53 protein-coding genes (2 of these 53 running past the window's edge) are annotated in these 56194 nt (G+C 72.0%); 24 read left to right on the top strand and 29 right to left on the bottom strand.

Annotation, left to right across the window (positions count from 1 at the left end; genetic code table 11):
* From RC1_RS10215 to RC1_RS10265, 11 genes are all read right to left on the bottom strand, one after another.
* Window positions 1–822 carry the 5' portion of a chemotaxis protein CheB gene (locus RC1_RS10215; RefSeq protein ID WP_012567299.1) on the bottom strand. The gene continues 255 nt to the left of window position 1, outside the view, so 822 of the gene's 1077 nt are visible here — the first part of the coding sequence; the start codon lies at window positions 820–822; its stop codon lies beyond the left edge, outside the window.
* Window positions 819–3014, bottom strand: coding sequence for a hybrid sensor histidine kinase/response regulator (locus tag RC1_RS10220; RefSeq protein ID WP_012567300.1), 2196 nt, complete (start codon window positions 3012–3014; stop codon window positions 819–821). The genes RC1_RS10215 and RC1_RS10220 overlap by 4 nt, the downstream gene beginning before the upstream one ends.
* Window positions 3011–4630, bottom strand: coding sequence for a methyl-accepting chemotaxis protein (locus RC1_RS10225; RefSeq protein WP_012567301.1), 1620 nt, complete (start codon window positions 4628–4630; stop codon window positions 3011–3013). The genes RC1_RS10220 and RC1_RS10225 overlap by 4 nt, the downstream gene beginning before the upstream one ends.
* Before the next feature lie 13 nt (window positions 4631–4643).
* Window positions 4644–5246 carry a chemotaxis protein CheW gene (locus tag RC1_RS20105; protein WP_012567302.1) on the bottom strand — a complete coding sequence of 201 codons (603 nt, stop codon included), beginning with the start codon at window positions 5244–5246 and terminating at the stop codon, window positions 4644–4646.
* Window positions 5243–6724, bottom strand: a complete 1482-nt coding sequence (locus RC1_RS10235) for a CheR family methyltransferase (RefSeq protein ID WP_012567303.1) — start codon at window positions 6722–6724, stop codon at window positions 5243–5245. The genes RC1_RS20105 and RC1_RS10235 overlap by 4 nt, the downstream gene beginning before the upstream one ends.
* Window positions 6721–7251, bottom strand: a complete 531-nt coding sequence (locus tag RC1_RS10240) for a chemotaxis protein CheW (protein WP_012567304.1) — start codon at window positions 7249–7251, stop codon at window positions 6721–6723. The genes RC1_RS10235 and RC1_RS10240 overlap by 4 nt, the downstream gene beginning before the upstream one ends.
* Before the next feature lie 23 nt (window positions 7252–7274).
* Window positions 7275–7682 carry a response regulator gene (locus RC1_RS10245; RefSeq protein ID WP_012567305.1) on the bottom strand — a complete coding sequence of 136 codons (408 nt, stop codon included), beginning with the start codon at window positions 7680–7682 and terminating at the stop codon, window positions 7275–7277.
* A 266-nt stretch (window positions 7683–7948) separates the two neighbouring features.
* A complete protein-coding gene (locus tag RC1_RS10250) occupies window positions 7949–9292 on the bottom strand; it encodes an ABC1 kinase family protein (protein WP_012567306.1) in 1344 nt (447 codons plus the stop codon).
* Between the two features lie 57 nt (window positions 9293–9349).
* Window positions 9350–10786: a pyruvate kinase gene (gene pyk, locus RC1_RS10255; RefSeq protein ID WP_012567307.1), complete on the bottom strand. Its 1437-nt coding sequence runs from the start codon at window positions 10784–10786 to the stop codon at window positions 9350–9352.
* Window positions 10787–10868: 82 nt separating this feature from the next.
* Entirely contained in the window at window positions 10869–12158 is a 1290-nt protein-coding gene (locus RC1_RS10260) for a glycerate kinase type-2 family protein (RefSeq protein WP_012567308.1), read from the bottom strand.
* Between the two features lie 34 nt (window positions 12159–12192).
* Window positions 12193–12585, bottom strand: coding sequence for a hypothetical protein (locus tag RC1_RS10265; protein WP_012567309.1), 393 nt, complete (start codon window positions 12583–12585; stop codon window positions 12193–12195).
* 175 nt (window positions 12586–12760) lie between these two features.
* On the opposite strand from RC1_RS10265, the gene RC1_RS10270 reads away from it, so the two are divergent.
* The 6 genes from RC1_RS10270 to RC1_RS10295 all read left to right on the top strand — a co-directional run bounded on the left by RC1_RS10270 (window position 12761) and on the right by RC1_RS10295 (window position 17937).
* Window positions 12761–13615 (top strand): N-formylglutamate amidohydrolase, encoded by an 855-nt coding sequence (locus tag RC1_RS10270; RefSeq protein WP_012567310.1) that lies wholly within the window; start codon window positions 12761–12763, stop codon window positions 13613–13615.
* A gap of 70 nt (window positions 13616–13685) precedes the next feature.
* On the top strand, window positions 13686–14036 hold the full coding sequence (locus RC1_RS10275; RefSeq protein ID WP_012567311.1) for a DUF1244 domain-containing protein: 351 nt from the start codon (window positions 13686–13688) through the stop codon (window positions 14034–14036).
* Window positions 14037–14166: 130 nt separating this feature from the next.
* Window positions 14167–14373: a hypothetical protein gene (locus RC1_RS10280; RefSeq protein ID WP_012567312.1), complete on the top strand. Its 207-nt coding sequence runs from the start codon at window positions 14167–14169 to the stop codon at window positions 14371–14373.
* A 281-nt stretch (window positions 14374–14654) separates the two neighbouring features.
* Window positions 14655–14930 (top strand): DUF2312 domain-containing protein, encoded by a 276-nt coding sequence (locus RC1_RS10285; RefSeq protein WP_012567313.1) that lies wholly within the window; start codon window positions 14655–14657, stop codon window positions 14928–14930.
* A 101-nt stretch (window positions 14931–15031) separates the two neighbouring features.
* Window positions 15032–16831: an acyl-CoA dehydrogenase gene (locus tag RC1_RS10290; RefSeq protein ID WP_012567314.1), complete on the top strand. Its 1800-nt coding sequence runs from the start codon at window positions 15032–15034 to the stop codon at window positions 16829–16831.
* 71 nt (window positions 16832–16902) lie between these two features.
* Window positions 16903–17937, top strand: a complete 1035-nt coding sequence (locus RC1_RS10295; RefSeq protein ID WP_012567315.1) for an aromatic ring-hydroxylating oxygenase subunit alpha — start codon at window positions 16903–16905, stop codon at window positions 17935–17937.
* Between the two features lie 119 nt (window positions 17938–18056).
* Here the strand turns inward: RC1_RS10295 and RC1_RS10300 are convergent, their stop codons facing one another.
* Window positions 18057–18287, bottom strand: a complete 231-nt coding sequence (locus RC1_RS10300) for a hypothetical protein (RefSeq protein WP_148213429.1) — start codon at window positions 18285–18287, stop codon at window positions 18057–18059.
* A 212-nt stretch (window positions 18288–18499) separates the two neighbouring features.
* Between RC1_RS10300 and RC1_RS10305 the strand changes: the two genes are divergently transcribed.
* Complete coding sequence (locus RC1_RS10305) at window positions 18500–20311, top strand: M3 family oligoendopeptidase (RefSeq protein WP_012567317.1); 1812 nt, start codon at window positions 18500–18502, stop codon at window positions 20309–20311.
* Window positions 20312–20336: 25 nt separating this feature from the next.
* Here RC1_RS10305 and RC1_RS10310 read toward each other — a convergent pair whose 3' ends face one another.
* Window positions 20337–20768 (bottom strand): response regulator, encoded by a 432-nt coding sequence (locus RC1_RS10310; RefSeq protein ID WP_012567318.1) that lies wholly within the window; start codon window positions 20766–20768, stop codon window positions 20337–20339.
* Window positions 20769–21069: 301 nt separating this feature from the next.
* Here RC1_RS10310 and RC1_RS20110 point away from each other — a divergent pair, with 301 nt between their 5' ends.
* Window positions 21070–21843, top strand: coding sequence for a Crp/Fnr family transcriptional regulator (locus tag RC1_RS20110; protein ID WP_012567320.1), 774 nt, complete (start codon window positions 21070–21072; stop codon window positions 21841–21843).
* Here the strand turns inward: RC1_RS20110 and glcF are convergent.
* The 5 genes from glcF to ykgO all read right to left on the bottom strand — a co-directional run bounded on the left by glcF (window position 21840) and on the right by ykgO (window position 26730).
* Window positions 21840–23144 carry a glycolate oxidase subunit GlcF gene (gene glcF, locus RC1_RS10320; RefSeq protein ID WP_012567321.1) on the bottom strand — a complete coding sequence of 435 codons (1305 nt, stop codon included), beginning with the start codon at window positions 23142–23144 and terminating at the stop codon, window positions 21840–21842. The two genes, RC1_RS20110 and glcF, sit on opposite strands and share 4 nt — an antisense overlap.
* Before the next feature lie 72 nt (window positions 23145–23216).
* On the bottom strand, window positions 23217–23657 hold the full coding sequence (locus RC1_RS10325; RefSeq protein ID WP_012567322.1) for a thiol-disulfide oxidoreductase DCC family protein: 441 nt from the start codon (window positions 23655–23657) through the stop codon (window positions 23217–23219).
* Window positions 23654–24880, bottom strand: coding sequence for a glycolate oxidase subunit GlcE (gene glcE / locus RC1_RS10330; protein ID WP_012567323.1), 1227 nt, complete (start codon window positions 24878–24880; stop codon window positions 23654–23656). Before glcE ends, RC1_RS10325 begins: the two co-directional genes overlap by 4 nt.
* Window positions 24881–24926: 46 nt before the next feature.
* A complete protein-coding gene (locus tag RC1_RS10335) occupies window positions 24927–26411 on the bottom strand; it encodes an FAD-linked oxidase C-terminal domain-containing protein (RefSeq protein ID WP_012567324.1) in 1485 nt (494 codons plus the stop codon).
* Window positions 26412–26604: 193 nt separating this feature from the next.
* A complete protein-coding gene (gene ykgO / locus RC1_RS10340; protein WP_012567326.1) occupies window positions 26605–26730 on the bottom strand; it encodes a type B 50S ribosomal protein L36 in 126 nt (41 codons plus the stop codon).
* Window positions 26731–27053: 323 nt separating this feature from the next.
* Here ykgO and RC1_RS10345 point away from each other — a divergent pair, with 323 nt between their 5' ends.
* A complete protein-coding gene (locus RC1_RS10345; RefSeq protein WP_012567328.1) occupies window positions 27054–28550 on the top strand; it encodes a DegQ family serine endoprotease in 1497 nt (498 codons plus the stop codon).
* 37 nt (window positions 28551–28587) lie between these two features.
* On the opposite strand, the gene RC1_RS10350 is transcribed toward RC1_RS10345, so the two are convergent.
* The gene (locus RC1_RS10350; protein ID WP_012567329.1) at window positions 28588–29559 is read right to left on the bottom strand and encodes an SAM-dependent methyltransferase; all 972 of its coding nucleotides are present in this window, start codon (window positions 29557–29559) and stop codon (window positions 28588–28590) included.
* A 185-nt stretch (window positions 29560–29744) separates the two neighbouring features.
* Here RC1_RS10350 and RC1_RS10355 point away from each other — a divergent pair, with 185 nt between their 5' ends.
* The 7 genes from RC1_RS10355 to RC1_RS10385 all read left to right on the top strand — a co-directional run bounded on the left by RC1_RS10355 (window position 29745) and on the right by RC1_RS10385 (window position 38101).
* The gene (locus tag RC1_RS10355) at window positions 29745–31184 is read left to right on the top strand and encodes a sigma-54-dependent transcriptional regulator (RefSeq protein WP_012567330.1); all 1440 of its coding nucleotides are present in this window, start codon (window positions 29745–29747) and stop codon (window positions 31182–31184) included.
* Window positions 31181–31567 (top strand): Hpt domain-containing protein, encoded by a 387-nt coding sequence (locus tag RC1_RS10360; RefSeq protein ID WP_012567331.1) that lies wholly within the window; start codon window positions 31181–31183, stop codon window positions 31565–31567. The genes RC1_RS10355 and RC1_RS10360 overlap by 4 nt, the downstream gene beginning before the upstream one ends.
* Before the next feature lie 128 nt (window positions 31568–31695).
* A complete protein-coding gene (locus RC1_RS10365; protein WP_012567332.1) occupies window positions 31696–32523 on the top strand; it encodes a class I SAM-dependent methyltransferase in 828 nt (275 codons plus the stop codon).
* Between the two features lie 253 nt (window positions 32524–32776).
* Window positions 32777–33376, top strand: a complete 600-nt coding sequence (locus tag RC1_RS22510; RefSeq protein ID WP_041785300.1) for a cold-shock protein — start codon at window positions 32777–32779, stop codon at window positions 33374–33376.
* 452 nt (window positions 33377–33828) lie between these two features.
* Window positions 33829–35589, top strand: coding sequence for a gamma-glutamyltransferase (gene ggt / locus RC1_RS10375; RefSeq protein WP_012567334.1), 1761 nt, complete (start codon window positions 33829–33831; stop codon window positions 35587–35589).
* Between the two features lie 235 nt (window positions 35590–35824).
* Window positions 35825–36841, top strand: a complete 1017-nt coding sequence (locus tag RC1_RS10380) for a protein phosphatase CheZ (RefSeq protein WP_012567335.1) — start codon at window positions 35825–35827, stop codon at window positions 36839–36841.
* A 9-nt stretch (window positions 36842–36850) separates the two neighbouring features.
* On the top strand, window positions 36851–38101 hold the full coding sequence (locus RC1_RS10385) for a pentapeptide repeat-containing protein (RefSeq protein WP_012567336.1): 1251 nt from the start codon (window positions 36851–36853) through the stop codon (window positions 38099–38101).
* 21 nt (window positions 38102–38122) lie between these two features.
* Here the strand turns inward: RC1_RS10385 and RC1_RS10390 are convergent, their stop codons facing one another.
* The 8 genes from RC1_RS10390 to RC1_RS10425 form a co-directional block, all read right to left on the bottom strand.
* Entirely contained in the window at window positions 38123–38851 is a 729-nt protein-coding gene (locus tag RC1_RS10390; protein WP_012567337.1) for a gamma-glutamyl-gamma-aminobutyrate hydrolase, read from the bottom strand.
* 8 nt (window positions 38852–38859) lie between these two features.
* Window positions 38860–39870, bottom strand: coding sequence for an amidoligase family protein (locus RC1_RS10395; RefSeq protein ID WP_012567338.1), 1011 nt, complete (start codon window positions 39868–39870; stop codon window positions 38860–38862).
* 33 nt (window positions 39871–39903) lie between these two features.
* Entirely contained in the window at window positions 39904–40539 is a 636-nt protein-coding gene (locus tag RC1_RS10400) for an alpha/beta hydrolase (protein WP_012567339.1), read from the bottom strand.
* 155 nt (window positions 40540–40694) lie between these two features.
* Window positions 40695–41123, bottom strand: a complete 429-nt coding sequence (locus tag RC1_RS10405; protein WP_012567340.1) for a DUF4383 domain-containing protein — start codon at window positions 41121–41123, stop codon at window positions 40695–40697.
* 123 nt (window positions 41124–41246) lie between these two features.
* Complete coding sequence (locus RC1_RS10410; protein WP_234703765.1) at window positions 41247–42161, bottom strand: RNA polymerase factor sigma-32; 915 nt, start codon at window positions 42159–42161, stop codon at window positions 41247–41249.
* Window positions 42162–42575: 414 nt separating this feature from the next.
* The gene (locus tag RC1_RS10415; RefSeq protein WP_012567342.1) at window positions 42576–42920 is read right to left on the bottom strand and encodes a response regulator; all 345 of its coding nucleotides are present in this window, start codon (window positions 42918–42920) and stop codon (window positions 42576–42578) included.
* 219 nt (window positions 42921–43139) lie between these two features.
* The gene (locus RC1_RS10420; protein WP_012567343.1) at window positions 43140–43565 is read right to left on the bottom strand and encodes an organic hydroperoxide resistance protein; all 426 of its coding nucleotides are present in this window, start codon (window positions 43563–43565) and stop codon (window positions 43140–43142) included.
* A 79-nt stretch (window positions 43566–43644) separates the two neighbouring features.
* Window positions 43645–45234 (bottom strand): catalase, encoded by a 1590-nt coding sequence (locus RC1_RS10425; protein ID WP_012567344.1) that lies wholly within the window; start codon window positions 45232–45234, stop codon window positions 43645–43647.
* Between the two features lie 353 nt (window positions 45235–45587).
* Between RC1_RS10425 and RC1_RS22150 the strand changes: the two genes are divergently transcribed.
* Window positions 45588–47552 (top strand): methyl-accepting chemotaxis protein, encoded by a 1965-nt coding sequence (locus RC1_RS22150; RefSeq protein WP_049766687.1) that lies wholly within the window; start codon window positions 45588–45590, stop codon window positions 47550–47552.
* 182 nt (window positions 47553–47734) lie between these two features.
* On the opposite strand, the gene RC1_RS21760 is transcribed toward RC1_RS22150, so the two are convergent.
* Together RC1_RS21760 and RC1_RS10435 are read right to left on the bottom strand one after the other, a co-directional pair.
* Window positions 47735–47902, bottom strand: a complete 168-nt coding sequence (locus RC1_RS21760; protein WP_012567347.1) for a hypothetical protein — start codon at window positions 47900–47902, stop codon at window positions 47735–47737.
* A 219-nt stretch (window positions 47903–48121) separates the two neighbouring features.
* On the bottom strand, window positions 48122–48925 hold the full coding sequence (locus tag RC1_RS10435; RefSeq protein ID WP_012567348.1) for a ferredoxin--NADP reductase: 804 nt from the start codon (window positions 48923–48925) through the stop codon (window positions 48122–48124).
* Between the two features lie 337 nt (window positions 48926–49262).
* Between RC1_RS10435 and cysG the strand changes: the two genes are divergently transcribed.
* From cysG to cysN, 7 genes are all read left to right on the top strand, one after another.
* On the top strand, window positions 49263–50672 hold the full coding sequence (cysG, locus tag RC1_RS10440; protein WP_012567349.1) for a siroheme synthase CysG: 1410 nt from the start codon (window positions 49263–49265) through the stop codon (window positions 50670–50672).
* A 10-nt stretch (window positions 50673–50682) separates the two neighbouring features.
* Window positions 50683–51027 (top strand): DUF2849 domain-containing protein, encoded by a 345-nt coding sequence (locus RC1_RS10445; RefSeq protein ID WP_012567350.1) that lies wholly within the window; start codon window positions 50683–50685, stop codon window positions 51025–51027.
* The gene (locus RC1_RS10450) at window positions 51024–52760 is read left to right on the top strand and encodes a nitrite/sulfite reductase (protein WP_012567351.1); all 1737 of its coding nucleotides are present in this window, start codon (window positions 51024–51026) and stop codon (window positions 52758–52760) included. Before RC1_RS10445 ends, RC1_RS10450 begins: the two co-directional genes overlap by 4 nt.
* A complete protein-coding gene (locus tag RC1_RS10455; RefSeq protein ID WP_012567352.1) occupies window positions 52747–53295 on the top strand; it encodes a DUF934 domain-containing protein in 549 nt (182 codons plus the stop codon). The genes RC1_RS10450 and RC1_RS10455 overlap by 14 nt, the downstream gene beginning before the upstream one ends.
* The gene (locus RC1_RS10460; protein ID WP_012567353.1) at window positions 53292–54017 is read left to right on the top strand and encodes a phosphoadenylyl-sulfate reductase; all 726 of its coding nucleotides are present in this window, start codon (window positions 53292–53294) and stop codon (window positions 54015–54017) included. The genes RC1_RS10455 and RC1_RS10460 overlap by 4 nt, the downstream gene beginning before the upstream one ends.
* Before the next feature lie 81 nt (window positions 54018–54098).
* Entirely contained in the window at window positions 54099–55097 is a 999-nt protein-coding gene (gene cysD, locus RC1_RS10465; RefSeq protein ID WP_012567354.1) for a sulfate adenylyltransferase subunit CysD, read from the top strand.
* Window positions 55097–56194 carry the 5' portion of a sulfate adenylyltransferase subunit CysN gene (gene cysN / locus RC1_RS10470; RefSeq protein WP_012567355.1) on the top strand. It continues 870 nt past the right edge of the window, so only the first 1098 of its 1968 coding nucleotides appear in the window; it begins with the start codon at window positions 55097–55099; the stop codon falls past the right edge of the window. Before cysD ends, cysN begins: the two co-directional genes overlap by 1 nt.

Consider the following 56194-nt stretch of genomic DNA (forward strand, 5'->3'; position numbering starts at 1 on the left):
CCGCAGCATCTCGGTACCGGAGGGGCGCTGTCCGGCCACCGGATCGGCCCCCGACAGTTCCAGCCGGCCGCCCTTCAGCAGCAGGTGGCAGTCGGGGGGCGGCAGGTGGACGGTGCCGGGGCGCGGCTCCTCGCCGTCCGCGGCGATCCGGACGGCGAAGGGCGTCTGGCTGCGCAGCCAGTCGGCAAAGCCGGCGACGAAGCCGGGACCGATATGCTGCACCGCCAGCACCGGCAGCGGAAAGTCGGACCCCAGCCCGGTCAGGAGCTGCACCAGCGCCGCCGGCCCGCCGGTGGAGGCGACAACGGCCAGGACCGCGAAGCCGTCCGGTCGCGCCAGCGGCTCCGCCGGGCCGGCCGGGGGCGGCAGATCGGTCCGCACCGCGGGCCGGCCGGGCCAGGCGATCTGGCGCACGACCTTCACCTTGCTCATCAGGACAAGCTGTTCGCACAGCCGGCTGGCGACGGTGGCATAGGCCGCATGGCCCAGACCCACCGGCTTTTCCATCACGGACAGGGCACCGGCGCGCAGCGCGTTCATGGCGAGGCGCCCGTCCTCGGCATTCACGTCGGCCGCCACCACGACGATCGGGGTCGGCCGCCGCCGCATCACCTCCAGCGTGGCGTCCAGGCCGCTCATCCCGGGCAGGCGGATGTCGAGGGAGATGACGTCCGGGTCCGTCTCCTCCAGCACGTCGAGCATCTGCTCCGCGGAGCGGACGGACCCGGCGAGCGCAAGCCGGGGGTCTGCCGTCACGATGCTCTCCAGCACCAGACGGACCGTCGGCGAGTCCTCGACGATCAGTACCCGTGTCTTCTTCATAGCAGTTGCCGAATGGTCTCCAGCAGTTCTTCCTGGCTGAACTCGCGTTTCACGATGTAGGCGTCGGCCCCCAGCGCCAGACCGCGGGCGCGGTCCTCGCGCTTTTCCAGGGAGGTAACGAGGATGACGGGGGTCCGGCCCAGGGTGGGGTCGTCGCGGATCGCCCCCAGCAGGCCGAACCCGTCGAGCTGCGGCATCTGGATGTCGGTGACGACCAGATCGACCGGCTCCGAGCGCAGCCGTTTCAGGGCCTGCGCCCCGTCCACCGCGACCCGCACCTCGTAGCCGTAGGCTTCCAGGATGCTCTTCTGCAGCGTGCGGGTGGTCAGGCTGTCGTCCACCACCAGGATGACGGGGGTGCGCTTCTCCGCCGGCCGGTCGATGACCGTCAGGGCCATCCGCCGGCGGGCACTTCCGAACAGCCCGAACGGGTTCAGCACCAGCGCCACGGAGCCGTCCTCCAGCACGACGCCGCCGGAGACGGTGCCGCCGGGCGGCAACGGCGCGCCGAGATCCTTCACCAGCCCCTGCCGCAGCCCGATGAACTCGTCGCAGGCCAGCGCCAGCCGCTGGCCCTGCCGCTTCAGCACCAGCACGGGCACGGTCGCCTGGGCCGGCCGCAGTTCCGGCGGCCCCAGCCCGGCACGGGCGAGCAGGCCGCCGAGCGGCAGCACCTCACCGTCGCTGCGGACCACCGGCTGGCCCCCGGCGGTGCCCAGGTCGCCGCGGCGGACCCGGCGCAGCCCGTCGATGCAGTCGGCCGGCAGCCCGAAGACATGCCCCCCGGCCCGCACCATCATCAGTTCCTGCGCCATGGCGGCGACCGGCACCACCAGCCGGAATTCCGCCCCGCCGCCGGGCCGGTTGCCGGCCCAGGCATGCCCGCCCAGACGCAGCGCCGCCTGCCGCACGATGGACAGTCCCATGCCGCGGCCGGACAGGGTGGTCACCGTCTCCCGCGTCGTGAAGCCGGGGGTGAACAGCAGTTCCAGCACCTCCTCCTCCGGTGCGGTCTCCCCTCCCTCCGGCAACAGGCGCAGCCGCTGCCCGGTGTCCCGCACCCGGCTCACATCGATGCCGCGGCCGTCGTCGGAGACGGTGATGACGAGCTGTCCCTCCCCCACCGCGAAGGAGAGCTGCACCGTGCCGACGGCCGGCTTGCCGCGGGCCAGCCGCTCCTCCGCCGTTTCCAGCCCGTGGCTGACCGCATTGCGCAGAAGCTGGAGCACCGGGTCGCGCAGCCGTTGCAGCACCAGCCGGTCGGCCATCGCGTCCAGCCCGGCGACCCTGACCTCGACCGCCAGCCCCTGCTGCGCGGCAAGGTCGCGCACCATCCCGCGGGCGGTGCCGAACACGCTGTCCACCGGGACCAGCCGGGTGCGCCGCAGTTCCTCCTGGAAGTCCTCGCCGAGCTGGAGTGCTGCGCGGCGGGCGTGCATCTCCAGCCCCCGGGCGCTGCCGGCCAGCCGCGCGGCCTGACGGAGATCCCCCTCGAACGCTTCGACCAGGGCGGCCAGACCGCCGGTCTCCAGCCCGCCGGGCAGGGCCGCGCGCAGCGCCTGCCGCAGCCGCAGCCAGCCGGACTGCACCCGGTCGATCTGTCCGTCCACCTCGCCCAGCAGCCCCCCCAGCCGGGCCTGCCGGTGCTGTTCGGAGACCAGTTCGCTGCCCGCCTGCAACAGCCGGTCGAGCCGGGCCGCCTCGATCCGCATCAGCTCGGCGCCGGGGCGCTGCGGGGCGGCCGCCTCGGCCGATGCCACCCGGACCGCCGCCGCGGCGACGGCCACGCCGTCACCGCCGGCGGGCCGTGGTTCCGCTGGATCGGCCGGCGGCACCGCGCGCGCGGAGGCCGGCGCGCCCCCCGGGCCGGCACCCAGGCCCGCCACCTGATCCTCCACCACATCCAGCAGGGCGCGGACGCCGGCGATGGCCGTGCCGTCCAGGGCGGACGTCCCGGCGCGGATGCGGTCGAACACCGTCTCCAGCCGGTGCGCCTGATCCTCCACCTCCGGCAGGTCAACGGCGCGGGCGGCCCCCTTCAGGCTGTGGGCCAGACGGCAGACCTCCTCCAGCGCCGCGGGCGCGGGGGGCTCCCCTCCCTCGGCGGCGTCGAGCAGGCTGCGGATTCCCTCCAGATACTCGCGGGACTCCTGTCGGAACGCCTGTTGCAGTCTTTCCTGCAGGTCGCTCACAGCCGGTACTTCTCCATCAGCCGTGTCAGGGTGCCGCCCAGCTGGCTCAGGCTCTCGGCCGCCTTGGCGAGCTGGTCGGTGCCGCTGGCGGCCTGCACGCTGGCCTGCCGGATCTGTTGCAGCCCCTGGGCGATCTGCTCCAGCCCGATCTGCTGCTGCCCGGTGGCGCCCACCACCTGCTGGAAGGACCCGCTGGTCTCCTGCACGCCGCCGGCCATCTGGCGGATGACGGTTTCGGCCGCCAGCGCCTTGTCCCGGCCGGCACCGGCCCGCTTCAGCGCCTCCTCCGTCAGCAGAACGGAGGTGCTGATGTTGCGCTGGGTCTGCTCCAGGATGCCGCGGACCTGCCGCGTCGCCTCCTTCGCCTGATCGGCAAGGGCCTTGATCTCGTTGGCCACGACGGCGAAGCGCCGGCCCTGTTCGCCGGCGCCGGCCGCCTCGATCGCAGCGTTCAGCGCCACCAGATTCGACTGTTCGGAGATCTCGTTGACGGTGGAGATGATCTCCCCGATGGCCTGGGTGCGCTCGCTCAGCGCCACGATGGTCTCGGCCACGCTCTCGGTCTGGCTGCGGATCGCCTCCATGGCGGCGGCGGCCTCCTGCACGGCCTGGAGCCCGTGCTGGCCGGTGCCGGCGATGGCGTCGGCGTTGCTGCCGACCTCGCGCGCCATCTCCGCCACCTGCTGGGCGGACTGGCCGATCTCCTCCACCGTCGTGGTGATCTCCTGCACGGCCGCCGCCTGCTCGCGGGTGCTGGAGGCCTGCTGCTGGATCGAGGCCAGGATCTCCTGCACCGAGGTGGCGAGATGGCCGGCCGTGCCGCGCGTCTCGGCCGTGATGGCGCGCAGTCCCTCCAGCATGTCGTTGAAGGCGGCCATCAGACGCCCGACCTCGTCGCCCGACCGGACCGGCAGCGGCTGCTGGCGAAGGTCGCCGTCGGCGATGGCGCGGGCCAGCCGCACGCAGTCCTGCAAGGGCCGCACGATGCTGCGGGAGATCAGCAGCACGCCCGCAGCACCCAGCAGCACGGCAACGATTCCCAGGGCCACCATCATGCCGAGCATGGCCTGGGACTCCTCCTGCGCGTTGCGCACGAACAGCCGTGTCGCCTCATCCGCCCGGGCGGTCACGCCCTTGCGGAGCTGGACCATCTCCTCGATCACGGCGGGATCGGCCCGGGCCTCGGGCGGCAGGGCCAGGAAGCGGTTCAGGCCGGCTTCCAGACGGGCCATCGCCTCCTGCTGTTCGCGCAGCAGACGCTCGATCTCCCCGGTGGGAGCGGCGGGCAGCAGGACCTGCCGGTAGCCGTCCAGATCGGTGATGACGCTGCCGCCGGTGAGCATGGAGGCGACATTGGCATCGAAGATGCGCTTCACCGACTGGAAGTCGGCCGGCACGCCCTGCGCCGTCTGCATGACGTCGATGTAGTAGCGCGCGACCAGGAAGCGCTGCCGCCCCATGGCATCGGAATGCGCCGCCATCGTCTCCTGCGTGCGCAGGGCGCTGACGGTGCCCGCCAGCAGGACGGCAATGGAGACGGCGAACAGGACGGTGATCAGCATCAGCTTGCCGCCGACGGTGAGGCGACGCCAGAACTGGGGGGAGGCCGGCTGCATGGGCGGTGTCTCGCTATCGGTCGGTGGAAACGGTCATGCCGTCGAACAGGGCGGCGAAATCGAAGCGTGCAAGGTCAAGAAGGAGCAGGCCGTCCGGCCCGACCCCGGCGACCAGCGGGCCGGCGGACTGCTCCCCCGGCAGCGGGAAGCCGGACGGGTCGATCTCGCGCAGGCCGCCCAGCTCGTCCACGCGCAGGCCGAAGGCCCGCGGCCCCTGGCGCAGGAACAGGGCGAAGGCGCGGACACCCGCCGCCGGTGCCGCGGCCCCGCGCTGGAGCAGGCGGCCCAGGTCCAGCACCGGCTCGATGCTGCCGCGGCGGTTGACGACACCGGCCACGGCGGCGGGCCAGCCGGGCACCGGGGTGATGCGGTCCACCGGCTGCACGCCGGCGAGCTGGTCGAGCGGCAGCGCCACCCATTCCGACCCGACCCGCGCGGTCAGCACGGCCTGGCCCGCCTCCGGCGCCGCTCCGGCGTCCAGGCGCCCGGTGCGCGCGGCCAGCGCGGCGCGGCGGCGGAACAGGGCTTCCAGCCGCGCCCCGTCGGTGCGGGCGTCGGCGTCGTCCAGGCGGCGCCGGACCGCGGCCCAGTCGATCCCCGTCCGCGCAGCGGTCATGGCGCGCCCCCGAGCCGGTCGAGCTGGAGCGATGCGGCGGCGCTCAGTTCCGCCACCGTCAGCGCGGGCGCACCGGGCACGGCCCCGTCGGCAGGCAGCCGCTGGCTGAGCCCGACGACGGTGCGGAAGGACCGGCGGGCCGCCGCCGCATCGGTCGGGCGCAGCAGACAGCCCAGCTCGTAATGGGCCAGCAGCAGGGTGCGGTCGAGATAGAGGGCGTCGCGCAGGGCCTTCTCGCAGCGGGCGCTGTCGCCGCGGTGCCCGAAGACAGCGGCCAGCGCCAGATGCGGCCAGGGTGTCATGACGTCCTCCGTCAGCCAGTCCAGACTGAGCCGGGCCGCCTCCGGCAGGGCGTCGGCGGCGAGAAGCTCCAGGATCGCGCGGTAGCGCTCCGGCAGGTCCGGCACAGGCGCGGGCGGCTCCGGGACGGGCGGTGCCCCCGCGGGGGCCGTCGCCGAAGGAGGCGCCACCAGGGCGGTGGCGGCCCCCTCCCGCCGCGGGGGCACACCGGCCTGCCGGACCGTCGGGCGCAGCAGAGGCCGTCCCTTCGGCGCGCAGGGGACCGGCCGGGCCGGGCCGCGGGCGCGGGCGAACGGACGGCGCGGCGTCGGCCGGTCGGTCCGGCGGTAGAGCATGGTGTCCTTCAGCGCGACCGTCTCGAACCCGTCGAACAGGCGCACGTCGGTCTCGGCATGGCCGACCATCAGCCAGCCGCCGTCGCCCAGCAGGTCGCGGAAGCGGGCCACGACGGCCCGGTTCGTTGCGGTATCGAAATAGATGAACACGTTGCGGCAGAGGATCAGGTCGGGACTGAACCCGTCGGCGGGCGGAAAGGGATCGTGGACCAGATTGTGACGGTGGAACTCGACGCCGCGGCGGTAGTCGGGCTTCAGCACCCAGTCCCGCCCGCTGCGGTCGAAGCAGCGGGCGCGCACCTCGTCCGGCGTGGCGCGCAGGGCCCAGTCGCTGTAGACGGCCCGCCCCGCCTCCTCCAGGAAGCCGCGGTTCAGGTCGCTGCCCAGGATCCGCAGGTCCCAGCCCTTGAGGCGCCTTCCGAACAGGTCGTGCAGCAGGATCGCCGCCGTGTAGGGCTCGGGTCCCGTGGCGCAGCCGGCACACCAGAGATGCAGGCGCCGCAGCGCCCGGTTGCGCTCCAGGATATTCGGCACCACCAGGTCTGCGAAGGCGTCCCACTGGGCACGGAAGCGGAAGAAATAGGTCTCCCCGATGGTCAGTTCGCCGATCAGCGCCTCGCGCTCGGCCTCGCCCTCGGGGGACTCCAGGCAGCGCAGATACTGCGCGGGCGAGGCGAAACCGCCCGCCTCCATCCGGCGGAGCAGGGCGGCCGCCACGCTGTCGTCGCGGGCGTTCAGGAAGCTCATGCCCGTGGCCGCCACGGCCCAGCCCTTCAGGGCCGCGAAGACGGGATCGGCGCGCAGGCGCGCCGCCCTGGGATCCGGCGGCGCGGTCCGGGTCATGGCACGCCGGCGCCGGCGCGCGCCAGTCGCTCCCGCTCCAGCGCCAGGAACGCGTCGATCCGGCGCTCCTCCTCCCGCAGCAGCAGGCGGGCGGGGTCGAGCAGCACACAGGCCCCCTGCGGCAGGGCGAAGCCGGCCACGGCCACCCCGGCGAAGGTCGTCCCCTCCGCCAGCGGCAGCCGCTCCTCCGGCGGGTCGAGCACGGCGACCGCGCGGTCCACCAGCAGCAGCCGCGGCGGCTCCCCGCGGAGATGGAGCAGGGCCGTGCCGGCCGTCGCCGGCTGCTCCGGCAGGTCGAACAGCCGCGCCAGCCGCACCACCGGCACGGCCGTCCGGCCCAGCATGGCGATCCCGGCCAGCAGCGGCGGCACCCCCGGCGGCCGGGCGAGATCCATCATCGGCAGGATCTGCGCCACCGCATCCGCCGGCAGGGCGCAGAGCCTGTCCGCCAGCGCGAAGACGACAAGGGGGGCGGCCGCCCCGGGAAAGCCGGAGACGGGGGAACCGGAGACGGGGGAGCTTGACACGGGGACGCCGGGCACGGATGGACCTAGCCCGCCGAGGCGGCCGCCCTGCGATCGCCGCCGAAGGTCTGCTGGACCAGCCGGATCAGTTCCGTCTCCCGCACCGGCTTCTGGAGACGCGGATGCGCCCGCAGCTCCTCCGGCACGGTGAAGGCCTCGTAACCCGTGGTCAGGATGAAGGGAATGCCCAGAACGGCCAGACGCTCGGCCAGGGGGAACACGTAGGTGCCGGACAGGTTGACGTCCAGGACGGCGCCGTCGATGCCGCCGCCGCCGGCGACGACCTCCAGCGCCTCCTCCAGCCGGGCGACCGGCCCGACCACGACGAAGCCCAGCCCCTCCATCACTTCCTGGATGTGCAGGGCGATCAGGAATTCGTCCTCGACGATGAGTATCCGGGCGCCCGAACGCGCGGCCTGCTGCCCTGACGGCATCGCTTCCCCCGTGGATGCGCTTCCCCTGTGGATGCGCGGAGCGGCACGCCGGCCCCCGCCGCCCGGGAAACGGTCGCGGTTCGGGCCAGGCCGCGCCTGCCGGTGAGGGGCGCACTCTAGCGGGGATGGCCGGCCCGGTCCCTACGCGATGGGGCGTAGGACGAAGGACCGGGTCGCCCCGGCCGAAAGCGATGGGTCCCGGCCGGACGGGTCCGCGCGGACGGGGCCGGCGCGGATGGGGCCGGCGCGGATGGGGCCGGCGGCGGTCAGTGCGGCAGCGGCACGCCGTTGCGGGCCAGCAGCTCCGTCTGCCGCGCCGCCAGGGTCGCCGCGTCGAAGCCGGCGATCAGGTCCTGGAAGGATCGGTACCAGTTGATCTCCGCCTTCAGGTGCAGGAAGACGCTGCCCAGGCCGATGGCCGCCCGGTCCATGAAGACGAATTCGCGCGGAATCTCCACCCCGCCGACCTCTCGCAGGGCCATGTGGACCTTGGCGGCGGTGGCCTGCCCGTAGCGGCCGCTGTTCGTCTCGTCGATGCTGCGGGTGCGGTCCTCCAGGATGGGCGCATAGACGAAGCGGGCCCAGATGTTCAGGACATCGACCATGCGCCGGTCCAGATTGCGGAAGCCCCAGGCCTCGTAGGCATGGACCGCGCGCTCCTCGTCGCCCGTCCGCAGCGCCTCGTAGAGGTCGATCACGCCGGCCACGAAGGCGGGCCGGAAGACGCGGACGCAGCCGAAATCCAGCAGGTTGATGTCATGGTCCTCCCGCACCGTGTAGTTCCCCAGGTGCGGGTCGCCGTGGATGACACCGTAGTAGTAGAGCGGCACGTACCAGGCCCGGAACATGTTCATGGCCAGGCGGTTGCGCACCTCCAGCGGCGCCTCCTTGAAGTCGATGATCCGGCGCCCGTCCAGCCAGGTCATGGTCAGCAGCCGCCGGCTGGACAGTTCGGGCAGCACCTCGGGCACATGCACGCCCTCCACGCCCGCCAGCATGTCGCGGTAGAGGCGCATGTGCCGCGCCTCCAGGTCGTAGTCCAGTTCCTCGCGCAGGCGGTCGCCGATCTCCCCGTAGATCTGGTCGGTGCGGATCGCCGTGTCGTAGCGGGCATAGATGCCGAAGACGACGCGGAGCTGGCGCAGGTCCGCCTCCACCGCCGACTGCATGTCGGGATATTGCAGCTTGCAGGCCAGCCGGCGGCCGTCGCGGGCGACGGCGCGGTGGACCTGCCCCAGGCTGGCGGCGCTGGCCGCCTCGCGCTCGAAGCTCTGGAACCGGGACGCCCAGTCCGGCCCCAGCTCGGCGGACATGCGGCGCTTCACGAAGGGCCAGCCCATGCTGGGCGCGTCGGCCTGGAGCTGGGCCAGTTCGGAGACGTATTCCTGCGGCAGCGCGTCGGGGATGGTGGAGAGGATCTGCGCCACCTTCATCAGCGGGCCCTTCAGCCCGCCCAGCGCGGTGCGCAGTTCGGCCGCGTGCGCCTCGCGCTCCAGCCGGATGCCGAGGAAGCGCTCCCCCGCCACCCGCGCCGCGATGCCGCCCATGGCCGTGCCCACCCGCGCGTAGCGGGCGAGGCGGCCCTGCAATGTGTTCTGTTCGTCGCTCATACCGCCAGAGATGGTGCCCGGACGGGGGCTCGGCCAGGGGCGGCCGTGCCGCCGCCCCTACTCCACCCAGGCGATGCGCAGGATGTTGGTGTTGCCCGGCGTGCCGAAGGGGACGCCGGCGGTGACGACGATGCGCTGGCCGGCGGTGGCGATGCCGTCCTCCACCGCCAGCCGGGTCGCCTTCTGCACCATCTCGGAGAAGCTGTGGATGTCCGCCGAATGCACGGCGTGGACCCCGAAGCTGAGGGTCAGCCGCCGGGCCGTCTCCATCCGCGAGGTCAGGCCCAGCACCGGCACCTCCGGCCGTTCCCGCGCGGCGCGCAGGGTGGTGGAACCGGAGGTCGTGTAGGTGACGATGCAGGCCGCCTGGATGGTGCGGGCCACCTGCCGCGCAGCGCCGGTGATGGCGTCGGCGGTGGTCCGCTCGGGGTCGGGGTGCGCGGCGTCGATGATGGTGCGGTACATCGGGTCGTTCTCGACCCGGCGGGCGATGCGGTCCATCATCTGCACCGCCTCGACGGGGAACTGGCCGGCCGCCGTCTCGGCCGAGAGCATCACCGCGTCCGCCCCGTCATAGACGGCGGTCGCCACGTCCGACGCCTCCGCCCGGGTCGGGGTGGGGGCGGAGATCATGCTCTCCAGCATCTGGGTGGCGACGATCACCGGCTTGCCGGCCCGCCACGCCTCGCGCACGATCCGCTTCTGCAACGACGGCACGTCCTCCGGCGGCATCTCCACGCCCAGGTCGCCGCGGGCGACCATGACCCCGTCGGACAGCTCGACGATCTCGTCCAGGTGATGGATGGCCGAGGGCTTCTCCATCTTGGACAGCAGCGCCGCGCGGCCGGCGATCAGGCGCCGCGCCTCGGCCACGTCCTCCGGCCGCTGCACGAAGGAGAGCGCGATCCAGTCCACCCCGATGTCCAGGGCGAAGCGCAGGTCGTCGCGGTCCTTGGCCGTCAGCGGCGACAGCGGCAGGACCGCGTTCGGCACGTTCACCCCCTTGCGGTCGGACAGCCGGGTGCCGGACAGCACCTCCGTATCGGCATGGTCGTCGCCGCAGGACAGCACCTTGAGCCGCACCTTGCCGTCGTCGATCAGCAGATCGGTGCCCTTGGCGATGGCCTGGAAGATCTCCGGGTGCGGCAGGCCCACGCGGGTGCCGTCGCCCGGCTCGGGCGACAGGTCCAGGCGGAAGCGCTGGCCGGGGGCGATTGGGACGGGGCCGTCGCGGAAGGTGCCGATGCGCAGCTTCGGGCCCTGGAGGTCGGCCATGACGCAGACCGGACGCCCGACCTCCGCTTCGATGGCGCGGATCGCGCGCAGCCGCTCGGCGTGGTCCTCCTGCCGGCCATGGCTGAAGTTCAGGCGGAAGACGTCGGCGCCGGCGTCGAACAGGGTGCGGATCATCTCCGGCGTGCTGGAGGCGGGTCCCAGCGTGGCGACGATCTTGGTCAGGCGCTCACGGTGCGGGGTGGCGGCCTTGCGCTTCATCGGCGGGTTCCTCTGGCAGGGGACGCTTGGCGCGTCTCTCCGGGGGCCGGCCCGGGGCCGGCGCGTCAGGGCGGCGGGACGATCAGGCTGAAGGGGCGATCAGAATGGCGCGGAAATCATTGACATTGGTGCGGGTGGGGCCGGTGACGACCAGGTCGCCCAGCCGGGCGAAGTATCCGTAGGCATCGTTACGGGAAAGCGATCGCGCCGGATCATAACCAGCCGCCCGGGCACGCGCCAAGCTACCGGGACGGTGAAGGGCGCCGGCATTGTCCTCCGTCCCGTCGATCCCGTCGGTGTCGCAGGCGATGGCCCAGACGCCCGGCGCATCGTCCAGGGCCAGGGCCAGTCCCAGCAGGTATTCGGCGTTGCGCCCGCCGCGCCCCTCCCCGCGCACGCTGACGGTCGTCTCCCCGCCCGACAGCAGCACGGTTCCGCGCCGCGCCGCGCGGGCCAGGGCGGCGTGCGCGGCGCCCAGGTCGCGGGCCTCCCCCTCCAGCGAATCACCCAGGATCACGGGTTCCAGCCCCGCCGCGCGCGCGGCGGCCGCGGCCGCCTCCAGCGCATGCATCGGCCGTGCCACCAGATGGAACTCCGACCGGGCCAGCCGCGGATCGCCGGGCTTCGGCGTCTCGTCATCGCCCCGCGCCAGATGCGCCCGCACGGCGGCGGGCGGCTCGATGCCGTACTTCGCCAGGACCGCCCGCGCGTCGGCCACGGTGGTCGGGTCCGCCACCGTGGGACCGGAGGCGATCACCGCCGGATCGTCGTGCGGCACGTCGGAGACGGCCAGGGTGACGCAGCGCGCCGGCCAGGCCGCAGCGGCCAGCCGGCCGCCCTTGATGGCGGAGAGGTGGCGGCGCACCGTGTTGATCTCCGCGATGGTGGCGCCCGAGCGCAGCAGCGCCCGGCCCACCGCCTGCTTGTCGGCAAGGGCGATGCCCGGCGCCGGCAGCGCCAGCAGCGAGGACCCGCCGCCGGACAGCAGGCAGAGCAGCAGGTCGTCCTGTCCGAGTCCCGTGGCCCCGAGTCCCGTCGCGAAGGACAGGATGCGGCGGGCGGCCTCCTCCCCCTTGGCGTCGGGGTGGGGGTGTCCGGCCTCCACCACCTCGACGGACCGGGTCGGCACGCCATGGCCGTAGCGGGTGACGACCAGTCCCCCCGGCGTGTCCGATCCGGCAGGCCAGTGCCGCTCCACCGCCGCGGCCATCGCGGCGGCGGCCTTGCCGGCGCCGATGACCAGGGTGCGCCCGGCGGGCGGCGGCAGCGCGGCCAGGGCCGGCGGCACCACCGTCTCCGCGGCGACGGCGGCGACGGCGGCATCGAACAGGCCGCGCAGCAGGGCGGCGGGCGCCCGCGGGTCCAGGGTCATGGCCGGCTCCCCGGGCTCACCGGGTTCGGCGGGCTCACCGGGGCCGCTCCGTCACCGTGCCGCCGCAGCCGGTCCAGCAGGCGTCCAGCGCGGCGGTGCAGGCATCCTGGCATCGGGTCCGGTCGCATCGGAAGGGAGCCTCGAAATCGTAGGGGGAGCGCTGCACCTCCTGACCCAGGGCGCGCTGGCGCTCAACATGCTCCTGGTAGCGGTCCTGTGCCCAGCGGTCACGCGCCAGCTCGCAGCGGAACCTCTCTTCGCGGCAGGTGTCGGCACAGGCGGCAGCCTCCGTCCCGCAGGCGGCGGCGCAGGCCCGGCCCCGGGCATCCGGCGGCGGTGCCCGGTCATGGACGGTCTCCGGCACCGGGGCGCAGCCGGCCGGCAGCAGGGCGAGGGCGACGAGGACAGGACGGAGACGGCGCATCATGGAACGGACTCGATGCCTCGGGAGAGCCTGCGGGCGAGGCCCGTGGCCGGCACGACCGGCATACGGCATGACCAACATCCGGCAGGCGGCAACGGTGCCGTCGCCGGCCCCCCTGCCGGCCCCCTGCCGGCCCGGCTTGGCGCGGCCGCGCCTTCTCCGATAAGGTTACGGAACCATGTCACCCCGCTCCAGCCTTCCCGACACCCCGCCCGCCCTGCCCCCGCTGCTCGCCGCGGACGAGCCGCCGGCGGTGACCGTGCTGGCTCCCGACGCGCGCTCGCCCCTTCTGCTGGCCTGCGACCACGCCAGCAACCGCGTGCCGCGCGCCCTGGACGGGCTGGGCCTGCCCCCGGCGGAGCTTGCGCGCCATATCGGCTGGGACATCGGCGCCGCGGCGGTGACGCTGGAGCTGTCGCGGCGGCTGGACGCCACGGCGGTGCTGACGGGCTATTCCCGGCTGGTGGTGGACGTGAACCGCGCCCCGGGGGAGCCGAGCCTGATGCCTGCCGTCAGCGACGGCACGCCCGTCCCCGGCAACGCCGGCCTCGACCCGGCAGCCCTGGACGCGCCGGCGGTGGCACGGCGGATGGCCGCGCTCTACGCCCCCTATCACGAGACCATCGCCGGGCTGGTGGCCGGCCGCAGGGCGGCGGGGCGGGACCCGGTTCTGTTCTGCGTCCACAGCTTCACGCCGGTGATGGCCGGGGTGCAACGGCCCTGGCATGTCGGGGTGCTGTGGAACCGCGATCCCCGGCTGGCGCAGCCGCTGCTGGCGGCCCTGCGGGCGGAGGGGGATCTGGTGGTCGGGGACAACGAACCCTATTCCGGCCGCACCGGCTTCAACCGGACGCTGGATCTGCACGCCGAGGCCACCGGCGTGCCGGGCGTGATGATCGAGATCCGGCAGGACCTCATCGCCGGGGCGGACGGGGCCGCGGCCTGGGCGGCGCGGCTGGCGCGGCTGCTGCCGCCGATCCTGGCCCTGCCGGCGCTGTCCCTGCCGGCGCTGGCCGGCCCGCACCGGTCCTGACCGCCCCCCCTTTCCGGCAGGGCCTCCCCGGCCAACATCAGAAGCCGGACCCGACGGGAAAGGAGGAGCGATGATCCCGCCCCTGGACGAACGCACCCGCACGGAGATCGAGGCGGCAGCCTTCCGCCGGCTGGTGGCGCATCTGCGCGAGCGCAGCGACGTGCAGAACATCGACCTGATGACCCTGGCCGGCTTCTGCCGGAACTGTCTGTCCAAGTGGTATCGCGCGGCTGCGGAGGAGAGGTCTATCCAGATGACATATGACGACGCCCGCGAGATCGTGTATGGTATGCGCTATGAGGAGTGGAAAAGCCTCCACCAGAAGGAGGCATCCCCGGACCAGCAGGCGGCCTTCGCCCGGACACAGGGCGGCACCGGTCGCCAGGAACCGCATCCTCTTGAACCGGCAACCGAACCGTAACACCGCGTCTCCGGCGCGGTGTAGAGGAGGGGTTGAAGTAGACGGGCGCCATCGGCCGCAAAAGGATCACGGTCGGGGACGCTGAACCCAGTTGGGCGGCGGCAAAAGCCGCTGCCAGGAGGTTAGTGCCATGTCGGTCGCAGCCATGACCCAGGCCGGGGTCCAGGTAACCAAGCAGTTCGCGGCGCGGACGCAGAACCTGTTCAACGTCACGACAGAGGCGATCCAGGACCGGTCCAGCAAGCTGGCCAGTTTCGTCCAGACGCCGTCGCCGGCGGAGAAGATCGTGCAGGAGGGTCTGACCCTGCGCGGCGCCCGCCTGGACATCAAGGTCTGACCGGGCAGCGCAGGCCAGGCCCGCTATCCCGGCCTTGAGACTCCGGTCCGGGGGCCGGGTTTCCGGGCGGCGTCTTCGGGCATAGACGGTCCATGAGTGAGAACGACGGTGCGCCCCCGCTGGCTGCGCCGTCGTTTCCGTTCGTGTGGAGGTTCCCTTTCTGTGGCGTAAAGGCCCGCCCGGGCGGGGCCTCCCGGTCCCCTGCCGGTCCCTTGCACCGGGGGGGCTTGCCCGATATGGTCCCGGCCCCGCAGCATCCCCCTACCCGGAAGAGGCATCCCATGTCTGACGCGCAGACAGCCGACAACAAGACGAACGACGTCGGTGGCATCGCCGGCGACCGCCTCCGCAGCTTCATCGAGCGGATCGAGCGCCTGGAGGAAGAGAAGAAGGGCATCCAGGACGACATCAAGGACATCTACGCCGAGGCCAAGGGCACCGGCTTCGATACCAAGGTCATGCGCCAGATCATCCGTCTGCGGAAGATGGAGAAGGACGACCGGCAGGAGCTGGACGCGCTGCTGGAGCTGTACATGGCCGCGCTGGGCATGGAGTAGGCCGGCGGCCCACCGCCCCGCGGCCGGTCCCGGACGGCGCTGTCGACGGGCGCGGTTCGACCGCGTACCTCTGTCCCCCGGAGGAAACCCCGGAGGGATCAATGAGCCGGATCGAACCGCGCGAGATCGACTTTCTGCTGCATGACGTCATCGGCCTGGACGCCCTGCTGCGCCGGCCGCGCCACCAGCACCTGGACCGCGGCACCGTGGACGAGACGGTGCGCACCGCGGCCCGGCTGGCGGAGGAGTATTTCGCCCCCCATTACCGCGCCGCCGACAGCCATGAGCCGGAACGCGAGGGGGGCACCGGCAGGGTCGTGATGCTGCCGGAGGTGAAGCGGGCCGTGGACGCCTTCGCCGAGGCGGGCTTCCTGGCCGCCCACCATGACGAGGCCCGCGGCGGCCTCCAGCTTCCCTGGACGGTGGTGCAGGCCTGCTTCGCCATCTTCCAGGCGGCGAACATCGCCACCGCCGCCTATCCGTTCCTGACCATCGGCGCGGCCAACCTGATCGACGCCTTCGGCACGGAGGAGCAGAAGCGGCGCTTCATGGCGCCGATGCTGACCGGCCGCTTCTTCGGCACCATGGCGCTGTCCGAGCCGCAGGCCGGGTCCAGCCTCGCGGACATCCGCACCAGTGCTGCCCCCGAGCCCGACGGAAGTTATTCCATTACCGGAACGAAGCAGTGGATCAGCGCCGGCGAGCATGAGCTGTCGGAGAACATCGTCCATATGGTGCTGGCCCGGATCAAGGGCGCCCCGGCCGGGGTGAAGGGCATCAGCCTGTTCATCGTGCCGCGCTTCCGCGTGGCCGAGGACGGATCGTTGCAGGGCGACAACGATGTCCGTCTGGTCAGCCTGCTGCACAAGATGGGCTATCGCGGCACGACCAGCACGATCCTGTCCTTCGGCGAGGCGGGCCGCTGCCAGGGCTTCCTGGTGGGGCAGGAGAACCAGGGCCTCGCCTGCATGTTCCACATGATGAACGAAGCGCGGATCGGCGTCGGGCTGGGCGCGGCGGCGCTGGGCTATGCCGGGTTCCGCTATTCGCTGGACTATGCCCGGACCCGGCCGCAGGGCCGCCCGCCGGAGGCGCGCGACCCCGCCTCCCCCATGATCCCGATCGCCGGCCATGCCGACGTGAAGCGCATGCTGCTGCAGCAGAAGGCGGCGTCGGAAGGGGCGCTGGCGCTCTGCCTCTACTGCGCCCGGCTGGTGGACGAGCAGAAGACCGCCCCCGAGCCGGCGGCGCGGGAGCGGGCCGGGCTGCTGCTGGACATCCTGACGCCCGTCGCCAAGTCCTGGCCGTCGGAGCACTGCCTGGAGGCCAACAAGTGGGCGATCCAGATCCTGGGCGGCTATGGCTACACCCGCGACTATCCGGTGGAGCAGTACTACCGCGACAACCGTCTGAACCCGATCCACGAAGGCACCTACGGCATCCAGGCGAACGACCTGGCAGGCCGCAAGGTCTGGCAGCAGAACGGGGCCAGCCTGACCCTGCTGGCGGAGACGGTGCGGGAGACGATCGCCGAGGCCGCGCGGGACGCGGACCTGGCGCCCCATGCCGCGGCGCTGGCCCGCGCGCTGGAGACGGTCGCGGAGACCACCCGGGTGCTGGGGCGCGAGCGGGCCGAGGGCCGGGTGGCGGAAATGCTGGCGAACGCCGTCGCCTATCTGGAGATGATGGGCCACACGGTACTGGCCTGGATCTGGCTGCGCCAGGCCCTGGTCGCCCGCGCCGCGCTCGCGGACGGCCGCGGCGATGCCGACTATTACCGCGGCAAGCTGGCGGCCTGCCGCTACTTCTATGCCTGGGAACTGCCGAAGACGGAGACCCAGGCGGCCCTGCTGCGCAGCCTGGACCGCACCACGCTCGACACCGACCCGGCGTGGCTGTAGCCGCCCGGCTGGGCGGCGGCGTGCTGCAATGCTAGGGTGAGCGGTACGGACCACAGCCGACGGGGCACCGCTTGGCCGAGCAGCGCTTCCTGTTGCAGGACCTCTGGTACTTCGCCCTGCCCGGCCGCGCCCTGAAGCGGGGGCGGATGCTGGCGAAGACGCTGCTGGGCGAACCCGTCCTGTTCGGCCGTGGGGCCGACGGCGCGGCGTTCGCCCTGCGCGACATCTGCCCCCACCGCGGCATCCCGCTCTCCTGCGGTCGCTTCGACGGGCGCGAGGTGGAATGCTGCTACCACGGCTGGCGCTTCGGCGCGGACGGGGGCTGCACCGCCATCCCGTCGCTGGTGGAGGGGCAGGCGTTCGACCTCTCGCGCATCCGGGTGCGCTCCTACCCGGTGCGCGAGCTGAACGGCAATGTCTGGATCTGGATGGGAAGCGGCGAGCCCGACGGGGAACCGCCGGCCATGCCCGGCTTCGCGCCCGACCGCGCGGCCGACATGGTGGAGGTGATGGCCTTCCCCTGCTTCGTGGACCATGCCGTGATCGGGCTGATGGACCCCGCCCACGGCCCCTTCGTCCACCGGAGCTGGTTCTGGCGCAGCGCCCGCTCGATCCACGAGAAGGCGAAGGCGTTCGGCCCGGCGCCGCTGGGCTTCCGCATGAAGCGCCACCGCCCTTCCAGCAACAGCGCGGCCTACAGGCTCCTGGGCGGCGCGCCGGAGACGGAGATCCGCTTCCAGCTTCCCGGCATCCGGATCGAGCATATCGAGGTGGGCCGGCATACCGTGGTCAACCTCACCACCGTCACGCCGCTGGACGCGGAGACGACGGAGGTGACGAACCAGATGTACTGGACGATGGGCTGGGCCACGCTGGCGAAGCCGCTGCTGCGGCCCTTCGCGGCGAAGTTCCTGCGCCAGGACCGGGACGTGGTGGTGCAGCAGCAGCGCGGACTGCGGCACGACCCCGCCCTGATGCTGATCAAGGACGCCGACACCCAGGCCCGCTGGTACTACCAGCTCAAGGCGGAATGGCAGCGCTCGCGCGACGAAGGCCGGGCGTTCGCCAACCCCGTCCGGGACACCGTGCTTCGCTGGCGGAGCTGACACCCGCCCCCGCAAGGGGAGAGGCGGACAGGGGGGGAGGCCGAAACGGAACCGGCCGGGCAGCCCCTGGGGCTGCCCGGCCGGTTCCATGATCCGCGCGGGTCGTGACGCGCGCCGCGTCAGGCGGCGCGGCGCAGCGGCTCGGCCGCCAGGGCGCGCACATCGTCCTCGGTCGCGTCCGGGGACAGCAGCAGGGCCGCCCGCCGGGCCGAGAGTTCGCCGGTGCGGACGGCGTCGACGATGCCGGACAGCTCGCTCGGCGCCAGATGCGCGCTGAAATCGAAACGGCCGTCCACCGGGCCACGCAGGGTGCCCATCGCATGCTCCATCAATGCCAGAGGAAAACCCATGCTAGCACCGCCGGCGCGAACGGCCAATGCGGCCAGCGCCTGCCTGGGTCGCGGCCGGCGCGGCCCGTGCCAGTCCGCCTTCCGCCGCCCGGCAGGCACGCAGGCAGGGGGGCCGTGGTGCTTGGGGGACTGGGCGCATCGGGGGGCTTGGGCTATGCCTGCCGTCGCCCCATATCGCCCGCTACCGTCGTGCGCCGGAGAGAGGAAAAGCCATGGACAGTGCCGCAGCCCCCGCGTCCGCCCCCGATCTGGGCCGGCTTCCCACCTGGGACCTGACCGACCTCTATCCCGGCCCGGACAGCCCGGACCTGACCCGGGACCTGGAGCGGACGGAGCAGGAGGCACGCGCCTTCGCCGCCCGCTGCCAGGGCCGGCTTTCCAGCCTGACGGGGGCCGAGCTGGGCCGCGCGGTGGCGGAGTTCGAGGCGCTGGACGAGCGGCTGGCCCGGATCATGTCCTATGCCGGCCTGCTCTATGCCGGCGACCGCTCCAGCCCGGAGATCGGGCGCTTCTACCAGTCCATGCAGGAGCGGGTGACGGCGATCTCCGTCCACCTGCTGTTCTTCACGCTGGAGATCAACCGGCTGGAGGACGCCGACCTCGCGGCGAAGCTGACAGCACCCGAACTGGCGAAATACGGCCCCTGGCTGCGCGACACCCGCATCTTCCGGCCGCACCAGCTTTCCGATGAGGCCGAGCGGCTGCTGCATGAGAAGTACGTCGCCGGCCGCGCCGCCTGGGTCCGGCTGTTCGACGAGACGCTGGCCGGCCTGCGCTTTCCCGTCGGCGGGCGGGATCTCACGGCGGCGGAGGCGCTGAACCTGCTGTCCGACCGCGACCAGTCCGTCCGGCGCGAAGCGGCGCTGGCGATCGGCGGCGTGCTGAGGGCGAATCTGCGCCTGTTCACCCACATCACCAACACGCTCGCCAAGGACAAGGAGATCGAGGACCGCTGGCGCAGCTACGCCCAGCCCTGGTCGGCCCGCAATCTGGCGAACCGGGTCGAGGACGCGGTGGTGGAGGCGCTGGTCAGCGCCGTGAAGGCGGCCTATCCGACCCTGTCGCACCGCTACTACGCGCTCAAGGCCCGCTGGTTCGGCCAGGACCGGCTGGACTACTGGGACCGCAACGCGCCGCTGCCGGACGATGACGACCGCATCGTGCCGTGGGAGGAGGCGCGGGAGATCGTGCTGTCCTCCTATGCCCGCTTCTCGCCCGAACTGGCGGCGGTGGGACAGCGCTTCTTCGACAAGGCCTGGATCGACGCGCCGACCCGGCCGGGCAAGGACCCCGGCGCCTTCGCCCACCCCACCGTACCCGCGGCGCATCCCTACCTGCTGCTGAACTATCTGGGCCGCACGCGGGACGTGATGACGCTGGCGCACGAGCTGGGCCACGGGGTGCATCAGGTGCTGGCCGCGGGCCAGGGCCATCTCCAGGCCGACACGCCCCTGACGCTGGCGGAGACGGCCAGCGTGTTCGGGGAGATGCTGACCTTCCGCGGCCTGCTGGACCGCACCACCGACCCGCGCAAGCGCAAGGCGCTGCTGGCCGGCAAGGTGGAGGACATGCTGAACACCGTGGTCCGGCAGATCGCCTTCTACGAGTTCGAGCGGCGGGTCCATGCCGAGCGGCGCGAGGCGGAACTGTCGGCCGAGCGGCTGAACGCGATCTGGATGGAGGTGCAGACGGAGAGCCTGGGGCCGGCCTTCCGCTTCGACGAGAGCTACCGGACCTACTGGGCCTACATCCCGCACTTCGTCCATTCGCCCTTCTACGTCTACGCCTATGCCTTCGGCGACTGTCTGGTGAACAGCCTCTATGCCGCCTACGAGGAGGCGGCGCGGCAGAACGGCTCCGACGCCTTCGCCCGCCGCTACCTGGACCTGCTGGCGGCCGGCGGCAGCCGGCACCACAAGGAGCTGCTGGCACCCTTCGGGCTGGACGCCACCGATCCGGCCTTCTGGGGCAAGGGGCTGGACCTGCTGCGCCGCTTCATCGACGAGCTGGAGGCGCTGGACTGAGGGGCAGGCTGCCGCCCAGGGCCGGTCAGGCCACCCGGGCGGCGGCCTTCCGGCCTGCGAGGGCACGCTCCACCGCGGCGAGGAACTCCCGCGCGATGAAGGGCTTGGCCACGACCGGCACGCCGGCCAGCCCGGCATCGTCCACCCGCTCCGGCCCCGCCGTGACGAAGACCAGCGGCGTGGGCCGGTCCCCGGTCAGGGCCCGGGCCAGCGCGATGCCGTCCTCCCCGTCGCGCAGACAGCCGTCCACCACCAGCAGGTCGCAGCGCTCGCGCCGCCAGCAGAGGAACGCCTCCTCCCAGTTGGTCGCCGCCATGGAGCGCCAGCCGCGCCGCGCCAGCATCAGCCGCAGCTCCAGGGAGATCACGCCGTCATCCTCGATCACCAGCGCCACGGGCTTTGCGGCGGCGGCCGGTTCCGGTCCGCCGGGATGCTTGGAACGGGACACAGGCGTCATCGGGGACCTTCCTGGCTCGGAGGGAGGGAATGCTGCGGTGCGAAGGGGAGTGCCGCGGCCGGCGCTATCTAGTCAGGGAACCGGAGCCGCGCAATTCACATAGGTTAAGGGCAGCCGGAATTCCGGTACTGTCCCAGTTATTGCATGCTGCGACGCAGAAGCGCATCGGACGACCGGAGTACCTCCTTGGACCCGGACTGGCGCTACGCCCCGGTCTTCTTTCTCTTTCCACACTTGCGTATGAATTCAAGGTGGCGGAAGTCCACGTCCTGACTGAGCGACGACCCCAAGCGACGATCCCATGGGGGCCGCGATGGACAATGTGCTGGTTCGACGGATCGGCTCGGTGATCGCGCTCGACGGGGCCGAGCGCGACGTTCTCGTGCGCCTGACCGCGGCGGCCGAGGCCGTGCCACCCCGCACCGGCCTGAGCGACGCCGGAGAAGACGGGAGCGGCCCGGTGCTGGTCCTGCTGGAGGGCTGGGCGATCCGCTGCCGCGGCCTGCCCGACGGCCGGCGGCAGGTGACGGATCTGGTCCTGCCCGGGGATGTGGTCGGGTTGTACGGCGGTCTGTCGGTCCGCCCCGGTGAGGGTCTGGAGACGCTGGGACCGGCCCGGGTCGCGCGGCTGGACCCCTGGCTGCTGCCGACGCTGCTGCACGACCGGCCGCGGCTGGCCCTGGCCCTGCTGCATCTGGAGGGGGTGGAGACGGGCATCCTGGCGGAGCGGCTGTTCAGCCTGGGCCGGCGCACGGCGCTGGAGCGGGCGGGCCACCTGCTGCTGGAACTGGACCACCGGCTGGAGCGGGTCGGGCTGGCCGGCGGCGGGCGTTTCTCGCTGCCGGCGACGCAGGAGGTGCTGGCCGACCTGCTGGGCCTCAGCATCGTCCATGTCAACCGCACCCTGCGCCAGCTCCGCGAGGCGGGCCTGCTGGAGACGGCGGGACCCGACATCCTGCTGCCCGACCGGCCGGCGCTGGCCCGGCTGGCGCAGTTCGACGACGCCTACCTGCACCCCGAGGGCCTGTCCCGCACCGCGGAGGATCGGGCGCTGGACCGGCTGCTGGCGCGTTAGGCGGGGACCGTCCCGTCCAGGCCCGCCAGCGCCGCCGGGACCGGCCCGCCCGTGGCCCAGTCCAGCAGTTCCACCGTATGGACCGCGGGGATGGCGGTGCCGTGACTGATCTGGGTCAGGCAGCCGATGTTGCCGGCGGCGATCACCTCCGGCCGGATGCTCTCGATGTTGCGCACCTTGCGCGCGCGGAGCTGTCCGGCCAGGTCGGGCTGGAGGATGTTGTAGGTCCCGGCGGAGCCGCAGCAGAGATGCCCTTCCGGCACCTCCAGCACCTCGAACCCGGCCTCGCGCAGCAGCCGGCGCGGCACCTCCCGCACCTGCTGGCCGTGCTGCAGGGAGCAGGCGGAATGGTAGGCGACGCGCAGGCGACGCGGCAGGGTGGAAGGCGGCAGGCCCAGCTCGGCCACCAGCTCCGTCACGTCGCGCGCCAGGGCGGAGACACGGGCGGCGGGCTCCGCCAGTTCCGGGTCCTCCCGCAGCATGAAGCCGTAGTCCTTCACCGTCGTGCCGCAGCCCGACGCGGTGACGACGATGGCATCCAGGCCCCCGGCCGCCAGTTCCTTTGTCCAGGCGCGGACATTGGCGGGGGCGAAGTCCGGCTCGCGCGCCCCCATGTGGTGGGTCAGCCCGCCGCAGCAGCCCTGCCCCTCGGGGATCACCACCTCCGCCCCCAGCCGGGTCAGCAGGCGGATCGTCGCCTCGTTGATGGCCGGGTCCAGCACCGGCTGCACGCAGCCGCCCAGCAGCGCCACGCGCAGCCGCCGCTTCCCCTGCGCCGGAAAGACGCCCGGCCGCTCCTGCCGGGTCGGGGCATGGACCTTGGTCGGTGCCAGCTCCAGCATGGCCCGCAACCGGGCCGGCAGCAGCGGGCGGACGGCCCGGCCCAGCCCCGCCGCGCGCAGCGCCCAGCGGAAGCGGCCGGGATAGGGCAGGATGGCCGCCAGCAGGCGCCGTTGCAGCCGGTCGGCCAGCGGCCGCCGCCAGGTCTTCTCGATATGGTGGCGGGCGTGGTCCACCAGATGCATGTAGTGGACGCCCGAGGGGCAGGTGCTCATGCAGGACAGGCAGGAGAGGCAGCGGTCCACATGCCGGACCACCGTCTCCGTCGCCGGCTTGCCGCCCTCCAGCATGTCCTTGATCAGGTAGATGCGGCCACGCGGGCTGTCCAGCTCGTCCCCCAGCAGCACGTAGGTCGGACAGGTGGCCGTGCAGAAGCCGCAGTGCACGCACTTGCGCAGCACCGCCTCGGACTCCGCGGTCTCGGCATCGGCAAGCTGGGCCAGGGAGAAGTTCGTCTGCATGCGCTCACGCCGCCGCGTCGAGGATCGGGACGTCGTACATGGCGATCAGGCGGTCGCTCGTCATCGTGGAAATCACGGCGCCCCCCTCTCCCGTGCCTCACGGCGGCGGGTGTGGGCGTAGAGCAGCGGCGCCAGCACCCGGTCGTAGACCAGCCCGGCAACGGGACGGACCGGGCGGCTGCCGACCAGGGCCGCCAGCCAGCGGTAACGCGGCAGCGACCCCCAGATCAGCAGGAAGGCGTCCACGCCCGTCGCCACCCGCCCGTACGGCCCGATGACGTGCAGCCGGCGCTTCACCGTCTCGGCGTCCAGCCCGTGGCGGGCCAGCAGGTCCGGCGCACGGTACAGGTCGATCCAGGCGTTGCCGCCGCCGGCGCGGGCATCCAGCCGGGCATAGTGCTCAACCTCCGGCCGGCAGACAGGGCAGCGGCCGTTGTAGAGGGTGGTGAGGCCGCAGGTCCCCGCCTCCAGGACCTCCCGCTCCAGGGTCCCTGTTCCCGTCGCTCCGCTCATGCCGCGGCTCCCGCTTCCATCCGACCGGGGTTCAGCACCCCCTGGGGATCAAATTGGTGCCGCACCCGCGCCGACAAGGCGGCCAGTGCCGGCGGCTGCGGCTGGAAGACGGGAACGGCGGCGCGCACCGGCTCGGGCGCGCGCACCAGGGTGGCGTGGCCGCCGGCACCGCCGATGGCGGCCCGCACGACAGCGGCCTGGGAGTCTGCCCCGGCTTGGGCGGGCGGCGGCAGTCCCAGCCAGACCAGCCCGCCGGCCCAGTCCAGCCAGCCCAGCGTGCCCGGCACGGCCCGGCGCACCCGGTCCAGCACGGCAGCCCCCTCCATCGGCGGCACGGACAGCTTCCAGACGATAAGGTCGGGCCGCTCCGCCAGCGGGGCGGCGTCGCGCAGTCGCGCCCAGAAGACGGCCGACTCCGCGGGCTCCAGCACGGCGGTGGCGGCGCGGCCACCCAGCAGCGTGGTCAGGTGGGACAGCCGCGCCGCGACGGACACCGCCACCCCCTCCAGCCGCAGCGCGACGGACGGGGTGCGCGGCGGGATGCCGGGCAGCCCCAGGTCGGACGGCACCCAGGCGGCCCCCGACACCTCGGCCGGGCTGCCCATCGCGTCCGCCATCGCCTGCACGGCGTGCCGCCCCTCCAGCCCGGCCAGCACCAGGGTCCGCGACAGCTCCGCCGCCGGCAGCACCTTCAGCACCAGTTCCGTCATCACCGCCAGGGTCCCGAACGAGCCGGTCAGCAGCTTCGGCAGGTCGTAGCCGGTGACATTCTTCACCACCCGGCCGCCGGCCCGGAACAGCTCCCCCCGGCCGGAGACGGCGGTGACGCCCAGCATGTGGTCGCGCGCCGCCCCCGCCCGGAGACGGGCCGGCCCGGACAGGCCGGCCGCCACCGTGCCGCCCACCGTGCCGGTGTCGGGCGCCCCGCCCCAGAGCGGCGCCAGGTCGGGCGGCTCGAAGGCCAGACACTGGCCGCGGTCGGCCAGCACCGTGCGCAGCTCGGCCATCGGCGTGCCCGGCCGGACGACGAGGATCAGTTCCTCCGGTTCGTAGGCGACGATGCCGGACAGGGCGGAGAGGTCGAGCGTGTGCGCGGCCTGCACCGGCCGGCCCAGGCCGCGCTTGCTGCCGTGACCCGCCACCTCCAGCGGCTGCCCCTCCGCCACCGCCCAGCGGACGGCATCCAGGACCTGCGCTTCGGTATCGGGCCGGAAGGTGCTCATGGGGCGGTGTTCCGCATACGGGGAGGGGGAACGGCGGGGCGGCGGGTCAGAACCGCGGCAGGTCCGGGAAGGGAAGCTGCCCGCGCGGAACGTGCAGCCGGCCCAGTTCGGCGCAGCGGTGCAGCAGCGGGAACACCTTGCCGGGGTTCAGCAGCCCGTCCGGGTCGAAGGCGCATTTCAGGCGCTGCTGCTGCTCCAGGTCAGCCTCGGCGAACTGCACGGTCATCAGGTCTCGCTTCTCGACGCCCACGCCGTGCTCCCCGGTCAGCACGCCGCCGACCTCCACGCACAGTTTCAGGATGGCGGCGCCGAACGCCTCCGCCCGCTCCAGCTCGCCCGGCCGGTTGGCGTCGAACAGGATCAGCGGGTGCAGGTTGCCGTCGCCGGCATGGAAGACGTTGGCGACCCGCAGGCCGAACTCGGCCTGCATCTCCGTCATCCGGCGCAGCACCTGCGGCAGGGCCCGGCGGGGGATGGTGCCATCCATGCACATGTAGTCGGCGGCGATGCGGCCCACGGCGGGGAAGGCGTTCTTGCGCCCGGACCAGAAGGCCGCCCGCTCCTCCTCCGAGCGGGAGACGCGGGAATAGAAGGCGCCGTTCTCCCGCGCGATGGCCTCCACCCGCTCGATCAGGTGATCGACCTCGGCCGCCGGCCCGTCCAGCTCCACGATCAGCAGCGATTCGGCATCGCGCGGGTAGCCCGCGCCGACGAAGTCCTCCGCCGCGTTCAGGGCGGGGCGGTCCATCATCTCCATGCCGCCGGGAATGATGCCGGCGGCGATCACGGCGGCCACGGCCGCCCCGCCCGCCTCCACCGACGGAAAGCCCAGCAGCACGGCCCGCGCCGTCTCCGGCTTCTGGAGGATGCGGACGGTCACCTCCGTGACCACGCCCAGCAGCCCCTCCGACCCGTTCAGCACGCCCAGCAGGTCGTAGCCCTCGGGGTCCAGGTGCTTGCCGCCGAGGCGGACCACCTCCCCCTCCATGGTGACGAACTCCACGCCCAGGACGTTGTTCGTCGTCACCCCGTACTTCAGGCAGTGGACGCCGCCGGAATTCTCCGCGACGTTGCCGCCGATGGTGCAGGCGATCTGCGAGCTGGGATCGGGGGCGTAGTAGAAGCCGCGGTGCTGCACCGCGTGCGTGATGCCCAGGTTGGTGACCCCGGGCTGCACCGTGACGGTGCGGTTGTCGTAGTCGATGTCGAGGATGCGGTTGAGCTTGGACAGCCCCAGCAGCACCCCGTCGGCCAGCGGCAGGGCGCCGCCGGAGAGGCCCGTGCCGGCCCCGCGCGGCACCACCTTGACCCCCATCCCGCGGCAGATGCGCAGGGTTTCCGCCACCTCCGCCGTGGAGGACGGCAGCACCACGACCAGCGGAAGCTGGCGGTAGGCGGTCAGCCCGTCCGTCTCATAGGGACGGCGGGCATCCTCCTCGGCGATGACACCGCCGGGCACGGCTTTTCGCAGCCGCGCCAGCAGGGCGTCGCGGTTGCGAAAGACCCTGTCGTCCGGATCGGGCATGCGCATGGGGCCGCGTCCTTCTTCCTACGGTGGGCAGGAAGGATGGAGCGGGCCCGGCAGGGTTTCAAGGAAATGCGGCGCCGCAGCCTGACACCGGAGGTTCCGACGCCGGAGGACCCGGCAACAAAAACATCGCCCCCGGAAGGCTTCCCGGGGGCGTTGTTCCGTCGGGCGCGGACGCCCGTCGAACCGGCGATGGTCAGCCCTGGCGGGCCTTGAAACGCGGGTTCAGCTTGTTGATGACATAGACGCGACCCCGGCGCCGGATCACGCGGCACGCCTTGTGGCGGGTCTTCATCGACTTGAGGGAGTTGACGACTTTCATCGGAGTTACTCGGCGCTGGAGGCGTTCAAACGAAGGCCGGGACCATAGTCGGCAGCCGCACCGGAGTCAACGTCGTAGGTACGGGGTCATAGACAGGGAGCAGAACGCCCTGCCCGGCCCCCCTGCGGCGCCGGGATACTGCCGGAATGCTGTGCCAGGTTAGGGCGCCCGCGAGACGAACGGGCGCTTTTCGCGTTTCCCCTCTCGACGTGTCGGACCCGAGACGGAGGAACCCGCCCATGATGCCGCCCGCTCACGTACCCGTCCATGGGGGACCCTGCCAGGGGATTCCGCCCGGGGGAAGAGGTGCCCGCCGCCGGGGCATGGCCGCGCTGGCCCTGGCGGCCCTGCTCGCGGCCGGTCCCGCCCTGGCGCAGCGGGCGGAACCGCCGGCCGACGGGCAACAGCCGGCCGGCCGGGACAACCCGATGCGGACGGCCCCGGCCAGCTTCTCCGCCCTGGCGAAGGACAAGCTGCCGGCCGTGGTCACCATCACCGCCGCCGGGGAGATCCCGGCCCAGGCGCCGGGGGAGATGCCGGGCGGCCCCGGTGCTCCGCCCTTCGGGCTGCCGCCGGGCAGCCCGCTGGAGGACTTCTTCGGTGAGTTCTTCGGCCGCCGCGGTCCCGATGGCGGCGGCCCGAGGCCGACCCGGGCGCTGGGCTCCGGCTTCGTCATCGACCCGGCCGGGTTCATCGTCACCAACAACCATGTCGTTGAGAACGCCGACGAGATCGAGGTCGCCTTCCCGTCCGGCGACACCTATCAGGCGAAGCTGATCGGCACCGATCCGGCGACGGACATCGCGCTGCTGAAGGTGGAGACGCCGGAGCCGCTGCCCGCCCTGGCCTGGGGCGATTCGGAGACGGCCGAGGTGGGCGACTGGGTGATCGCCATCGGCAACCCCTTCGGCCTGGGCGGCACCGTGACGGCGGGCATCATCTCCGCCCGGGCGCGGGACATCGGCGCGGGCAACTATGACGACTTCCTCCAGACCGATACCGCCATCAACACCGGCAACTCCGGCGGGCCGCTGATCGACATGAAGGGCGAGGTGATCGGCGTGAACACGGCGATCTTCTCCCGCTCCGGCGGCAACATCGGCATCGGCTTCTCCGTGCCCTCGGCGATCGCGCGGTCGGTGGCCGAGGAACTGCGCGACCGCGGCTTCGTCGAGCGTGGCTTCCTGGGCGTGACGATCCAGCAGGTGTCGCCGGAGATCGCCGCCGCCCTGGGGCTGAAGGAGGCGCGCGGTGCCCTCGTCTCCTCCGTCACGGCGGACAGTCCCGCCGCACAGGCCGGGATCGAGACCGGCGACCTGATCACCACGCTGAACGGCAGGCCGGTGGAACGCCCGCGCGACCTGTCGCGCGCCGTGGCCGACACCGATCCGGGCCGGACGGTGGAGCTGGGGCTGCTGCGCCAGGGCCGGGAGCGGACGGTCACCCCCAAGGTCGGCACGCTCCCGCGCGAACGGCAGGTGGCGGAGGCCGAGACGGGCGGGGAGTCCGGGCAGGCCACGCTGGGGCTGACGCTGGCACCGCTGACCCCGCCCCTGCGCGAGCGTTTCGGGCTGGAGGAGGACACACAGGGCACCGTCGTCGTCGGCGTCGCTCCGAATTCGCCTGCCGCGCAGCGCGGCTTCCAGCCGGGCGACCTGATCACGCGGGCCAACCAGTCGGAGGTGACGTCGCCGGAGGATCTGCAGCAGGCCATTGCCGAAGCGCGCAAGCAGGGGCGCGACGCCATCGTCGTGCTGCGCCGGTCTCAGGACGGCGCGCTGTTCGTGCCGCTGCCGGTATCGCCGCGCCAGACGGGCTGATCTCCTGCCATGAGGCCCTGCCGCCGGCCGGGGCGGGTCAGCTCAGGTCGGCGGGCTTCATGGCATAGAAACGGTAGCAGCGCAGCCCGCCGGCCAGTGCGGCCAGACGTCGGGCCCACATCTCCACCTCGTCCACCACCGCCAGCTTGGTGTCGTGGTCCATGGAGACGGTCTCCAGATGGCGGACCAGATCCTGGATGGCGGTCAGCACCAGCCCGCGGTGCATGTCGGAGATGTCCTCGGTGATGCGGATGTCCAGGTTCCGCTGCTGCATGGCGCCGACATACTGGTCCACGGTCCAGGGATGCGGCTCCACCGGCTCGTGCTTCATCCAGGCCTCGTAGTCGCGGCCGCGCGGCGTCACCCGGTCCTGCACATAGTCGGTGAACAGGAACTGGCCGCGCGGCTTCAGCGCCAGCTCCATCGTGTCGATCAGGGCATCCTTGTTCTGGATGGTGAAGAACGTTTCCTTGGAGAAGATGGCGTCCACCCGCTTGGTCCAGACGAAGTTCTCCGGGTCGAAGAACTCGACCGGCGCCTGCTTGGCCAGCCCGGCCTTCTGCGAAAGCTGCTTCGCCTTCTCCGCCAGCACGGGATCGTGCTCCAGCCCGGTGACCCAGGCGCCGCACTGCTGCGCCATGGTCCGGGTGGAGCCGCCCAGCCCCGCACCGATGTCCAGCACGCTCATCGCCGGATTCAGCCCCAGCGGCTTGATCAGGGTGGAGATGTGCTCCAGCCCGCCGGGGGTGGAGAAGCCCTCCCCCCAGATCTTCTCCGCGACCTGCACCCGGGTGGCGGTCCAGAGCGGCTTGCCGTAGCGGTTGCGCGACCGGCCCGCTCCCCCGGCGGCAGCGGCGGAGCCGCCCCCTGCGCCGCCCGCTCCCCCGTCGGCCCCGCCGTCCCTGCCGCCGCGGCGGAGTCCGGAAAGATCGTAGCCTTCCCACCAGGCGATGAAGCGCTGCCGGAAGGTGAGCGTGGCGCCGTCCCCCTCGTTCTGCGTCCCGGCCATCGTCCCAGCCCCGGCCCCCTGATCGTCACCACCGGCCGCGGCAAGGCGGCATGCGGCGCCAATCTACTGCTTCCGCGCCCGCCGAGGAACAGCCATGCGGGCTGGCCGAGCAGGGGGCGTGCTACAATTTGCTAATCTGTTCGGGGCATTCCTATCCCCAGATGCAGGTGCGATCCGGGCGGACGATGACGGGAAAGAGCGGCGCCACCGCCGACACGATTCTTCTGGTCGAAGATACGCTGCCGCTGGCGCGGGTCTACCGCGAGTACCTGGAGGCCGAGGGCCATCCGGTCGAGCAGGTGGAGACCGGGGCCGCGGCGGTGGACGCCGCCGGGCGCCCCGGAATCGGCGTCATCGTGCTCGACCTCAAGCTGCCGGACACCGACGGGCTGGACGTGCTGAAGCAGCTCCGCGCCCGGCATCCCGACCTGCCGGTGATCGTGGTGACCGCGCACGGCTCCATCAGCCTGGCCGTGGAGGCGATGCGGGAGGGAGCGGCGGATTTCCTGGTCAAGCCCTTCAACGCGGCGCGGCTGACGGTCACCGTGCGCAACGCCCGCGAACGGCGCCTGCTGGCCAGCATGGTCGAACGCTACCGCCGCGACCTGGACCGCGACCGCTTCCACGACTTCATCGGCGCCTCCGCCGAGATGCAGACGGTCTACCGCACGATCGAGGCGGTGGCCCCCAGCCGGGCCAGCGTCTTCCTGACCGGGGAGAGCGGCACCGGAAAGGAACTGGCGGCGGACGCCATCCACAAGGCCAGCCCGCGCCGGGCCGGCCCCTTCGTGGCGATCAACTGCGCCGCCATCCCCAAGGACCTGCTGGAGAGCGAGATCTTCGGCCATGTGAAAGGGGCCTTCAGCGGCGCGACGTCCGACCGGGTGGGGGCGGCGCGGCAGGCCGACGGCGGCACGCTGTTCCTGGACGAAGTCTGCGAGATGCCGCCGGAGCTGCAGCCGAAGCTGCTGCGCTTCATCCAGACCGGGCTGGTGCAGCCGGTGGGCGGCTCGAAGCCGGAGAAGGTGGATGTCCGTTTCGTCTCCGCCACCAACCGCGATCCGCTGGCGGAGGTGCAGGCCGGGCGTTTCCGCGAGGATCTGTACTACCGCCTGCATGTCGTTCCGGTCCACCTGCCGCCCCTGCGCGAGCGGGAGGACGACGCCATCCTGATCGCCCGCACCCTGCTGCACCGCATGTCGGCGGAGGAGGGCAAGCAGTTCCGCGGCTTCGCTCCGGAGGTGGAGGCGGCGATCCGCAGCTACGACTGGCCCGGCAATGTCCGCCACCTGGAGAACGTGCTGCGCAACATCGTCGTGCTGAACGACGGGCCGCTGGTGACCGCGGCCATGCTGCCCGACCCGCTGCGTTCCTTCCATCCCGCCCCGGCCCGGTCCGGCCGCCCGTCTACAGCGGCGACGATGACGGGCGGTCCGGAGACGGCGACGGCGGCAGCGACCGCGGAGCCGGGCATCCGCCCGCTCTGGATGACGGAGAAGGAGGAGATCCTGCGCGCCCTGGCCGCGACCGGCAACGACGTGCCGAAGGCGGCGGCCCTGCTGGAGATCAGCCCCTCCACCGTCTACCGCAAGATCCAGCTCTGGAAGACGGAGGAGCGCGGATGAGCGGCGCGGCGGGGACCGGCCCGGCATCCCCCCTGGATCTGGCCATGCTGGAGGAGATGCGTGCGGCGATGCGCCCGGGCGCCTTCGCTTCGGTGCTGGACGTCTTCGTCAGCGACACGCGGCAGCGGCTGGCCGCCGCCCGCCTGGCCGTGGACCGGGGCGACGGGCCGGCGCTGGCGACCGAGTGCCACAGTCTGAAGAGCACGCTGGGCAGCTTCGGCGCGACCGCCGCCGCCGCGCTGGCGCGCAGCCTGGAGGACGCGGCGGCCCAGGACGCCGCGGCAGCCGGGCCGCTGCTGGACCGGCTGGAGGCGGCGTCCGGCGCCGTCCTGGACGAGCTTCGCGCCCGCTTCTCCCCCGCCCCGGAGGGTGGGGCCGGCTGATCCCGACCGGGGTAGACTCATCCCCCCTCCGGAATTTGCGGTTCCTGCGGGGAACCGCCATCGCCTGCGAGGGCGGGGTGCCGGTCCGATCCGTTTCACCGGCTGGACCTGTGGAACGGGAGGGCCCCATGAGCATCGGTGTCGGCGACCTGCGCCAGGGCGTGGCGGCCCGGCCCGACCGGACGGAGAGCTATGCCCGCCGGATCGCCGAGCTTTACCGCACCTATCTGGAGCACACCCCGCCGGAGACGCGCTTCTACGGCTACATCCACGCGCATTCCCGGAACCGCGCGGCGCAGTTGCGGCATGTGGACGCCTTCCTGCGCTACGCCCCCTGGCTGGCCGGTGCCCGCAGCGTGCTGGACTGGGGCTGCCGGCAGGCCGTGGATTCCTGCCTGCTGCGCCTCTATCTCGGGGATGAGGCGGAGCTGCACGGCTGCGACATCGACCGCGGTGAGTTCGGCGTCTTCCACGACTTCGCCCGCCTGAACTACCGGCCGCTGGAGCACACCTGGCTGCTGCCCTACGCGGATGCCAGCTTCGACGCCGTGGTCGGCAGCGGCGCGCTGGAGCACGCGGCCCACGACGGCGAATCCCTGAAGGAGCTGTGGCGGGTGCTGCGGCCGGACGGCCACCTGGTCATCACCTTCCTGCCCAACGCCTGGTCCTGGACCGAGGCGGTGAACCAGGCCCTGGGCAACGAGCACCACCGCCGCCGCTACCGGCTGGGCGAAACGAAGCGGCGGCTGATGCATCATGGCTTCCTGCCGGTCCATGCCGGCTACCATCAGGTCCTGCCGACCGCCGCGGGCGGCAGCCGGCTGGCGAACCGGCCCCTGGTGCGCGGGCTGCTGGAGCGGAGCTACGGTCTGAACGGCATTCTGGAGCGGACCTGGCCGGTCAACCGCCTGGCGGCCAATCTCCTGATTGTCGCACGCAAGGTCGTCTCCTTCTGACCGGATCGAGAGTTGAAGGGCGTCGCCGGCGCGCCATATCGGGTCGAAGCCGCGGCCGGTCCACCCTTAGGGGGCACCCCAGGTCTTTGATGGTGCAAGGGGGCCGTATCCGGTATAAGCTGTGTCCAGGGTGGCTGCTCGACCAGGCTTTTCCGAAGGGGAACTTTCGGCAGGTTATGCAATCGGGGGCACTCCCGGCAGCCGGTTCGCCGGCGACATCCACAATCGTTACGACCAGTCGAGTTCGAAATACATGTACGATCGCCGTTCTCCGCAGAGCCCGCAGATCACCCGGCGGGGCGTCAGCGCCACCGTCAAATGGTACAACCCGACGAAGGGATTCGGTTTCGTGACCCTGTCCGACGGGTCGCCCGATGCTTTCCTGCACGCATCCGTCGTGCAGGCCGCCGGTTACGACTCTCTGGCGGACGGCACCTCCATCGTCTGCGACCTGTCGCAGGGCAACAAGGGCCCGCAGGTCGCCTCCATCGCCAGCGTGGACGAGTCCACGGCTGCGGCCCCCGGCCCGCGCCGTGACCGCCCTGCCATGGGCGACGGCCCGCGCGGGCCGCGCCGTGGTGGCTTCGGCGGCGGCTTCGGTGGCGGCTTCGGTGGTGCTGGCGGCGGCTATGACGCCGGCCCGACGGAGACCATCGAAGGCACCGTCAAGTTCTTCAGCAGCGACAAGGGGTTCGGTTTCGTGACCCCGGACGGCGGCGGGAAGGACGTGTTCGTGCATGTGACCGCGCTGGAGCGGTCGGGTGTGCGCACGCTCATGCCGGAGCAGCGCGTGCGCATCCAGACCAGCATGGGCCAGAAGGGCCCGCAGGCGAACCGCGTCGAGATTCTCTGACGCGGGCGGGCTGACGACATCGGGGGTGCCGCCGGACCGGCGGCGCCCTCTGTGTTGTTTTCCGCACCGGACCGCGCTTTCTCTCTCCCCGGCGGCCCAGGCCGCCGGATGACCGGCCGTAGGGGATACGGGCGGAAAGAGACGCTGGCGCGCGGCGTGCGGCAGGGGTTGGCCGACCCGGATCGAAGGGGCGGCGAGGTTGGCAGGAGTCGGAGTGAGGGTCGGCGCGCTCGCGGAGAGGCGTGCCGGAAAGACCCGCTCCCCCTGCCCCTCGCCGCCCCTTTTTTCATGCCCGGTGTCTCCCCGCCCGGCTTCGCCGACGTCCGCCAGGGCATGACACGGGCCTTCCCGCCGGACACGATACGGAGCCCGCGAGCACGACCATGGCGGGAATCCTTCGCTCCGCGCAATTCCGTATCGCCAAAGGGGCTTCTGCATGGCACCTTGTTGCGATGCCGAAGATATCGTCCCGCCCCACCGCCCTCGCCCTCCTCCTGCTCGCCCTGGTCCTGCCGCCCCCCGCCGCGGCGCAGTTCGCCGGCCCCGAGCCCGCGACCACCTGGGTGGACAAGCCGCTGGTCCGGGCCGGGCGGGAGATGGCCGTGGCGGCGAACCCGCTGGCCTCGGAGGCGGGGCTGGAGATGCTGCGGCGCGGCGGCAGCGCCGTTGACGCGGCCATCGCCGCCCAGCTCGTGCTGGGACTGGTGGAACCGCAGTCCTCCGGCATCGGCGGCGGCGCCTTCATCGTCGTCGCCCGGCCGGACGGGACGGTCACCACCTTCGACGGACGGGAGACGGCCCCCGCCGGCACCCGCCCCGACCGTTTCGTCGGGCCGGACGGAAAGCCCATGCCCTTCCTGCGCGCCCTGGACCAGGGCCGCGCGGTCGGCACGCCGGGCGCCGTGGCGGTGCTGGCGCTGGCGCACGGCCGCTTCGGCCGGCTGCCCTGGAAGGACCTGTTCGATCCCGCCATCCGGCTGGCGGAAGACGGCTTCCCCACGCCCTTGCGGCTGGCGGAGGTGCTGGAGCGCTGGCGGCCGGCGCTGGAACAGCGCGAGGATCTCCGCCGCGTCTACTACCATGACGGGGCCGCCCCCCTGACGGTGGGGGAGACGTTCCGCAATCCCGACTATGCCGCCACCCTGCGCCTGCTGGCAGCGGAAGGACCCGCGGCCTTCTACACCGGCCCGCTGGCCGGGCGGATCGCCGACCGGCTGGCCGCCGCCCGCGGCGCGGACGGCCCCGCCGTCGTGACGCGGGAGGATCTTGCCGGCTACCGCGCGGTGGAACGTGCGGCCGTCTGCGGGCCCTACCGCGTCTGGACCGTCTGCGGCATGGCCCCGCCTTCGTCCGGCGGGATCGCCGTCCTGCAGATCCTGGGCATGCTGGAGCCCTTCGACCTTGCCGGGCCGGGGCCGGACGATCCCCGCTCCTGGCACCTGCTGGTGGAGGCGATGCGCCGCGCCTATGCCGACCGCGAGGTCTATCTGGCCGATCCGGACCAGGTGGCCGTGCCGGTCCGCGGCCTGCTGGACCGCGGCTATCTGGCCGACCGCTCCGCCGGGATCGACCCGGCACGGGCCGCACAGGGCAAGGTGCCCGCCGGGAACCCGCCCTGGCGCGAGGGCACGCTCTACGCGCCCGAGGTGAACCCGGACGTGCCCGGCACCAGCCATCTGTCCACCGTGGATGCCGACGGCATGGCCGTGGCCATGACGACGACGGTGGAGTCCGCCTTCGGCTCCGGCCTGATGGTGGGCGGCTTCGTGCTGAACAACCAGCTCACGGACTTCTCCTTCCTGCCGGAGCGCGACGGCCGGCCGGTGGCGAACGCCCCCGGGCCGGGCAAGCGCCCGCTCTCCTCCATGTCGCCCACGGTGGTGCTGGACGGAAAGGGCCGGCCGGTGCTGACAGTCGGGTCGCCGGGCGGCAGCGCCATCATCGCCTATGTGGCGCAGGCCGTGGTCGCCATGCTGGACTGGAAGCTGGACCCGCAGGCGGCGCTGGCGCAGCCGCGCGTGGTCAACCGCAACGGTGCCACCCTGGTGGAGGCCGTGCCGCAGGCCGACGCGCTGGCGGACGGGCTCGCCGCCCTGGGCCACAAGGTGGAGCGACGGCCGGTGATCAGCGGCCTGCACGCGATCCGGGTGACGCCGGACGGACTGCTGGGCGGGGCCGACCCGCGCCGCGACGGGCTGCCCAAGGGCGACTGACCGCGCAGGTCCTGACGGTGACAGGGGCCGCCCGCAGCGCGCGGGGCCGATCCGAGCGGGCGGGTTCTGATGCTTTCAGGGCATGCCTGCCGAGGCCATGGGCCGCGTCCTTACATCTTTCGCCATCTGGCGCCGCAAATCCGGAGAGAGTATCCCTGTACGAACGGGGTATTCGGTATTCCTTAACCCTGGTTGTGGTCTGATGGACGGCTGTTGCGGTCGGGGAGACGGGTTCATGGAACCGCTGGAGCTGAACGAGCGGGATTATGCCGTGCTGGAAGAGGCCCTGCTGTCCTCGGCCCGCGGGCGTGCGTTCCTCCGTCAGCGCGATCACCGCACCCGGCTCGTCTCGCAGGATGCGTGGCGCCAGCTCCTGGCCCAGCTCCGCGAGCAGGTGGCCCGGCTGGGCGGTGTCACCGGGGTGGAGACCGTCGGCCAGAACCCGCAGATCCGCATCATGCGGGAGGAGCTGAAGCAGCTCTCCAGCTACATCGAGCAGACCCGGCAGGAGATCGCCCAGCTCCGCCCCATGGATGCCGGCGCCAACCGGATCATGGCGGCGACGAACGAGCTGGACGCCATCGTGACCGCCACCGAACGGGCGACCAGCGACATCCTGAACGCCACCGAACGCATCCAGGAACTGCTGGGCCGGCTGCCCGCGTCCGACACCGTCAGCGATATCGAGGCGCAGACCATCGAGATCATGACGGCGTGCAGCTTCCAGGACATCACCGGACAGCGCACCACCAAGGTCGTCAACACGCTGCGCTACATCGAGCAGCGCGTGAACACGATGATCGAGATCTGGGGCGTGGAGGAGGAGGGAGCCATGCCGGACGGCGGGCTGATCGCCACCCGCCCGGACGACCACCGCCCCGATCGCCACCTGCTGCACGGCCCCTCGCAGTCCCCGGTCAGCCAGGACAACATCGACGCCCTGTTCGAGGCGCTGGGCGACATCGACAAGCACAAGTCCGACGACGCCGTCAGCGGCGCGGCTGCCAACGGCCACCTTGCCGCCCATGACGGCGGTCATGACGGTGCCCACGACAGCGGCCACGACGACGGGCACCACATCGACCACCACGCCCCCGCGGCCGAGGAGAAAGCGGCCCCACCGCCGCCACCTCCCCCGCAGCCGCCGCCTCCCCCGCCGCCCAAGCCCGCGGCCCGGGCCGCAGCACCGGAACCGGCCAAGTCCGGCGGCGCCACGGCCACGCAGGCCGACATCGACGCCCTGTTCGGCTGAGACCGGCCGATGACCGACCAGGAGATCGCCCCCCGCATCCGGCTCTCCCAGGCGCAGCTCGACCGGGTCTGCGAACGGCACGAGGCGTACCTCGCCGGCCAGGCCGGCGGGACCCGGCTGAACCTTCCGTTCTTCGACCTGTCGTTCCTGTCCTTCGAGAAGCGCAACCTGACGAGTGCCAACCTCGCCGGGGCGCTGCTGCGCGGCGCCCGGCTGGGCGGCGCCACCCTGGACTACGCCGACCTGTTCGGCAGCGACCTGCGCGAGGCCGACCTGACCGGCGCCCAGCTCCGCCGCACCGACCTGCGCGCCGCGAACCTGACCGCGGCGGTGCTGCGCGGGGCCGTCATGGTGGAGTGCGACCTGCGCGACGGCAGCCTGGCCGGCGCCGGGCGGTCGGACTTCAAGCTGCTGGGGCTGGCCCCGGGGCCGGTGGACATGACCGCGACGGTGATGGCCGGAGCCGACCTGACCCGCGCGCGGCTCTCGGGCTCGCTGGCCATGCGGGCGGACTTCAGCGGCGCCGTGATGGTGGAGACGCGGCTGGTGCATTCCGACCTGCGCGACGCCCGGCTGGTCGGCGCGAACCTGAAGGGGGCCGAGTTCGCGGGGGCGGACCTGCGCGGCGCTGACCTGACCGGCGCCCGGATCGACGCCGGCGCGCTGGAGGCCGCCATCCTGGGAGCGCAGGACACCGGGCGGCTGAACGAGCGGCCGGCGCTGGCGGAGGAGCTGGGCGACGACGTCGCCCCGCCACTGGTGCAGCCCTCCACGGCGGACCTTCAGGCGATGCTGATCGAGCATGCCGCCTGGGTGGCTTCGGCCGGGCGCGAGGGGCGTCAGCTCGATGCCAGCGGCCTGGATCTCTCCGGCCTCAACCTCGCCGGCCGGGTGCTGACCCTGATGCAGGGGGCGGGCACCTGTCTGCGCGGGGCCGATCTCAGCGGGGCGCAGCTCCAGGCGGCCAGCCTCACCGGGGCCGATCTGCGCTCGGCCCGGCTGCGGCAGGCGGACCTGCGCGGGGCGACGCTGGACCGTGCCAACCTGATCGACACGGACCTGGAACGGGCCGACATGGGGCCGCTGGTGACCCAGCGCGGCCACAGCCTCCGCACCTCCCTGGTGCGGGCGCGGCTGGCCGGGGCGGCGCTGCGCAACACCCGGCTCTGCGGCGCGGACCTGACCTCGGCCGACCTGACCGGGGCCGACCGCACCGGCGCCGACCTGCACGAAGCGATCCTGGACGGCATCCGCGGCTGAATGCCCGCCCGACCGCCGCCGCTACGCTGCGGCAGGGGCGGCATCGGACCCGTGTGTTCCGGCCAGGGGGCCGGCCGGCGTCCGTCCCGCCGCGGCCTGGACCAGCGCCCGGAACAGCCGTTGCTGGCCCCGGTCGGTGAGCAGGAACTCCGGATGCCACTGGACGCCCAGCAGGAACGGCCGCGCCGGCACCTCCACCGCCTGCACGATGCCGTGGATGTCGCGCGCGGCGATCCGGACCCCCTGCCCCGGCCGGTCCACCGACTGGTGGTGCAGGGCGTTCACCCGGCATTCCCCCTGCCGCAGCAGCCGGCGCAGCAGGCTGCAGGGATCGACGCAGACGACCTTGCGCGGCAGCACCGTGCGCAGGCGCGGCGCCTCGACATAGATCTTGTGGATGTCGGTGTGGAGCGTACCGCCGCGGTGGACGTTGATCATCTGGGCGCCGCGGCAGATACCCAGGACCGGGCGGCCGCACCGCTCGGCCCAGTCCAGCGCCGCCAGTTCCAGCGCGTCGCGGTCGGGGTCGATCCTCACCGTCGGCTCGAGCAGGGAGCCGTAGCGGATGGGCTCGATGTCGTCGCCGCCGCCGATCACCAGCCCGTCCAGCCGGTCGAAGCGGCAGGCCGTGTCCGGCGTCAGCCGCACCGCCCGCGCCCCCGCCCGGACCAGGGCGAGACGGTTGAACAGCCAGGGCGTCAGGCTGCGCCGCGCCGACGCGGTGACGCCGATCAGGGGACGGCGGGCCATGCGTCGCCTCAGCCCGGCGCCAGCCAGCGGCCGACCACCCGCGGCCAGTCGGCCAGCGCCCGTTCCCGCCGGCAGTCCTGCCACAGGGCCCCCAGTTCGTTCAGAGCCCAGCGGTCGCTGGCCAGCCGTTCCACCTGCACCCAGCGGTTCCAGTCCGGCACGATGGACCAGTCCGGCTGCCCCACCCGGCTGTCGGGCAGGCGCCAGTGCCAGGTGGGCCTGGTCTTCACAAGCGGATCGCGGCCGCACCCGTCCAGCGCGTCCGGCACCAGACAGGCCAGCAGCGGGAAAAGATCAAGCTCGCGGTTGCGGGTCGGGTTCAGGCGGACATAGTCGCGGGCGAACCCCTCCAGATCCGGCCGGTAGGCCGGGTCCACGACCAGCGCCGCATACTCCTCGGGGAAGCGGTGGACGAAGGGGGCCACCCGGCGGGCGATGTCGATGCCCATGTCCTCCCGCAGCCAGGGGGAGAGCAGCAGGTAGGCCTTCATCACGTCGATGATCGGGTCCGCCTCCGGCCGCGCCAGCTCGGGATTGAAATGCAGGCCGAAGGCGTAGAACAGCCGGCCCTCGGTGCCCATGGCACCGTGCCGGCGCAGCCCCTCGACCAGGGCGTCCAGGGCAGCGATCTCGTCCACCGGCACGGGCGGACAGGAGATCTCATAGGGCATCACCAGACTGCCGACATCGCCGACGGCGGCGCGGAGCCGCTCCTCCAGGGGGCCGGGCTTCTCCGCCCTGTCGCCGTCGGGACCTTCCGGATGCGCGGCCAGCATGTCCAGCTCGACCGTGAAGGCACCGTAGAGCGTCCCCTCGATGCGGAAGCTGTGTTCGTCCTGCGCGCGCACGGTGCCGCCGAAGATGTAGCGCACCAGACGGGCGGTCTCGGACGGCGCCAGGCCCGCATATTCGATCTCGACGCCGACGCGGCGGCGGCGGCCGTCCGTGCGGTCGGGTTCGGGGGGAAGCAGCGGGTCGAAATGGGTCACGGCGGAAACGGCCTTCGTCGGGACTGTCATGGGAATCCGGGGGGAGCATCCCCGGTGTAACGCTCAGATCCGGGAAAGGAGCCAGTCGCGGACCTCGCGGTGGACCCGGTCGCCCACCTCGTCCAGCCCGTGGCGGGCACCGCTGAACAGCACCATGCGCTTGGGGTCCCGGGCCAGCCGGTGGACATGTTCCGTGCTCTCGCAGGGCAGGACCTCGTCATCCTTGCCGTGGATCAGCAGCAGGGCGGCGCGCGGCCCCAGCGTCGCGGCCGGTCCGGCGCCGTACCCCTGGGTCGCCAGCGTGGCGACGGCCGTGACCGCGGGCACCTTGGCCGCCGCCTGGATGACGACGGCGCCGCCGAAGGAATGGCCGACCAGCCCGAACCGGCGGACGCCCTGGGTCTCCAGGTACTGCAGGCCGGCCAGCACGTCGAAGACGCTCTCGGCCAGGTCGGTGGGATGGCGGTAGCGCACCCGCAGGGAGGCGATGTCCTCGCCCGCCAGTTCCTCGGCCAGCCGGGGGAACAGGTCCCGGGCCGGGCTGTCCCAGCCGCCGCCGACGCCGCCGGCCCAGACGACACCCCGCTCCGCCCCCGGTGCCGCATGGACACGGCAGCGGATCTCGCCCCGTTCGGTCGCCAGCGTCACCGGCTGGTATCCGCCCAGCAGGAATGTGTCGTCCTGGGTACCGTCGGCCATGCCATCCCCGTCTGCTGCCGCCCCCTTCCGCTGGAAGAGAACGGCCGTCCCCCCTCCTGCAACGGAAGGCGGACCCCAGGGTTCCGGCGGGAACGCCCACCTGCCGGCCCGCCTCCGGGGAAGGCAGGCCGGCTCCCTGGCGGCGACCGGACAGGTCAGGTCCGGATGCGACCGTCGATCCGCGCCTCCGCCGGGGCGGTGACGAACCAGCCGAAATAGGCGGCCGGTGCCGCCAGCAGGGCGTGCAGCCAGATGTCGTGACCGTAGATGGGAATGAGGCCGAAGGTCGTGTTCAGCACCGGGAACAGGCCCATCACGACCAGGAGGCCGTAGACGACGGCGACGCTCCGGGCATAGGCGCGGGAGGCACCCCAGCCGCGCGATGCCGACAGGCCCCAGATGCCGAAGGCGAGGTGGACCAGATTATGGACCCAGTTCACCGGGAACAGGCCCAGCAGGTAGCCGTAGCCACCGTCGATGGCGAGGGCGCTGCCGTTCACCGGCGGCGCCAGCAGTGCGGGAATGAAGCCCAGGATGCCGGCCCCGGTGAACAGCAGGCCCCAGACGAGGGCGAATGTCCGCATGGATCATCTCCGGAAGAGAACGGGTGGTCCCGTCTCAACCGGCACGCCCGACGGCCGTTGCACCGCAATCGACCGGCCGGCCGGGAAAAGCGGCCGACGCGGAGGTTCTGGCCGTGCGGACCGTCAGGCGGCGCGGCGCAGGTCGGCCTTGGCCCGCTTGGACGCCATGGGCAGGATCGGGGCGGCCGAGGCCTCGGCGGCGCCACGGACCCGGCGGGCGACCTTCTTGTAGGCCCCGCTCTCGATCTGGCGGATGCGCTCCTTGCTGACGCCGTACTGCTGCGCCAGCGTCTCCAGCGTCACCGGCTGGTCGGTCAGGTTGCGGCTGACGAAGATGTGGCGCTCCCGGTCGCCCAGGGCTCCCAGCGCATCGACCATCAGGGCCTTGCGGACCGCCAGCTCGCTCTTCTCGGCAAGGCGGACCTCCACCGTCTCCGTCTCGTCGGCCAGCAGGTCCAGCGCCTCGTGGTCGCCGTCCTCTCCCACCGGCACGTTCAGCGACGTCACCGGGGTGGCGAAACGGTGCTCCATCTCCCGCACCTCATCGACGGAGGCGCCCAGCTCGTCGGCGACACGATCCGCCTCCTCGTCGCTCATGATGCGGTCCTGGATGCCCAGCCGGCGCTGCGTCTGGCGGAGATTGAAGAACAGGCGCTTCAGCGCGGCCGTGTTGCCGCCCTTCAGCATGGACCAGTTGTGCAGCACGTAGGTCTGCACCTCCGCCCGGATCCACCACAGCGCATAGGTCGCCAGACGGAAACCGCGGTCGGGGTCGAAGCGCTGCACGGCCTTCACCAGGCCGATGTTCGCCTCCGAGATCAGATCGCCCATGGGCAGGCCCGAACGGGCGTATTTGGAGGCGATCTTCACCGCCAGCCGCATATGGCTGCGCACCAGCCGGTCGAACGCCTTCCGGTCCTGACGCTCCGCCCAGGCCCGCGCCAACATCTGCTCCTCCGCCGGGTCCAGCATGGGATGGCGGTTGGCCTGGGCCGTGTAGGCACGCAGCACATCGATGGATTCGGAAAAGACTGACATCAGCAACATCCTCCAGACGCAGAGGCACCATGGCACAGGGCCGGCCTGTGCGGGGGCACTCCCGCCCCCGCGCCCGGCCTTGCCGGGCACGCCCTGTCGGTCCGCCGTCCTTTCTTGGAACGGTTCTAAGATAAGCCCGCCGCCACCGATCCGCAAGCCCCGAGATAACTTGCAAACAAGATTATCGTGCGCAGGGATTTCCGCCTCCCTGCGCACGCCCGATCGTCCCGCCCTGTCTCCCTGGATGCCGTGTCCAGGCGCACCTGCCTTCGGGGTCCGTCTCGCCAGGGGTCCTTTCAGGGCATGTCCTCGGGAACGTGAGGGTCAACAGCGGACCCGCGCCCCTGTTCCCCACCCGCCTTACCCGCCGCCAGGGCAGGAAGACCGGAGCGGCCGGCGCGGGCCGGGCCGGCGTCAGGCAACGGCGACGGCGGGCGGGGTCTCGAAGGCGCTGGAAATCTCCAGCACGTCGGGCGCCCCGCTCAGCACCCAGTCGCCCGGCGCGGTCAGGCCCGGATGGGCCCCGTCCCAGACGACAGCGCCACCCAGGGACCGGATGCGGGCGGCCATGTCGCCGACGGCCGTGGCAGGATAGAGCCCGCCGCCGATCAAGGCGCCGCCGAAGCGCATCTCCCGCAGCAGCGCCAGGGCAGAGGCCGGATCGTTGGTCACCGCCTTGGCGCGGTGACCGGCCCGTGCCAGTTGCCCCGCAAGGCGCAGCGCCTTCAGGGCATCGCCTTCAACCAGGAGGATGTCCATTCCTGTGTCCCCGGGGGCCTTCCTGCCTGGGCTGCCACCGCCAGGCCCCCCTTGCGCAGCGGCCCGTGGTTGAACCCCTATCCTAGCCGGTCCCGGGGCGGGACCGGATTCCCCATTGGTCCGTCGCCCCTAGGCAGTTCGGTGGAGCCCCGCCGGGGCGGGCTAATCCCGACGGGGGTGCCGGCTGCGGCGCTTGCCCGGCCCGGTCGGAATCGCCGCTCAGGCCACCGTCGTCCGCACGTCCAGATTGCCCCGGGTGGCATTGGAATAGGGGCAGACCTGGTGCGCCTTGCGGACCAGCTCCTCGGCCTGCTCCCGCTCCACGCCGGGCAGATCCACCCGCAGCGCCACCTCCAGCCCGAAGCCACCGTCGGAGCGGGGCCCGATGCCGACCGTGGCCGTCACCGTGGCGTCCGGCGACACGGTCACCTTCTCCTGCCGGGCCACCAGCTTCAGCGCGCCCAGATAGCAGGCGGCATAGCCGGCGGCGAAGAGCTGTTCGGGGTTGTTCCCCTCCCCGCCCCCGCCACCCAGTTCCGTCGGCGTCGAGAGCCGGACGTCGAGGCTGCCGTCGGCGGTACGGGCGCGGCCGTCGCGCCCGCCGGTCGCCGTCGCTTCGGTCCTGTACTTCACATCCACGGGCATCTGCTGCTCCTGTCCATCGGTCTGGTGGATAGGGAACGGGCGGCGACGCCCGATGGCTCCGGTGCCGCCGCCCGACGCCTCACTCGGCCGCGTTGCGGCCGGGCTCCTGCTCCAGCTTGCCGCTGGTATAGGTGGGGCCGCGCCGGTTCTGGCCCGGGGGCGGCTTGCCCTCCAGCGGCGGCAGGGCCTTCGCCGCCTCCAGGTCGATGCCTGCCGCTTCCGCCACGCGGGTTCCGTAGTCGGGGGCGCAGTGCCAGAAGTGCCAGACCATGCGGAGCGCGATGTGCTCCGGGCACTGCTTCATGTCGTCGGACAGGTTGGCGATCAGGTCGTCGCGTTCCCAGTCCTCGAAGCTGCGGTAGCGCTCCCCGGCCTGGACGTAGTCGTCGGCCGTGCGCGTGGTCTGATACCGGCCCAGATGCCCCTCGATCCACTGGTGGTAGTCGCGTTCCGGCTTCGGCGCCTCGGTCAGCCCGCCCATCGAGCTGGGCTCGTAGTTCACGCGCGGATTCTCCGGGCCGCGGTCCACGTAGAAGGCCATCTGGCCGTCGCGCTGGTTGGTGCGGGCCGGCGTCACCGGGGCGTTGACCGGAAGCTGGAGGTAGTTGGCGCCGACCCGGTAGCGCTGCGTGTCCGAATAGGACAGCGTCCGGCCCTGCAGCATCTTGTCGTCGGAGAAGTCGATGCCGTCCACCAGCACGCCGGTGCCGAAGGACGCCTGCTCCACCTCCGCGAAGAAGTTGTCGGCGTTGCGGTCCAGCACGACCCGGCCGACAGGCAGCAGCGGGAAGCGGTCCTCCGGCCAGCGCTTGGTATCGTCCAGCGGGTCGAAGTCCAGTTCGGGATGGTCGTCGTCCGACATGATCTGGACGCACATCTCCCACTCGGGACAGTCGCCGCGCTCGATCGCGTCATGCAGGTCGCGGGTGGCATGGCCGACGTCGCGGGCCTGGATCTCCGCCGCCTGCTGGGCGGTCAGGTTGCGCACGCCCAGCTTCGGTTCGAAGGAGAACTTGCAGAGCACGGCCACACCCTGGTCGTTGACCAGCTTGTAGGTGTTCACGCTGGAACCCTGCATGTGCCGGTAGTCGGCCGGGATGCCCCAGGGGCTCTTTACCCAGGTCACCATGTGCAGGCTTTCCGGGTGGTGCATCACGAAGTCGTAGAAGCGCCAGGGTTCCTGCCGGTTGCTGATCGGGTCGGGCTTGAAGGCGTGGATCATGTCCGGGAACTTCACCGCGTCGCGGATGAAGAAGACCTTCAGGTTGTTGCCGACCAGGTCCCAGACCCCGTCCACCGTCTTGAACTTGATGGCGAAGCCGCGCGGGTCGCGGGCGGTCTCGGGGCTGTCCTTGCTGCCGATCACGGTGGAGAAGCGGATGAAGACCGGCGTCCGTTCGCCCGCCCGGGTCAGCACCTTCGCCCGCGTGTACTTCGCGGCGGGCTCGTCACCGATCCGGCCATAGGCCTCGAACCAGCCGTGCGCCCCCGTGCCGCGCGCATGCACGACGCGCTCGGGGATGCGCTCGCGGTCGAAATGCGTGATCTTCTCGATGAACTGGTAGTTCTCAAGGGTGGCCGGGCCGCGTTCGCCGACGCTGCGGATGCTCTGGTTGTCGGAGATCGGATGTCCCTGCCGGTTGGTCAGCGTGCGATCATCGCTGCCCATCGTTTCCTCCTGGGTCCAAGGGCGTGCCGCCCGCGTCGCCGGGGCGGCCGACCTCCAACCGGGCCGGCGCGCGCCGGTTCCAGCGCCGGCCCGTTGCCGGCCGGCCGGCGCAACACGCCGCACCCTATCCTTCCGGTCACGTCACCGATGCAGCGGACGGTGCCCTGGCCTCCAGGAAGACATCATCTGAAACATACCGCAAAAGAAGCCGCATGAATGCGGCGTTTCCCTTCAGCGAAGCTGAGCCCTTGTGCTGGACGGAAAGATTTCGACATACGCCAATACTTTTGCTTAAGGCTTCATCAATCCCCACCCCCCGATACTTGCGCCGCGGAACCCGGCCCCGGGAGGGAATGATGCGGAAATGGCTTGATAATCAACCGCTTGTCCTGAAGCTGTACGGTGTGGTCGCGCTCCTGTCGCTGGTCGCCGTCCTGCTGGCTGTGATCGGCAACCTCTCCTTGTCGGCACAGCACGCGCGGACAGAGGCGATGCGGCAGGCCGAAGCGCATCTGGAGACCGCGGCCGAGGCGGCGGGGGGGCTTCAGGCGCTGGCCCGCCATACGGCGATGCTGGCCCTGGATCTGAGCGGACCCCACCGGGAGCGCCATGCGGCCGCGGCCGCGGCTGCCCTGGAGACGGTGCGGGAGGATCTGCGCACCCTGAAGGGCATCGACGCAGGCCACCGGGACCGTCTGGCCGGGGTCGAGGCGGAGATCGACGCCTTCCTGCCCACCTACCGCACGGTGGTGGAGTCCGGCGCCCGCGGCGATCTGGCCGCCGCGACCCGGGCGGTGCTGGACGGCAGTGCCCGGATCGAAGCCGCCGCCGCCGTCTTCCTGTCCGTCGAGAGGGAAGTCAAGGCCGAGCAGGATGCCCTGGTCGCCTCCGTCGCCGCCGCGCGGGAGCAGGCGGGCCTGACCATGATCGTCGCCGCTGCGGGCGCCATCGCCATCGGTTTCGGCCTGTCCTGGTTCGTCGTCAACGGCATCAACCGGCCCCTGACCCGGATGATCCGCGCCCTGGGCCGGCTGGCCCAGGGGGACGACCATGTGGAGATCGAGCGCTGCGGCCGGCGCGACGGGATCGGGGAGATGCAGGAGGCCCTGGCCGCGCTCAAGGTGTCGATCGCCGACGCCTACCACATGCGGCAGATGGTGGACGACATGCCCATCGCGGTCATGCTGACCGACCCGCAGGACGAATTCCGCATCACCTACTGCAACAAGAGCACCATCACCCTGCTGAAGAGCATCGAGCACCTGCTGCCCGTGAAGGCGGATGAGCTGGTGGGCCGGACGATGGATGTCTTCCACCGCGTCCCGACCCGCCAGCGGGAGATCCTGTCCAACCCCGCCAACCTGCCCTGGAAGGCGAAGATCCGGCTGGGGCCGGAGACGCTGGACCTGCGCATGTCCGCCGTGAACGACCGCCAGGGCCGCTTCCGCACCGTCATGCTGAACTGGGCCATCATCACCGAGCGGGTGAAGCTGGCCGACGATTTCGAGCGCACGGTGAAGGCCGTGGTGGACACGGTGGCCGCCGCCGCGACGGAACTGGAGGCGTCGTCCCGGTCCATGTCGGCCACGGCGGAAGAGACCCGGTGCCAGTCCATCACCGTCGCCTCCGCGGCAGAGCAGGCGTCCGCCAACGTGCAGACGGTCGCCTCGGCGGCGGAGCAGCTGTCCGCCTCCATCGCGGAGATCGGCAAGCAGGTCGCCCACTCCTCCGACATCGCCGCCCGCGGCGCGGCGGAAGCGGACGCCACCCAGGCCACCGTGGACAATCTCGCGGAAGCCGCGAAGAAGGTGGGCGAGGTGGTCGGCCTGATCAGCGCCATCGCCAGCCAGACCAACCTGCTGGCGCTGAACGCCACGATCGAGGCGGCCCGCGCCGGCGAAGCCGGCAAGGGCTTCGCCGTCGTGGCCAGCGAAGTGAAGGTGCTGGCGCAGCAGACCCAGAAGGCGACGGAGGACATCTCCACCCAGATCAGTGCGATCCAGGAAGCCATGGGCGGCGCGGTCGGCGCCATCCGTCGCATCAACACCGTGATCTCGGAAGTGAACCACATCGCCGGCGCCATCGCCGCGGCGGTGGAGGAACAGTCGGCGGCGACGCAGGAGATCGCCCGCAATGTCGAGCAGGCGGCCAACGGCACGGCCGAAGTCTCCGCCAACATCGCCAGCGTCACCGTCGCGGCCTCGGAAGCCGGCACCTCGGCAGCCCAGGTCGCCGACAGCTCCAGCGAGCTCGGCCGGCAGTCGTCCCTGCTGGCGACCCAGGTGGACACCTTCATGCGGTCCGTCCGCGCCGCCTGACCGCCTTCCCCCGGCCCGCCCGCCCGGCGTCCGGATGCGGAAAAGCCCCCGAGAGAGCGATCTCCGGGGGCTTTTCCGTATCCCGTGGCAGCGGCTGTAACGGCGGCTGCGGCGGCAGATGATCTGCGGCCGGCCCCGCGTGGCGCTCCCGCCCGTCCCTGTGGACGGGCGGGAAGGGTCCGTCAGCCGTCGATCAGGGCGCGGTTGCGCTCCAGCGCCTGCGTCAGATCGTTCTGCGCATCGCGCAGACGCCGGGCGCAGTCGGACAGGCGGCGCACGTGGAAGGCCATGTCCTCGGCCCGGTTCAGCAGGTGGGAGTGCGGCAGGCGGGTGCGCATGTCGATGACCATCACGAACTCCTGGTTGGTTGTTCGCTGCTTTCTACGCCCGTTTCCGCCCGTTGGATCACTCCAGGCTGGTTACATATGCGTTCGATCAGCTATGCATCCGGATACTGGCATGCGGCCGGCATATCATACAAGCAAAAGGTGATGAACGCAGGACGCAGAAATGCGTCGCCCGGGGCATCCGCCCCGGGGTCCCCGCATGGCCTGACCGGCCGGGCGTCGTCAGGCCACGTTGCGGACGGGCTCCGGCGCCGACTTGTCCACGAACGCCTTTTCAATGACATAGTCGGCCGGCGTGTGGCCGGAGCCTTCGACGAAGCCCCGCTCTTCCAGCAGGGTGTTCATGTCCGCCAGCATGTCCGGGCCGCCGCAGATCATGGCGCGGTCCTGCGCCGGGTCCAGGTCCGGCAGGCCCAGATCCGCCACCATCTTGCCGTTGCGCACCAGATCGGTGATGCGGCCGGTGTAGGTGGAGGGTTCGCGCGTCACGGTCGGGTAGTAGACGAGCTGCTGGCGGATCAGGTCGCCGAAATACTCGTTCTCCGGCAGCTCGCGGGTGATCAGGTCCTTGTAGGCCAGCTCGGCGTTGAAGCGGACCGTGTGGGTCAGCACCACCCGCTCGAAGCGGCCGTACAGTTCCGGGTCCCGGATCAGGCTCATGAAGGGCGCAAGGCCGGTGCCGGTCGAAAAGAGATAGAGGTTGCGGCCCGGACGCAGATGGTCGGCCACCAGCGTGCCGGTCGGCTTGCGCCCCACCAGCACGGTATCGCCCACCTGGATGTGCTGGAGGCGGGAGGTCAGCGGCCCGTTCGGGACCTTGATCGAGAGGAACTCAAGATGCTCCTCCCAGTTCGGGCTCGCCATCGAATAGGCGCGCACCAGCGGACGCCCGTCCACCATCAGCCCGATCATGGCGAACTGGCCGTTGACGAAGCGCAGGGAGGGCGAACGGGTCAGGGTGAAGCTGAACAGCGTGTCGGTCCAGTGATGGACGCTGGTCACCTTCTCCTCGGCGAATGCGCTCATGAACCACGGTCCTCCTCTGTTGCAGCGCACCCAGAAATGCACGGTCTGGCGGGGAACATAAATACATTCCGCCGTCGTGAAACCCTGATTCTCGGGGCTTTTAATGTCCCTGCTGCATGGCTGATTCGCAAGCCATTCTCAATTGGATGACACCCTGTCGCATCCGGAACCGTAAGGGTCTGAAACCGTTGGGTTTGATCCCTTCTGTCGCACCCCGATAAATACTATTATGTAGTGTTGAAATATAATTTCACCTTGCGGTTTGCCGGTATCGTGGCAAGTTACCCCTGCGACGTGTGGCATTAGCGCGCCTGTTGCAGCGCGAGGGAGACATCCCGTGGCCCTGAAGACCTTTCCGATCTCCGTCGCCCTGGTGGACCGGACCGTGCTGCTGGCCGGCGGGGGGGAGACGATGCTGCGCAAGGCCCGCCTGCTCGCCCCGTTCGGCGCGCGGTTGCGGCTGGTGCATCCCGACCCGGCCACCGGGCTGGCGGATCTGGCCGCGGAGGTGCGTCGCCGCCCGTTCGTTCCCGCCGACCTGGACGGCGCCGTCCTGGCCTTCGCCGACGGCGATGATCCGCAGACGGCAGCAGCGGTAGTGGATGCCGCGCGGGCGCGCGGCGTTCCCGTGAACGTGCCCGACCGGCCGGCGCTGTCCGGCTTCATCATGCCGGCGATCATCGACCGCGACCCGATCACGGTCGCCATCTCCTCCGGCGGGGCGGCCCCCGTGCTGGTCCGCCGGCTGCGCGCGCGGCTGGAGGCGGCGCTGGAGCCCAACCTCGGCGCCCTGGCCCGCTTCCTGGACCGCTTCCGGCCGGCCGTGAAGGCGACCCGCACGGATGAGACCGCACGCCGCCGCTTCTGGGAGGCGGTGGTGGACGGGCCGGCCGCCGCCCGCCTGCTGGCCGGCGACGAGGACGGGGCGCACGCGGCCCTGCTCCGCGCGCTGGACGATCCCGGCCACGGGCAGGAGGCATCCGGCCGCGTGGCGCTGGTCGGCGCCGGCCCCGGCGACCCCGACCTGCTGACCCTGCGCGCCCTGCGGGTGTTGCAGGACGCCGACGTGGTGGTCCACGACAGGCTGGTGGACGACCGCATCCTGGACTATGTGCGCCGCGACGCCCGTCGCATCTTCGTCGGCAAGTCCAAGGCCGACCACACCCTGCCGCAGGACCGGATCAACGCCCTGCTGGTGGCGGAGGCCCGGGCCGGGCACCGGGTCGTGCGGCTGAAGGGGGGCGACCCCTTCGTCTTCGGTCGCGGCGGGGAGGAGGTGGAGGCGCTGCGCGCCGCCGGCATCCCGGTGGAGGTCGTGCCCGGCATCACCGCCGCGCTGGGCTGCGGCGCCGCCGCGACGATCCCCGTCACCCACCGCGGCGCGGCCCAGGGCGTCACCATCGTCACCGGCCACGGCAAGGACGGCGAGCCCGACCTGGACTGGGAGGCGCTGGCCCGGCTGAAGCACACCCTGGTCATCTACATGGGCCTGTCCGCCGCCGGCCGCATCGCCGACCGCCTGACCGCGGCCGGGCTGCCCGCGGCCACGCCCGCCGCCCTGATCGAGAAGGGCACCCGCCCCGATCAGGTGCTGGCGGTCGGCACGCTGGGCGGGCTTCCCGCGCTGGCGGCGGCCCACCGCATGGCCGGCCCCGCCCTGATCGTCGTGGGCGAGGTCGTGCGTCTGGCCGACCCCGCCCGCATCACGGAGATCGCCCGGCCCGCGCTGGCCGTGGCCGCGGAATAGGGAGGCGGACATGCTGGTGAAGGCGAAGGGGGACCTCCAGGCCGTCAGCGCCAGCCGGCTGCGCGACGGCGTCGCCGTCTGGCTGTCGGCCGGCCACCGCTGGATGGAGGACGTGGCCGACGCCGGCGCCTTCACCGGCGCGGCGCTCCAGCAGGCGCTGGCCGTGGCCCAGGCCGACAGCGCGGCCGGGCTGGTGGTGGATGTCTATCCGCTGGACGTGGCCGTGGCCGACGGCAGGACCCGGCCGCTGCATGTCCGCGAACGGATGAAGGCGCGCGGCCCGTCCGTCCGTCCGGACCTCGGAAAACAGGCCGTCACCCCCGCCATTTCCCGCGCCCCGGAGAGAGCCGCATGACCCACATGCCCCGCCCCGGCGCCATCGCCGCCGCCCCGGATCACAGTCCGGATGCAGCCCCCGACCGGCACGCCGGCATCTACCGCTACGACGACCTGGACCGGGAGTTCGTCTTCCAGCGGGTCGCGCAGTTCCGCGAGCAGGTGCGGCGCCGCCTGTCCGGCGCGCTGACGGAGGACGAGTTCAAGCCGTTGCGGCTGATGAACGGCGTCTATCTCCAGCTCCACGCCTACATGCTGCGGGTGGCGATCCCCTACGGCATGCTGGGCACGACCCAGCTCCGCCGGCTGGCGGAGATCGGCCGGCGCTGGGACCGCGGCTACGGCCATTTCACCACGCGCCAGAACATCCAGTTCAACTGGCCCGCCCTGGTGGACGTGCCGGACATGCTGCACGCCCTGGCCGAGGTGGACATGCACGCCATCCAGACCAGCGGCAACTGCATCCGCAACGTCACCACCGACCATTTCTGCGGCGCGGCGGCGGACGAGATCGTCGATCCCCGCGTGCATGCCGAGATCCTGCGGCAATGGTCCACCCTGCACCCGGAATTCAGCTTCCTGCCGCGCAAGTTCAAGATCGCCATCTCCGGCACGCCGCAGGACCGCGCCGCCGTCCGCACCCACGACATCGGCCTGATCGCCACGCGCGACGCCGCCGGGGCGGTGGGCTTCACCGTCTATGTCGGGGGCGGCCAGGGGCGCAGCCCGTTCCTGGCCGTGAAGGCGCGCGAGTTCGTGCCGGAGGCGGACCTGCTGGCCTATCTGGAGGCCGTCCTGCGCGTCTACAACCAGTACGGACGGCGCGACAACATCTACAAGGCCCGCATCAAGATCCTGGTCCACGAGCTGGGGGCGGAGGCGTTCCTGCGCCGCGTGGAGGAGGAGTTCGCCCGCCTGCCCCGCGGGGCGCACGCTCTGGACCCGGCGCTGGTCGAGGCGATCCGCGCCCATTTCGCGCCGCCGCCGCTGGAGCGCCTGCCGGAGCGCAGCCCCGCCTTCGACCTGGCCCGGGCCCGCAACGCCGCCTTCGCCCGCTGGACCCGGTCCAACCTGCACCCGCACCGGCAGCCGGGCCATGCCATCGCCACCGTCAGCCTGAAGCCGGTGGGCGGCATTCCGGGCGACATCACCTCCGACCAGATGGAGGCGCTGGCCGATCTGGCCGACCGCTTCAGCTTCGGGGAGGTGCGGGTCAGCCACGAGCAGAACCTGGTGCTGGCGCATGTCCGCAAGGACGAGCTGTACGCGCTCTGGCAGGGGCTGGAGGCGATCGGGCTGGGCACCGCGAATGCGGGGCTGGTCAGCGACATCATCGCCTGCCCGGGGCTGGATTACTGCGCCCTGGCGAACACCCGTTCCATCCCCATCGCCCAGGCCATCGCCACCCGCTTCGCCGACCTGGACCGGCAGCACGCGATCGGTGAGCTGCGCATCAAGATCAGCGGCTGCATCAACGCCTGTGGCCACCACCATGTCGGCCACATCGGCATCCTGGGCGTGGACAAGAAGGGGGAGGAATTCTACCAGCTTCTTCTGGGGGGCGACCCCGGGCCGCAGGCGGAACTGGCGGAAATAACGGGTCCCGGCTTCGACGCCGCCGGGATCGTGGACGCGGTCGAAACCGTTGTCCGCACGTACCTCGACCTGAGGGGCGAGGGCGAGCGGTTCATCGACACGCTGCGCCGTCTCGGCCATGCCCCGTTCAAGGAGGCGCTCCATGGCGCTGCTTGAGAACGGCCGCCCGGTCCCCGACCGCTGGACCTTCGTCCCGGACGGCGTGCCCCTGCCCCTCGACGGGCCGGTGATCGTCACCCTGTCCCGGCTGCGGCGGGAAGCGGAGGACCTGCGGGGAAGGCCCCCCGGTGTCCTGCCCCCCGATGTTCGGCCCCCCAGTGCCCGGTTCCTCGGTGTGAAGCTGACCAGTGCCGAACTGGCGCCGGAGGTGGCGGAGTTCCTGGACCTCCTGTCCCTGGTCGCGGTCGAGTTCCCGAAGTTCCGCGACGGCCGCGGCTTCTCCACGGCGCGGGAGCTGCGCGAACGCTACGGCTTCCGGGGCGAGATCCGGGCCGTCGGGCACACCCTGCCCGACCAGTACCGCTTCCTGCTGCGCTGCGGCTTCGACACGGTGGAGATGCCCGACGACCGCGATCCCGCCGCCTGGGCCGCGGCGCTGGAGGGCATCGGCATCGCCTACCAGCCGGCCATGGACGCGGCCGCCCCGGTTTCCCTGCTGCGCCGCCGGCTGGCGGCGGGAGGTGGAGCGTGACCCAGGCCCAGACGGAAGACCGGACCGACCCGGTGGCGCACGCCGCCGACCTCGCCGCCCGCTACGGGCACCTGCACGGGGCCGAACTGCTGCGCCCGCTGCTGACCGGGGACCTCAAGGGCCGGATCGCGCTCGTCTCCTCCTTCGGGACGGAGAGCGCGGTGCTGCTCCACATGGTGGCGGAGATCGACCCGGGCGTGCCGGTGATCTTCATCGACACCGGCAAGCTGTTCGGAGAGACGCTGCGCTACCGCGACCGGCTGGTGGCCCTGCTGGGCCTGACGGACCTGCGCAGCCCCGGCCCCGACCCGGCGGAAGAGGCGCGCGAGGACGCCGACGGCGGCCTCTGGCGGCGCGATGCCGGCGCCTGCTGCGCCCTGCGCAAGGTGCGGCCGCTGGGGCGGGCGCTCGCCCCGTTCGACGCCTGGATCACGGGGCGCAAGCGCTTCCAGGCGGCGACGCGGGCCGTGCTGCCGGCGGTCGAGGCGGCGGACGGGCGGATCAAGGTGAACCCGCTGGCCGGCTGGTCGCGGCAGGACCTGACCGCCTACCTGGACCGGCACGGCCTGCCGCGCCACCCGCTGGAGGCGGACGGCTTCCTGTCCATCGGCTGCATGCCCTGCACCGACCGGGTGGCGCCGGGCGAGGACATCCGCGCCGGGCGCTGGCGCGGCCAGGGCAAGACGGAGTGCGGCATCCACCGGCCCGCCCCCGCCGGCTGAACGGAGCAAGGGCTGAACGGGACGACGCGCGCAGGAACCAGGTCCCGGCCACGGGACCCCGAGGGAAGGTCCGGAAGCATCATGACGCCGAAGGGGTTGGATACCGTGTTGGACAGGGTTGACGGGCCGGGCGCAGCGCAGCCGGACGGCCCGCCGGGGGGCGTCCCGCTGCCGGAAGCGGCCGGCCTGACCCATCTGGAACGGCTGGAGGCCGAGAGCATCCACATCCTGCGCGAGGTCGTGGCCGAGGCGGAGAACCCGGTGATGCTCTATTCCATCGGCAAGGACAGCGCCGTCATGCTGCACCTGGCGATGAAGGCGTTCTACCCGGCGAAGCCGCCCTTTCCGCTGCTGCATGTGGACACGACCTGGAAGTTCCGGGAGATGATCGCCTTCCGCGACGCCACGGCCCGCCGGCTGGGGCTGGACCTGCTGGTCCACACCAACCCGGAGGGGCTGGCGCGCGGCATCGGCCCGGTCAGCCACGGGTCCGCCCTGCACACCCAGGTGATGAAGACCGAGGCCTTGAAGCAGGCGCTGGACCGCCACGGCTTCGACGCCGCCTTCGGCGGGGCCCGGCGGGACGAGGAGAAGAGCCGGGCCAAGGAACGCGTCTTCAGCTTCCGCACGGCCCGGCACGCCTGGGACCCGAAGCGGCAGCGGCCGGAGATCTGGAACCTCTACAACGCGCGCCGGCACAAGGGGGAGAGCCTCCGCGTCTTCCCCCTGTCCAACTGGACCGAACTGGACATCTGGCAGTACATCCAGCGCGAGGGCATCCCCCTGCCCTCGCTCTACTTCGCGGCCGAGCGGCCGGTCGTGCGGCGCGACGGGGCGCTGATCATGGTGGACGACGATCGCCTGCCGCTGGCGCCCGGCGAGGTGCCGGAACTGCGCCGGGTCCGCTTCCGCACCCTGGGCTGCTATCCCCTGACCGGCGCCATCGAGAGCGACGCCGATACCCTGCCCGCCGTGATCCGGGAGATGCTGCTGACCCGCAGCTCCGAACGCCAGGGCCGCGTCATCGACAGGGACTCCAGCTCCTCCATGGAGCAGAAGAAGCGCGAGGGCTATTTCTGATGGCGCCGGACCTGACCCTTTCCGTCCGGCCGGCAGCCGGACGCGAGCCGATCGCCGACGATATCGGCCAGTATCTGGAGGCGCACCGGACCAAGGACCTGCTGCGCTTCATCACCTGCGGCAGCGTGGACGACGGCAAGAGCACGCTGATCGGCCGGCTGCTCTATGAATCGAAGTCGCTGTTCGAAGACCAGATCGCCGCCCTGGAGGCGGACAGCCGCCGGCTGGGCACCCAGGACGGGGCGCTGGACTTCGCGCTGCTGGTGGACGGGCTGGCGGCGGAGCGGGAACAGGGCATCACCATCGACGTGGCCTACCGCTTCTTCGCCACGGAGCACCGCAAGTTCATCGTGGCCGACACGCCGGGCCACGAGCAGTACACCCGCAACATGATCACCGGCGCCTCCACCGCCGATGTCGCCGTCATCCTGGTGGACGCGCGCAAGGGCATCCTGACCCAGACCCGCCGGCACAGCTTCCTGGTCTCCCTGATCGGCATCCGGCAGGTGGTGCTGGCGGTCAACAAGATGGACCTGGTCGGCTGGTCGCAGGCGGCGTTCGAGCGGATCGTCGCCGAGTACCGGGAATTCGCGGCCCCGCTGGGCTTTTCCACCATCCTGCCGATCCCGCTGTCGGCACTGGCCGGCGACAACGTGGTGGAGGCCAGCGCCCGCATGCCCTGGTACGGCGGCGCGAGCCTGCTGCGGACGCTGGAGACGCTCCCGGCCGCCGGGGCGGGGATCGCGGAATACGCCCCCTTCCGCCTGCCGGTGCAGTGGGTCTCCCGCCCGCATGCGGATTTCCGCGGCTTCGCCGGGCTGGTGGCGTCGGGCACGGTGCGGCCGGGCGATCCGGTCGCCGTCTACCCGTCCGGCCGACGCAGCCGGGTGGCGCGCATCGTCACCGCGGACGGCGACCGGGAGCAGGCTGTGGCCGGCCAGTCCGTCACCCTGACCCTGACGGACGAGATCGACGTCAGCCGCGGCGACCTGCTGGCCCCGCCGGACGATCCGCCGGGCGTGGCCGACCGCTTCGAGGCGACGCTCGTCTGGATGGCGGAGGAGGCGCTGGCGCCCGGCCGTCCCTACCTGCTGAAG

The organism is Rhodospirillum centenum SW (assembly GCF_000016185.1).
Lineage (GTDB): Bacteria > Pseudomonadota > Alphaproteobacteria > Azospirillales > Azospirillaceae > Rhodocista > Rhodocista centena.

Excerpts from the sequence above, each read along its gene's own strand:
- RC1_RS10450 (WP_012567351.1), top strand. The coding sequence starts at position 51,024 with ATGACCCACATGCCCCGCCCCGGCGCCATCGCCGCCGCCCCGGATCAC.
- RC1_RS22510 (WP_041785300.1), top strand. The coding sequence starts at position 32,777 with ATGTACGATCGCCGTTCTCCGCAGAGCCCGCAGATCACCCGGCGGGGC.
- RC1_RS10270 (WP_012567310.1), top strand. The coding sequence starts at position 12,761 with ATGTCACCCCGCTCCAGCCTTCCCGACACCCCGCCCGCCCTGCCCCCG.
- RC1_RS10345 (WP_012567328.1), top strand. The coding sequence starts at position 27,054 with ATGGCCGCGCTGGCCCTGGCGGCCCTGCTCGCGGCCGGTCCCGCCCTG.
- RC1_RS10325 (WP_012567322.1), bottom strand. The coding sequence starts at position 23,657 with ATGAGCGGAGCGACGGGAACAGGGACCCTGGAGCGGGAGGTCCTGGAG.
- RC1_RS10380 (WP_012567335.1), top strand. The coding sequence starts at position 35,825 with ATGGAACCGCTGGAGCTGAACGAGCGGGATTATGCCGTGCTGGAAGAG.
- RC1_RS10290 (WP_012567314.1), top strand. The coding sequence starts at position 15,032 with ATGAGCCGGATCGAACCGCGCGAGATCGACTTTCTGCTGCATGACGTC.
- RC1_RS10300 (WP_148213429.1), bottom strand. The coding sequence starts at position 18,287 with ATGGGTTTTCCTCTGGCATTGATGGAGCATGCGATGGGCACCCTGCGT.
- RC1_RS10285 (WP_012567313.1), top strand. The coding sequence starts at position 14,655 with ATGTCTGACGCGCAGACAGCCGACAACAAGACGAACGACGTCGGTGGC.
- RC1_RS10390 (WP_012567337.1), bottom strand. The coding sequence starts at position 38,851 with ATGGCCCGCCGTCCCCTGATCGGCGTCACCGCGTCGGCGCGGCGCAGC.
- ykgO (WP_012567326.1), bottom strand. The coding sequence starts at position 26,730 with ATGAAAGTCGTCAACTCCCTCAAGTCGATGAAGACCCGCCACAAGGCG.
- RC1_RS22150 (WP_049766687.1), top strand. The coding sequence starts at position 45,588 with ATGATGCGGAAATGGCTTGATAATCAACCGCTTGTCCTGAAGCTGTAC.
- RC1_RS10455 (WP_012567352.1), top strand. The coding sequence starts at position 52,747 with ATGGCGCTGCTTGAGAACGGCCGCCCGGTCCCCGACCGCTGGACCTTC.
- RC1_RS10405 (WP_012567340.1), bottom strand. The coding sequence starts at position 41,123 with ATGCGGACATTCGCCCTCGTCTGGGGCCTGCTGTTCACCGGGGCCGGC.
- cysD (WP_012567354.1), top strand. The coding sequence starts at position 54,099 with ATGACGCCGAAGGGGTTGGATACCGTGTTGGACAGGGTTGACGGGCCG.
- RC1_RS10410 (WP_234703765.1), bottom strand. The coding sequence starts at position 42,161 with ATGTCAGTCTTTTCCGAATCCATCGATGTGCTGCGTGCCTACACGGCC.
- RC1_RS10350 (WP_012567329.1), bottom strand. The coding sequence starts at position 29,559 with ATGGCCGGGACGCAGAACGAGGGGGACGGCGCCACGCTCACCTTCCGG.
- RC1_RS10355 (WP_012567330.1), top strand. The coding sequence starts at position 29,745 with ATGACGGGAAAGAGCGGCGCCACCGCCGACACGATTCTTCTGGTCGAA.
- glcF (WP_012567321.1), bottom strand. The coding sequence starts at position 23,144 with ATGCAGACGAACTTCTCCCTGGCCCAGCTTGCCGATGCCGAGACCGCG.
- RC1_RS10310 (WP_012567318.1), bottom strand. The coding sequence starts at position 20,768 with ATGACGCCTGTGTCCCGTTCCAAGCATCCCGGCGGACCGGAACCGGCC.
- pyk (WP_012567307.1), bottom strand. The coding sequence starts at position 10,786 with ATGAAGCGCAAGGCCGCCACCCCGCACCGTGAGCGCCTGACCAAGATC.
- RC1_RS10260 (WP_012567308.1), bottom strand. The coding sequence starts at position 12,158 with ATGACCCTGGACCCGCGGGCGCCCGCCGCCCTGCTGCGCGGCCTGTTC.
- RC1_RS10335 (WP_012567324.1), bottom strand. The coding sequence starts at position 26,411 with ATGCGCATGCCCGATCCGGACGACAGGGTCTTTCGCAACCGCGACGCC.
- RC1_RS10225 (WP_012567301.1), bottom strand. The coding sequence starts at position 4,630 with ATGCAGCCGGCCTCCCCCCAGTTCTGGCGTCGCCTCACCGTCGGCGGC.
- RC1_RS10385 (WP_012567336.1), top strand. The coding sequence starts at position 36,851 with ATGACCGACCAGGAGATCGCCCCCCGCATCCGGCTCTCCCAGGCGCAG.
- RC1_RS10415 (WP_012567342.1), bottom strand. The coding sequence starts at position 42,920 with ATGGACATCCTCCTGGTTGAAGGCGATGCCCTGAAGGCGCTGCGCCTT.
- RC1_RS10420 (WP_012567343.1), bottom strand. The coding sequence starts at position 43,565 with ATGCCCGTGGATGTGAAGTACAGGACCGAAGCGACGGCGACCGGCGGG.
- RC1_RS10425 (WP_012567344.1), bottom strand. The coding sequence starts at position 45,234 with ATGGGCAGCGATGATCGCACGCTGACCAACCGGCAGGGACATCCGATC.
- RC1_RS10365 (WP_012567332.1), top strand. The coding sequence starts at position 31,696 with ATGAGCATCGGTGTCGGCGACCTGCGCCAGGGCGTGGCGGCCCGGCCC.
- RC1_RS10395 (WP_012567338.1), bottom strand. The coding sequence starts at position 39,870 with ATGACAGTCCCGACGAAGGCCGTTTCCGCCGTGACCCATTTCGACCCG.
- RC1_RS10245 (WP_012567305.1), bottom strand. The coding sequence starts at position 7,682 with ATGCCGTCAGGGCAGCAGGCCGCGCGTTCGGGCGCCCGGATACTCATC.
- RC1_RS10400 (WP_012567339.1), bottom strand. The coding sequence starts at position 40,539 with ATGGCCGACGGTACCCAGGACGACACATTCCTGCTGGGCGGATACCAG.
- RC1_RS10250 (WP_012567306.1), bottom strand. The coding sequence starts at position 9,292 with ATGAGCGACGAACAGAACACATTGCAGGGCCGCCTCGCCCGCTACGCG.
- RC1_RS21760 (WP_012567347.1), bottom strand. The coding sequence starts at position 47,902 with ATGGTCATCGACATGCGCACCCGCCTGCCGCACTCCCACCTGCTGAAC.
- RC1_RS10265 (WP_012567309.1), bottom strand. The coding sequence starts at position 12,585 with ATGATGCGCCGTCTCCGTCCTGTCCTCGTCGCCCTCGCCCTGCTGCCG.
- RC1_RS10235 (WP_012567303.1), bottom strand. The coding sequence starts at position 6,724 with ATGACCCGGACCGCGCCGCCGGATCCCAGGGCGGCGCGCCTGCGCGCC.
- RC1_RS10445 (WP_012567350.1), top strand. The coding sequence starts at position 50,683 with ATGCTGGTGAAGGCGAAGGGGGACCTCCAGGCCGTCAGCGCCAGCCGG.
- RC1_RS20110 (WP_012567320.1), top strand. The coding sequence starts at position 21,070 with ATGGGGGCCGCGATGGACAATGTGCTGGTTCGACGGATCGGCTCGGTG.
- RC1_RS10360 (WP_012567331.1), top strand. The coding sequence starts at position 31,181 with ATGAGCGGCGCGGCGGGGACCGGCCCGGCATCCCCCCTGGATCTGGCC.
- RC1_RS10280 (WP_012567312.1), top strand. The coding sequence starts at position 14,167 with ATGTCGGTCGCAGCCATGACCCAGGCCGGGGTCCAGGTAACCAAGCAG.
- glcE (WP_012567323.1), bottom strand. The coding sequence starts at position 24,880 with ATGAGCACCTTCCGGCCCGATACCGAAGCGCAGGTCCTGGATGCCGTC.
- RC1_RS10275 (WP_012567311.1), top strand. The coding sequence starts at position 13,686 with ATGATCCCGCCCCTGGACGAACGCACCCGCACGGAGATCGAGGCGGCA.
- RC1_RS20105 (WP_012567302.1), bottom strand. The coding sequence starts at position 5,246 with ATGACCGCTGCGCGGACGGGGATCGACTGGGCCGCGGTCCGGCGCCGC.
- ggt (WP_012567334.1), top strand. The coding sequence starts at position 33,829 with ATGCCGAAGATATCGTCCCGCCCCACCGCCCTCGCCCTCCTCCTGCTC.
- RC1_RS10305 (WP_012567317.1), top strand. The coding sequence starts at position 18,500 with ATGGACAGTGCCGCAGCCCCCGCGTCCGCCCCCGATCTGGGCCGGCTT.
- RC1_RS10435 (WP_012567348.1), bottom strand. The coding sequence starts at position 48,925 with ATGAGCGCATTCGCCGAGGAGAAGGTGACCAGCGTCCATCACTGGACC.